Here is a 57152-nt window from a genome sequence, read left to right as displayed (position 1 = left end):
AAGGCCAACGAAAAGTTCGCCAAGATGTCGCTCGTCACCTCCATGCGCCTGTCGGTGCAGCCGGTAACGGATGAGGAGTATCTGGAGATCTGCCGCTTGGGCGGCCTCGACAATCCACCCCGCTGAGCAGTCGTTGAAAACCGATCCCGAAATCTTCATCCGCGCTAATACCAGCGTGATGACGCCGCCGCATGTGCCGGAAATTCGATTGCACTTGGCGGACGAAGCCCATGACCTGTGGCTGAAAACGGAAGAGGAGCTGGCGGAAATCGGCCTGCCGCCGCCCTTCTGGGCGTTCGCCTGGGCGGGCGGTCAGGGTTTGGCGCGGTACATACTCGACAATCCTGATATCGTTGCCGGCAAGCGCGTTCTTGATTTCGCCACAGGTTCCGGCCTCGTGGCGATTGCGGCAAAGATGGCGGGAGCGGCCAAAGTCGTTGCTGCCGATATCGATCCGTGGACCGAGACCGCTGTGCGGCTGAATGCTGGCCTGAACAAGGTCGAGGTGGACTTCACCGGTGCCGATTTGATCGGCGGCAAGGTCGAGACCGATATTCTGCTCGCCGGCGATGTCTTCTACGACAGCGATTTTGCCTCTGCCATCATTCCATGGTTCGAGACGCTCAGCCGCCAGGGCCTCGCCGTCCTGATCGGCGACCCGGGACGCAGTTACCTTCCCAAGGAGAACCTGGAATTCTGCGCGGTCTATCAGGTTCCGGTCACCCGGGCGCTTGAAGACAGCGAGGTGAAGAAAACGACCGTTTGGCGTTTCACGGCCTGATCACACAGACGCCGGCCTCGTAAGAGCAACTGCTGCTCTTTGTCGTGACGTCGATCACCTTGGCCATTGGCGCAAGCGCTACGCTTGGTCTGGAACCAGGGAAACTATAGCCACTAGCGGTCACATACGTCCCACCATTGGTATCGTAGGCGTACGACGAGCCCGCATAGGTGCCGCTGACGCCTCCGCCCTGCGGTGGTTGAACGAGGACGATGACATTGCGTCCGCCATAGCCATATCCATAGCCATTGCTGCCGCGATACGGAAATGAAGCGCGCTTGATCAGAGGCGTGTAACCGGGGCGATGGCCGGGCCCACCGTATCCATCCGAGAAACGGATGCGTCCATCGTTCCATCCACGAAAGGGACGCCCGACGATTGTAGGCGCATGGTGCCTCATGAATCCCTTGCCACCGTGGCGAAAGAACGAATTCCTGCCGAAATCGTCCGCCGAGGTCGGCAGCGCGATCAAAGCGGCAGCTGCGAGGGACACGAGCGTGGAGATGATTTTCAGCATCGCGCGAATCTCCGAAAATGAGATGGTTAACAAAGCGTTAACAGCAAAATGCGCCAAAAGTCGTCCGTTGTCCAGAAGACGTCGCAGTGTGCCGCCTGCATCGAGCACCAGCCGGGGCGTCAAGCACAGTTCGCGCCACCCAGAGACGCAAATCGATTAAATTAAATTGGGGGTGCAATTATACTTGTCGTTAGGGGCTTACGTGATTAAACGTCGCCATTGATGCGACGCACACAAACAAATTTGTCATTCGTGTGGTCGCCTTGAATGCTCCCGCATGTAGGAGCGCAGAGAAGACGCCGCGAGGTTCTGATGGCGAATGTGACAAATAATCGGCCCCTGTCGCCGCATTTGCAAATTTACAAACCAATCCCCACCATGATCATGTCGATCGTTCACCGTATCACCGGTGGCGCACTCTACGTGGGCACGCTGCTGGTCGCCTGGTGGCTGATCGCGGCTGCGACTGGCCAGGCCTACTATGATTGGGTCAATTGGATCCTCGGCAGTATCGTCGGCAAGCTCGTACTGCTCGGTTATACCTGGGCATTGCTGCACCATATGGTTGGTGGCTTCCGTCACTTCGTCTGGGATCTCGGCTACGGCTTCGACAAAGAAGTCTCGACCAAGATGGCCCAGGCTTCCATCGTCATATCGCTCTGTCTGACCGTGCTGGTCTGGGTGATCGGCTTCCTTATTCGTTTCTGAAGGTTGTTCTCATGGATATGCGCACCCCTCTGGGTAAGGTTCGCGGCCTTGGCTCGGCCAAGGAAGGAACCGATCATTTCTGGCGCCAGCGCGTCACGGCGGTTGCCAATGTGCCGCTTTTTCTCTTCTTCATCATCTTCATGATCGTTCACGCAGGCGAGCCATACGCCGACGTGGTTCACGCGCTGTCGAACCCGCTCGTTGCGGTTATCATGGGCTTGATGGTCGTTTCCGGCGTCATCCACATGCGGCTCGGCATGCAGGTCATCATCGAGGACTACGTTCACGGCGAATTCGCCAAGATCGGCCTGTTGATGCTGAACACCTTCTTTTCGATCCTGATGGCGGGGCTCTGTCTCTTCGCCATTCTGAAAATTGCATTCGTAGGATAACCGTATCATGGCACCGACTTCACCCGCTCAGAATGGGAAGGCCTACAAGTACGTTGATCACTCGTATGATGTGATCGTCGTTGGCGCTGGCGGCGCTGGCCTTCGCGCCACGCTTGGGATGGCCGAACAGGGTTTCCGCACCGCCTGCATCACCAAGGTATTCCCGACCCGCTCGCACACGGTCGCGGCCCAGGGAGGCATCGCCGCCTCGCTGCAGAACATGACGCCGGACAGCTGGCAGTGGCACCTCTACGACACCGTCAAGGGTTCCGACTGGCTCGGCGACGTCGACGCCATGCAGTATCTCACCATGGAAGCGCCGAAGGCGGTCTATGAGCTTGAGCACTACGGCGTTCCCTTCTCGCGTAACGAGGAAGGCAAGATCTACCAGCGCCCGTTCGGCGGCCACATGCAGAACTTCGGCGAAGGCCCGCCGGTCCAGCGCACCTGCGCCGTTGCCGACCGTACCGGCCACGCCATCCTGCACACGCTCTATGGCCAGTCGCTGCGCAACAACGCCGAGTTCTTCATCGAGTATTTCGCGCTCGACCTGATCATGTCAGATGACGGTAGCCGCTGCACCGGCGTCGTCGCCTGGTGCCTCGATGACGGCACGATCCATCGCTTCGCCGCCAAGATGGTAGTGCTGGCGACCGGTGGCTATGGCCGCGCCTACTTCTCGGCGACGTCGGCGCACACCTGCACCGGCGATGGTGGCGGCATGGTGGCACGTGCCGGGCTGCCCCTGCAGGACATGGAATTCGTGCAGTTCCACCCGACCGGCATCTACGGCTCCGGCTGTCTGATCACCGAAGGCGCGCGTGGCGAAGGTGGTTACCTCGTGAATTCCGAGGGCGAGCGCTTCATGGAACGCTACGCCCCTTCGGCCAAGGATCTTGCCTCGCGCGACGTCGTTTCGCGCTGCATGACGCTTGAGATCCGCGAAGGCCGCGGCGTTGGCAAGAACAAGGACCACATCTTCCTGCATCTCGACCATCTCGATCCGGCCGTTCTGCACGAGCGCCTGCCGGGGATTTCCGAGAGCGCGAAGATCTTCGCCGGCGTCGACGTGACGCGAGAGCCGATCCCGGTGCTGCCGACCGTTCACTACAACATGGGTGGCATTCCCACGAACTATTGGGGCGAAGTGCTGAACGCCGACAGCTCCAATCCGGAACGCATCATCCCAGGCCTGATGGCGGTCGGTGAAGCTGGTTGCGCCTCGGTGCACGGCGCCAACCGCCTCGGCTCCAACTCGCTGATCGACCTCGTGGTCTTCGGTCGGGCGGCCGCGATCCGCGCCGGCGAGGTCATCGACCGCGCGGCACCGGTGCCGCATCTGAACGTCGCTGCCTGCGACAAGATCATGGATCGCTTCGACAGCCTGCGTAACGCCAGCGGCGGCACGCCGACAGCCGTGCTGCGCGAGAAAATGCAGCGCGCCATGCAGGAAGACGCCGCCGTGTTCCGTACGCAGGAATCGCTGGAATCGGGCTGCAAGCGCATTTCGGCCATCTGGCAGGAGATGCGTGACATCAAGGTCACCGACCGCTCGATGATCTGGAATTCCGACCTCGTCGAGACACTGGAACTGCAGAACCTGATGGCCAACGCCATCACCACGATCTACGGCGCCGAAGCCCGCAAGGAGAGCCGCGGTTCTCACGCCCGCGAAGACTACACGGAAGGCGCATTCGCTGGCCGCGACGACGTCAACTGGCGCAAGCACACGCTCGCCTGGGTCAACGAGTCAGGCGACGTCAAGCTCGACTACCGCCCGGTGCACACCGAGCTCATCGCAGAGGGTATCGATCCCAAGAAGATCGCGCCCAAGGCTCGCGTGTACTAAGAGGAACTGGACATGGTTGAACTCGCACTTCCCAAGAACTCCCAGATGCGCGAAGGCAAGGTGTGGCCGAAGCCGGCTGGCGCCAAGAATACCCGCGAATTCCGCGTTTACCGCTGGAGCCCGGATGACGGCCAGAACCCGTCGATCGACACCTTCTACATCGATGTCGACGATTGCGGCCCGATGGTGCTCGACGGCCTGCTCTACATCAAGAACAAGATCGACCCGACGCTGACGCTGCGCCGTTCCTGTCGTGAAGGCATTTGCGGTTCCTGCGCGATGAACATCGACGGCACGAACACGCTCGCCTGTACCAAGGGCATGGACGAGATCAAGGGCTCGGTGAAGATCTACCCGCTGCCGCATATGCCCGTGGTCAAGGATCTGGTTCCCGACCTCACCAACTTCTACGCCCAGCATCGCTCGATCGAGCCGTGGCTGAAGACGGTTTCGCCGACGCCGGCCAAGGAATGGAAGCAGAGCCACGAGGATCGCCAGAAGCTCGACGGCCTTTATGAGTGCATCCTGTGCGCCTGCTGCTCGACCTCCTGTCCGAGCTACTGGTGGAACGGCGACCGATATCTCGGTCCGGCCGTTCTCCTGCAGGCCTATCGTTGGCTGATCGACAGCCGCGACGAAGCAACCGGCGAGCGTCTCGACAATCTCGAGGATCCGTTCCGCCTCTATCGCTGCCACACGATCATGAACTGCGCGCAGACCTGCCCGAAGGGTCTGAACCCGGCCAAGGCGATCGCCGAAATCAAAAAGATGATGGTCGAGCGCCGCGTCTGATCGATCCAGCAAGAGGGCCGCAAATGCGGCCCTTTTCTTTATCCGATCACGAAGCCTTGATTTACCCGGGATTGCGCCAAATTTGTCTCGCGGCTACGGCGTTGCTCCCACATAGACACAATTTCTCCTCGCGCTGGCTTGATTCAATACAGCCTTTCAAGATAATTCCGCCGTGATTGCGCGGCAACTTCAGGACAATACTGGAAAAATCAGGAGTATCATGATGCAGTTCAGACATATGGCGACAGGTCTCGTGGTTATTCTGTCGTTAGCTGGCTGCCAGCGCACCGCATATAATGATGCAAGCTATTCTGCTCCGGCGCCGCTCACCGCCCAGCCGGTTCCCTCGGTTCAGGGTGGGCAGCTTCCGCCGCCTTCCGGCTCTTCGCAGTTTCCTGCCGCTCCGACGGCCTCGGCACCTGTCGCTGGCGGTCAGCCCGGCGCGATGGCGGCGAATGCGATGGACGTCACCAAGGAATCGATGGTCGGCAGCTGGCGCGTCAACGGCTCCTGCGACATGTTCCTGACGCTTACCAATCTCGGCAGCGGCTCGCGTGGCGGTACGCGCGGCTGCGTTGGCGAGCTGACGGCGATGGGCTCCTGGGAAGTTTCCGGCAAGCAGGTTCTCCTGAAGGACCGCAGCGGCAACCAGATCGGCAGTGTCTATAAGACAGCCGACAATGCCTTCAGCGGCCAGACCAATACCGGTCAACCGATCAGCCTCAGCCGTTAAAAAAGATTGGGCGGCGAAGGCCGCCGATCCTGCATAGGCGGACCTCCTTTATGCAACCCATGCCAGACTACTCCCTGAGCGTCAGCGAACAGTTGAAGTCGCTGACGGTTTCGGGCGCGCTTCAAATCGATTCGGCCCAGATGCATGTGGCGAAGTGCCTGGATCGGGTGCTGTCGGGATTGAAGCAGCGACGGCCGGCGGCAAAGGCGAGCGCTCTCGGCTGGCTTTTCGCCAACAAGAAGAAGCCATCGGAAACGGTTAAAGGGCTTTACATTCACGGCAGCGTCGGTCGCGGCAAGACGATGCTGATGGATATGTTCTTCGGGATGGCGCCCTGCGCGAAGAAACGGCGCGCGCATTTCCACGAATTCATGACCGACGTGCACAATCGCATTGCGGCGCATCGCCTGAAGCTCAAGCAGGGTGAAACCAAACAGGCCGATCCCATTCCGGTGGTCGCCGCTGCGCTCTATGATGAAGCCGAACTGCTTTGCTTCGATGAATTCACCGTGACTGATATCGCCGACGCGATGATCCTCTCGCGGCTTTTCTCCGAACTTTTCCGCCGTGGATGCCTGTTGGTCGCGACCTCGAATGTCGAGCCGGACAATCTCTACAGGGACGGCCTCAATCGAAGCCTGTTTCTACCCTTTGTCGATCTTCTGAAGCAGTACGTGGAGATCGTCACTCTCGACTCGCCGACCGACTACCGGATGGAGAAGCTCGACAGTCAGCCGGTCTATCTGACGCCGCTTGATGCCCGGACCGACATGGCCATGGATGCCTCCTGGATGCAGGCGCTGCATGGCCGCAGGGCGCACTCGCTGGAAATTCCGATGAAAGGGCGGACGATCCACGTGCCGCTGGCCGTCGACCGCCTGGCGCGGTTTTCCTTTGCTGATCTCTGCGAGAAACCCCTTGGTGCAGCTGATTTTCTCGCCATTGCCGAACGCTTTGATGCCATCTTCGTCGATCACGTACCGTTCCTTGGTCCCGAAAAGCGCAACCAGACGAAGCGCTTCATTATCCTGATCGATACGCTTTACGATCATGCAGTGCGGCTCTATCTGTCCGCTGCAGCGATGCCTGAAAATTTGCTGACACAAGCGCGTGGTACCGAGGGCTTCGAATTTGACCGCACTGTCTCGCGCCTTTTTGAAATGCGCAGCGATGAGTATCTGGCCTTGCATCAGGGATGCCGTGCCGCGGAGTAACGTTTCGGTGACAATTTATCTTACGTTTACGTAAGAATTTTATGATCTAAACGATTGAATTTCCTTGCTCAAAAATAATCGTTTGCCATTTTTTGGCTTTGGAGCTATGCGATTGCGGCATTGGGCGAGGCCCCTCCGCGCGTCGCCTGACGAATTTTGATCGCAAAGGAAACAGCGAAATGGCGCGTAACAAGATCGCACTCATTGGTTCTGGCATGATTGGTGGCACGCTGGCGCATCTCGCCGGCCTGAAGGAGCTGGGTGACATCGTTCTCTTCGATATCGCCGACGGCATTCCTCAGGGTAAGGGCCTCGACATTGCCCAGTCCTCTCCGGTCGAGGGCTTCGATGCCAATCTGACGGGCGCCAGTGACTATTCCGCGATCGAAGGGGCGGACGTCTGCATCGTCACCGCAGGCGTTGCTCGCAAGCCGGGCATGAGCCGCGACGATTTGCTCGGCATCAACCTCAAGGTCATGGAGCAGGTCGGCGCCGGCATCAAGAAGTATGCCCCGAACGCTTTCGTGATCTGCATCACCAACCCGCTCGATGCGATGGTCTGGGCTCTGCAGAAGTTCTCCGGCCTTCCGGCCAACAAGGTCGTCGGCATGGCCGGCGTTCTGGATAGTTCGCGTTTCCGCCTGTTCCTCTCCAAGGAATTCAACGTTTCCGTCCAGGATGTCACCGCGTTCGTTCTCGGCGGCCACGGCGACACGATGGTGCCGCTCGCTCGCTACTCGACCGTTGCCGGCATCCCGCTCACCGACCTCGTCACCATGGGCTGGGTCACCAAGGAGCGCCTCGAAGAAATCATCCAGCGCACCCGTGATGGTGGCGCTGAAATCGTTGGCCTGCTGAAGACCGGCTCGGCCTACTACGCGCCGGCTGCTTCCGCGATCGAGATGGCTGAATCCTACCTCAAGGACAAGAAGCGCGTTCTGCCTTGCGCAGCGCAGCTCTCCGGCCAGTACGGCGTCAAGGACATGTATGTCGGCGTTCCCACCGTCATCGGTGCCGGCGGCGTCGAGCGCATCATCGAGATCGACCTCAACAAGGCCGAAAAGGAAGCCTTCGACAAGTCCGTCGCTGCTGTCGCCGGCCTGTGCGAAGCCTGCATCAACATCGCGCCTGCGCTCAAGTAATCAGTCGGCGTGCTGACGCAATCCAAACAGGAATAGACCCATGAATATTCATGAATATCAGGCCAAGGCTCTGCTGAAGGGCTATGGCGCGCCGGTCGCGAAGGGCGTGCCGATCCTCAAGGTCGAGGAAGCCGAAGCTGCCGCCAAGTCGCTGCCGGGTCCGCTCTACGTGGTCAAGAGCCAGATCCATGCTGGCGGCCGTGGCAAGGGCAAGTTCAAGGAGCTCGGCCCCGACGCCAAGGGCGGCGTTCGCCTTGCCAAGTCGATCGACGAAGTCGTTGCTCACGCCAAGGAAATGCTTGGCAACACGCTGGTAACGGCGCAGACGGGCGAAGCCGGCAAGCAGGTCAACCGCCTCTACATCGAAGACGGCGCAGACATCGACCGCGAACTGTATTGCTCGCTGCTGGTCGACCGCTCGGTTGGCCGCGTTGCCTTCGTCGTATCGACGGAAGGCGGCATGGACATCGAAGCTGTTGCTCACGACACGCCTGAGAAGATCCACACGATCGCCATCGATCCGGAAACCGGTGTGACGGCTGCTGACGTTGCTGCGATCTCCAAGGCTCTCGAACTGACCGGCGTTGCCGCCGAAGATGCCAAGTCGCTGTTCCCGGCGCTCTACAAGGCCTTCGGCGAAAAGGACATGGCGCTGCTCGAGGTCAACCCGCTGATCGTCATGAAAGACGGTCACCTGCGCGTTCTCGACGCCAAGATGTCCTTCGACGGCAACGCGCTGTTCCGCCATGACGACGTCAAGGCGCTCCGCGACGAGACCGAGGAAGACGCCAAGGAAATTGAAGCTTCCAAGTGGGATCTCGCTTACGTCGCTCTCGACGGCAACATCGGTTGCATGGTCAACGGCGCCGGTCTCGCCATGGCGACGATGGACATCATCAAGCTTTACGGCAAGGAGCCGGCGAACTTCTGCGACGTCGGCGGTGGTGCTGGCAAGGAGAAGGTCGCTGCGGCCTTCAAGATCATCACTGCGGATCCGAAGGTAGAGGGCATCCTCGTCAACATCTTCGGCGGCATCATGCGTTGTGACGTCATTGCCGAAGGCGTTGTCGCGGCCGTGCAGGAAGTCGGTCTGAAGGTTCCGCTCGTCGTTCGCCTCGAAGGCACCAATGTCGAGCTCGGCAAGAAGATCCTCAACGAGTCAGGTCTGGCGATCACCGCGGCTGATGATCTTGACGATGCGGCGAAGAAGATCGTCGCGGCGATCAACGGCTGAGGACTGATCATGGCCTTCCAGTCCACGCCCTCTGCTGCTCATCTCCGTCTCAACGCCTTTGCCGGCGTTTGGGAAGGGGAAGAGCATGTGGCAGCGTCGGCGTGGACCACGGAGGGCAAAGCCTGTGCCGAACTCTCCGCTGAGGCGCTCTTCGGCGGGTTCTTCCTGGAACAGCGCTATCGCCAGACGCGCGAAGGCGCCGTTTCGTTCGAAGCTCGCAACCTCTTCGGTTTCGACGGGTCAGAGCAGGCCTACAAGCTCTACCAGTTCGATACCGTGGGTTTCGTGCCGCCTTCGCCCGCTTCTGGCGAGTGGAGCGACATCGAGCTCGTGCTGACGAAGACTTCGCCGCGCGGTACACAGCGCACCGTATTCACATTTGAAAATGAAGACCGCTACCGGATGGGCGTGAGCTTTTCGCCTGCAGGCAGCGACACCTGGCAGGAGGTCGTCAGCGGGATCTACCGTCGCACGTCCCCCACGTCTTCCAACCTCTCCTAAACAAAGGCCTCGCATGTCCATTCTCGTCAACAAAGACACCAAGGTTCTCGTTCAGGGCCTGACCGGCAAGACCGGCACCTTCCACACCGAACAGGCGCTCGCCTATTACGGCACCAAGATGGTCGGCGGCATTCACCCGAAGAAGGGTGGTGAATCGTGGTCGTCTGGCGTCGACGGCACCTCGCTGCCGATCTTCGCCTCTGTCGCCGAAGCCAGGGACAAGACCGGCGCCGATGCGACCGTCATCTACGTTCCGCCGGCAGGCGCCGCCGATGCGATCATCGAAGCGATCGACGCCGAGATCCCGTTCATCACCTGCATCACCGAGGGCATCCCGGTCATGGACATGGTGCGTGTGAAGGCCAAGCTCGACAAGTCGAAGTCGCGCCTGCTCGGCCCGAACTGCCCGGGCATCCTGACGCCGGAAGAGTGCAAGATCGGCATCATGCCGGGCTCGATCTTCCGCAAGGGTTCGGTCGGTATCGTCTCGCGTTCCGGCACGCTGACCTACGAAGCCGTGTTCCAGACCTCGAACGAAGGCCTCGGCCAGACGACGGCTGTCGGTATCGGCGGCGACCCGGTCAAGGGCACGGAGTTCATCGACGTGCTCGAAATGTTCCTCGCTGACGAAGCCACGACCTCGATCATCATGATCGGCGAAATCGGCGGCTCGGCTGAAGAAGACGCGGCACAGTTCCTGATCGATGAAGCCAAGAAGGGCCGCAAGAAGCCGATGGCCGGCTTCATCGCGGGCCGTACGGCGCCGAAGGGCCGCACGATGGGTCACGCAGGCGCCGTTGTTTCCGGCGGCAAGGGTGACGCAGAATCGAAGATCGCGGCGATGGAATCGGCCGGGATCAAGGTGTCGCCGTCCCCGGCTCGCCTCGGCAAGACGCTGGTTGAAGTCCTCAAGGGCTAATCCATCCATACCTCGGGCAGCGGCGTTCACCGCCTGCCCGGGGCTCGACTTCTAAAATGGAATGAGCCGCGGACAGGCGGCTAACGACAGATGCGGCAAGCCGGTCGAGTATCCGGCGGAATCACAAGTCAGGAGGCGGACGAAGGCGTCCGCGTGTAACCATGGCACGGCAAGAAGCCAACGAGCAGTTTCAGATTACCTCGTTCCTGGATGGCGCCAATGCTGCCTATATCGAGCAGCTTTATGCGCGTTATGAGGAAGACCCGAACTCGGTCGGCGAGGAATGGCGGTCCTTCTTCAAGGCGCTGGAAGACAATCCGGAAGATGTGAAGAAGGCGGCCAAGGGCGCGTCCTGGCGCAAGGCAAATTGGCCCCTGCAGCCGAAGAGCGACCTCGTTTCGGCGCTCGACGGGGATTGGGGCGCTGTAGAGAAAATCATCGAAACCAAGGTCAAGGGCAAGGCGGAAGCAGCCGGCAAGCCGACCGATGGCGCCGACATCCTGCAGGCGACGCGCGACTCCGTCCGCGCCATCATGATGATCCGCGCCTACCGCATGCGCGGTCACCTGCATGCCAAGCTCGACCCGCTCGGGATTGCGGCACCTGTCGAAGACTACAAGGAACTGTCGCCCGAAGCTTACGGTTTCACCGAGGCCGACTATTCCCGCAAGATCTTCATCGACAACGTTCTCGGCCTCGAATACGCCACCCTTCCCGAGATGATCGAGATCCTCGAGCGCACCTACTGTTCGACCCTCGGTGTCGAGTTCATGCACATCTCGAACCCGGAAGAGAAGGCTTGGATCCAGGAACGGATCGAAGGTCCGGACAAGGGCGTCGCTTTCAGCCCTGAGGGCAAGAAGGCCATCCTCGCCAAGCTCGTCGAAGCCGAAGGCTACGAGCAGTTCCTCGACGTCAAGTTCAAGGGCACCAAGCGTTTTGGTCTCGACGGTGGTGAATCGCTCGTCCCGGCACTCGAGCAGATCCTGAAGCGTGGCGGTCATCTCGGCCTTCGTGAAGCCGTGTTCGGTATGGCCCACCGCGGCCGTCTGAACGTGCTCTCGCAGGTCATGGGCAAGCCGCACCGCGCGATCTTCCACGAATTCAAGGGCGGCTCCTACGCGCCTGACGAAGTCGAAGGCTCGGGCGACGTGAAGTACCACCTCGGCGCCTCCTCCGACCGTGAGTTCGATGGCAACAAGGTTCACGTCTCGCTGACGGCCAACCCCTCGCACCTCGAAATCGTCGATCCCGTCGTCATGGGCAAGGCTCGCGCCAAGCAGGACATGGGCGCCACCGTGTGGGATGGCGACATCATCCCGCTGTCCGAGCGCGCCAAGGTTCTGCCGCTTCTGATCCATGGTGACGCGGCTTTCGCTGGCCAGGGCGTGATTGCCGAAATCCTCGGCCTCTCCGGCCTGCGCGGCCATCGCGTTGCCGGCACGATGCATGTCATCATCAACAACCAGATCGGTTTCACCACGAACCCGGCCTTCTCGCGCTCGTCGCCCTATCCGTCCGACGTTGCCAAAATGATCGAAGCGCCGATCTTCCACGTCAACGGCGACGATCCGGAAGCGGTCGTCTATGCGGCCAAGATCGCGACCGAATTCCGCATGAAGTTCCACAAGCCCGTTGTGGTCGACATGTTCTGCTACCGCCGCTACGGCCACAACGAAGGCGATGAGCCGTCCTTCACGCAGCCGAAGATGTACAAGGTCATCCGCGCTCACAAGACCGTGCTGCAGATCTATGCGGACCGTCTTGTTGCAGAGGGCCTCGTCAGCGACGGCGAAGTCGAGAAGATGAAGGCCGACTGGCGTGCCCACCTCGAGCAGGAGTTCGACGCCGGCCAGAGCTACAAGCCCAACAAGGCCGACTGGCTGGATGGCGAGTGGTCGGGCCTGCGCACGGCCGACAATGCCGACGAACAGCGCCGCGGCAAGACCGCCGTTGCGATGAAGACGCTCAAGGATATCGGCCGCAAGCTTTCGGAAATTCCGGAAGGCTTCCGCGCGCACCGCACGATCCAGCGCTTCATGGAAAACCGTGCCAACATGATCCAGACGGGCGAGAACCTCGACTGGGCGATGGCTGAGGCGCTTGCCTTCGGCTCGTTGGTCGTCGAAGGTCACAAGATCCGCCTGTCCGGCCAGGATTGCGAACGAGGCACCTTCTCGCAGCGTCATTCGGTTCTCTATGATCAAGAGACGGAAGAGCGCTACATTCCGCTCGCGAACCTGTCGTCCAACCAGGCTCGTTACGAAGTCATCAACTCGATGCTTTCGGAAGAAGCGGTCCTCGGCTTCGAGTATGGCTATTCGCTGGCTCGTCCGAACGCGCTAACGCTCTGGGAAGCCCAGTTCGGCGACTTCGCCAACGGTGCGCAGGTCGTCTTCGACCAGTTCGTTTCGTCGGGCGAACGCAAGTGGCTGCGTATGTCGGGTCTCGTCTGCCTGTTGCCGCATGGCTACGAGGGGCAGGGTCCTGAGCATTCCTCGGCCCGCCTCGAGCGCTTCCTGCAGCTTTGCGCAGAAGACAACATGCAGGTTGCCAACGTCACGACACCGGCGAACTACTTCCATATCCTGCGCCGGCAGCTGAAGCGTGACTTCCGCAAGCCGCTCGTTCTGATGACGCCGAAGTCGCTTCTGCGCCACAAGCGGGCCGTTTCCAGCCTTGCGGAACTGGCCGGTGAGTCCTCCTTCCATCGCCTGCTTTGGGACGATGCGGAGGTTATCAAGGACGGCCCGATCAAGCTGCAGAAGGATGCCAAGATCCGCCGCGTCGTCATGTGCACCGGCAAGGTCTACTACGACCTCCTGGAAGAGCGCGAAAAGCGCGGCATTGACGACATCTACCTGCTGCGCGTCGAACAGCTCTATCCGTTCCCGGCAAAGGCGCTCATCAACGAGCTTTCCCGCTTCCGGAACGCAGAGATGGTCTGGTGCCAGGAAGAGCCGAAGAACATGGGTGCATGGTCGTTCATCGACCCGTATCTGGAATGGGTGCTCGCCCATATCGATGCGAAGTACCAGCGCGTCCGTTACACCGGCCGCCCGGCTGCCGCTTCGCCGGCCACGGGTCTGATGTCCAAGCATCTGTCGCAGCTCGCCGCATTCCTCGAGGATGCGCTGGGCGGCTAAGGGATCGGGGCGATGGCATATTTCTTCCTCAGACTTGTGCCGCCTCGTCCTCGCTTCCCGCATGACGCGACCGGAGAGGAAATGGCTGCGATGAGCCGCCATGCCGCTTATTGGCACCGCAACGCAGAAGAGGGATTGGCGATTGCCGTCGGTCCCGTCTTCGAAGGCGAGGGAGCCTGGGGCATGGCAGTCGTTTCGGCAGCGGATCAGAAGGCGGCGCAAGCGCTTGCCGATGCCGATCCGATCATCCAGTCCGGTTACGGCTTTCGCTTTGACATATTGCCAATGCCCTCGATCATTCTCCGGCCATCTGCTGCCGGAAACGAATAAACGAACACAAGCAAATCAGGATTTGAACAATGGCCACAGAAATCCGCGTTCCAACTCTCGGTGAATCCGTCAGCGAGGCAACCGTCGGTACCTGGTTCAAGAAGGTCGGCGACGCCATCAAGGCTGACGAGCCGATTCTCGAGCTTGAAACCGACAAGGTGACCATCGAAGTGCCGGCACCGGCTTCCGGTACGCTGTCCGAAATCGTTGCCCAGGCTGGCGAGACGGTCGGTCTCGGCGCACTGCTCGGCCAGATCGCCGCGGGCGTCGGTGCCGCTGCTGCCCCGGCCGCTCCCGCCAAGGCTGCCGAGCCCGCTGCTGCAGCACCTGCACCAGTCGCCGCTGCTGCTGCGCCGGCTGCTTCAGTCTCCGCCATGCCGCCCGCACCGGCTGCCGCCAAGATGCTGGCCGAGAACAATCTGTCGGCCGATCAGATCGACGGTAGCGGCAAGCGCGGCCAGGTTCTGAAGGGCGACGTGATTGCTGCTGTTGCCAAGGGCATCTCCGCTCCGGCAGCCGCTGCCGCTCCCGCCGTTCCGGCTGCTGCCCGCGGCCCGTCGACGGTAGAGGACGCCGCTCGCGAAGAGCGTGTGAAGATGACGCGCCTGCGCCAGACGATTGCCAAGCGCCTGAAGGACGCCCAGAACACGGCCGCCATGCTGACCACTTACAACGAGGTGGACATGAAGGCGGTCATGGACCTGCGCGCCAAGTACAAGGACGTCTTCGAAAAGAAGCATGGCGTGAAGCTCGGCTTCATGGGCTTCTTCACCAAGGCGATCACCCATGCGCTGAAGGAACTGCCGGCTGTTAACGCTGAGATTGATGGTACCGACATCATCTACAAGAACTTCTGCCACATCGGCATGGCCGTCGGCACGGACAAGGGCCTCGTTGTTCCCGTCATCCGCGACGCTGACCAGATGTCGATCGCTGAAGTCGAGAAGGAACTGGCACGTCTGGCAAAGGCTGCCCGCGACGGTTCGCTTTCGATGGCCGACATGCAGGGCGGTACCTTCACGATCACCAATGGCGGCGTCTACGGCTCGCTGATGTCTTCGCCGATCCTGAATGCGCCGCAGTCCGGTATCCTCGGCATGCACAAGATCCAGGACCGTCCGGTTGTCGTCGGTGGCCAGATCGTCATCCGTCCGATGATGTATCTCGCGCTTTCCTACGATCACCGCATCGTCGACGGCAAGGAAGCCGTGACCTTCCTCGTTCGCGTGAAGGAAAGCCTGGAAGATCCGGAGCGTCTGGTTCTCGATCTCTAAGCATTCGACTGGGCCGCGCGAGCGGCCCTTTCCACCTCAGCGGGGCGCGCGATGTCGCTGGCAATCTCCACAGGGCGTAAGACCAAGATGCCTCCCCTTGCCAAAGGCAGGGTGGGGGCGTCGCTCGCGTTCTTGTTGGCGTTGCCTGCGATCGCTGTGGCGGCTCCCGACTGCAGCCAGGCAAGTGCTGTCTACGCAGATAGGGATGGCGCCTACGAGTTGCGCTTCACGCCGATCAATTCGGAAGCGGCGGCTGCCAGCAACCGGTTCAAGCTGAAGGTGCTGAAGACCTCGATCGAGCTCGACGGCTATGTGATGCCGTCAGACGATCCGGAACGCGCTGTCGGTATCCTGATGTTCAAATGCCCCGGTGGCGACGTGACGGGCGCCGATCTGGACGCTTGCACGATCTGGCGGGGCACGATCTACGGCGCGAATGCCAAGGGCGAGATCGAGAATCTGCAGTCCGAAGCCGCGGCAGCCGCCGAGAATATCTTTCTGCCGGGTCTCGGTCCGGCGATCCGCCAATCGCAGATCTGGGGCAACGACAAGGCGACGGTTGCGCCGTGGGATGTCCTGGCATTCACGGAGTGCGCGAAATGACAGAACGACCGGTCCTTCTTGTTACCGGCGGTAGTCGGGGTATCGGTGCTGCGGTCTGCCGGCTCGCTGCCCGCCAGGGTTGGAACGTTGCTGTGAACTACGCCGCCAACCGCGCCGCTGCCGACGCTATCGTCTCGGAGGTCAAGGCCGAGGGCGGTGACGCCATCGCAATCAAGGGCGATGTCGGCAGCGCGCAGGATATCGTTTCGATGTTCCAGACAGTCGAGAAGCACTTCGGGCGGCTGGATGGACTGGTCAACAATGCCGGCATCGTCGATGCCCAGCAGCGCGTCGACGAGATGAGCGTCGAGCGACTTGAGCGGATGATGCGGATCAACGTGACCGGCTCGATCCTATGCGCGGCCGAAGCCGTCCGCCGCATGTCGTCGAGGCATGGCGGCAATGGCGGGGCAATCGTCAACATCTCGTCGATGGCAGCCGTTCTGGGCTCGGCCTCGCAGTATGTCGACTACGCCGCATCGAAGGCCGCGATCGATACGTTCACCGTGGGTCTGTCGCGCGAGGTGGCAAATGAGGGCGTGCGTGTGAACGCTATCCGCCCCGGTGTCATCGATACCGACATTCATGCATCCGGCGGCCTGCCGAACCGCGCACGCGACCTGGCGCCGAGCATTCCGATGCAGAGGCCCGGCACGGCAGAGGAGATCGCCGATGCGGTCCTCTACCTTCTCTCGCCGACGGCTTCCTATATAACGGGCGCCATACTCAATGTTAGCGGCGGCCGTTAGGACGCGGAGACCATATCGCCATGCAATACTTCCTTGAGTTTCTCGGCCTGATGGCCGTCTTTTCGATCTTCATCGTCGTACCGGGCGCCGACTTCGCCGTCATCCTGCGCCAGAGCATCGTGCATGGCCGCCGTGCCGCCATGATGACCGGCCTCGGCATGGGCTTCTCACTGCTCTTTCACATCAGCTACACGATCCTCGGCCTTGGCCTGATCGTCTCCAAGTCGCTGATGCTGTTTGCCATGATCAAATGGGCCGGCGTCGCCTATCTCGTCTACCTCGGCATCAAGTCCTTCCGCGAGCCGGGCTTCAAGGTGAATGAGATCGAGGTGACGGACGAAGACCGCAAGCCGATCTCGGCGCTCAAGTGCCTCGGGATGGGCTTCATCACCAACGCGCTCAATCCGAAGCCGGTCCTGTTTTTCCTGTCGCTGTTCTCGACGCTGGTGCACCACGATACCCCGGCGCTTATCCAGTTCAGCTACGGCATCGGCATGGCCACCGCACTCGTCGCCTGGTTCGCCGGCGTCGCCACTTTCTTCACCGTAAAGCCCATTCGCGACCGCTTCATAGCAAGCGGCAAATGGTTCAACCGCATCACCGGCGCCGCACTGGTCGGCTTCGGTTTCCGCCTCGCGCTCGCTCGCGCGGCTGACTAAGCAAATAACGAAAAAGGAAAAGAAACAATGTCCTACGATGTGATCGTTATCGGAACCGGCCCCGGCGGCTATGTCGCTGCCATCAAGGCAGCGCAGCTCGGCCTCAAGGTCGCCGTCGTTGAAAAGCGTGCAACGTTTGGCGGCACCTGCCTGAACGTCGGCTGCATCCCGTCCAAGGCGCTGCTGCATGCCTCCGAAATGTTCCATCAGGCTGGCCATGGCATGGATGCGCTCGGCATCGAGGTCGCGGCTCCGAAGCTGAACCTTGAAAAGATGCTGGCGCATAAGGATGCGACGGTAAAGGCCAACGTCGATGGCGTTGCCTTCCTCTTCAAGAAGAACAAGATCGATGCCTTCCAGGGTACCGGCAAGATCGCATCGGCCGGCAAGGTTTCCGTGACCGGCGAAGACGGTAAGGTCCAGGAAATCGAAGGCAAGAACATTGTCATCGCGACCGGCTCCGACGTGGCCGGCATTCCTGGCGTCAAGGTCGATCTCGACGAGAAGGTGATCATTTCCTCGACGGGTGCGATCGCTCTCGAGAAGGTGCCGGAAACGATGATCGTCGTCGGTGGTGGTGTCATCGGCCTCGAGCTCGGCTCTGTCTGGTCGCGCCTCGGTGCCAAGGTCACCGTCGTCGAATATCTCGACACGATTCTCGGTGGCATGGATGGCGAAGTTTCCAAGCAGTTCCAGCGCATGCTCGCCAAGCAGGGTGTCACCATCAACCTGAGCTCCAAGGTGACGGGCGTTGAGAAGGGCGGCAAAGGTGCCAAGGTTACCTTCGAGCCGGTCAAGGGTGGCGATGCACAGACGCTCGAAGCCGAAGTCGTTCTGATCGCGACCGGCCGTACGCCCTATACCGCCGGCCTCGGTCTGGAAGAAGCAGGCGTCAAGCTCGACAATCGTGGTCGCGTCGAGATCGACGGACACTTCCGCACCAACGTTCCTGGCATCTACGCGATCGGCGACGTGGTGAAGGGTCCGATGCTGGCTCACAAGGCTGAAGACGAAGGCGTCGCACTTGCCGAAATCCTCGCCGGTCAGCATGGCCATGTGAACTACGACGTCATTCCGAGCGTCGTCTACACGCAGCCGGAAGTCGCCTCCGTCGGCAAGACGGAAGAAGAGCTGAAGGCTGCTGGCATCGCCTACAAGGTCGGCAAGTTCCCGTTCACGGCGAACGGCCGTGCGCGTGCGATGCTCGCGACTGATGGCTTTGTGAAGATCCTGTCCGATAAGGAAACGGATCGCGTCCTCGGCGGCCATATCGTCGGCTTCGGCGCCGGAGAGATGATCCACGAGATCGCGGTTCTGATGGAATTCGGTGGTTCCGCGGAAGATCTCGGCCGCACGTGCCACGCGCACCCGACGATGTCGGAAGCGGTCAAGGAAGCGGCTCTCGCCGCCTTCTTCAAGCCGATCCATATGTAATATTAAATTTTGGCAATGCGGGGTGGGCTGCTTGCTTCACAGCAGGCGGTCCATTTACCTTAGAACGGTTCTAATTGCTGTTCTGAGGATAGATACATGCCTATCGACTCTCGTGATGCATATAGCCTTCCGCAGCGGCTGCTGCATTGGGTGATGGCGCTCATGATCTTTTTCAACCTGCTGTTCCCGGATGGTATGAACGCCTGGAACCGGACGGTCCGCCGGGGTGGCATCCCCTCGGTCGATCAGATTGCGTCTGCCAACGTGCATGCCTATGTCGGCATTGGCATTCTCGTTCTCGCAATCCTGCGTGTTTGCCTGCGCCTTATTCAGGGAGCGCCGGCTGAACCGGCAGCGGAACCGAAGATATTCCGGATTGGCGCCAAAGTCGCGCATATCGCGCTCTACCTGTTGATCTTCCTCCTGCCGCTGACTGGTATGGCGGCGTATTATCTGGGGGTCGATATTTCCGGCGAGCTTCATGGCGGTATCTTCAAGGCGGTGCTGTGGGCCGTAATCACCGCACATGTTGCTGGCGCGCTTGCCCATCAGTTCTACTGGAAGACCAATGTTCTCAGGCGAATGACGGTCGGGCGTTAGTTGACAGCCGTCAGCGTGAAGCCCTGCTTGCGCAGCAACTCGATGACGCCGCCTTCGCCGGGAAGATGGAGCGCGCCGACGGCCATGAAGACGTTGCCATTAGCAAGAATCGGGGCTGCTCGCTCGGCCATCACCTTGTTGCGGTCGAGAATGATGCGCTGTTCGAAGGCTGCATAGTCGCCGTCCTCATCCTCGCCATCGGGCGAAACGGTCTTCAGCATCGGAATGGTCATGCCGATATCGCCGGAGAGGTAGAGATCGGTCATGGTTTCCACCACGTCGTTCATCTTGGAGCCCAAGGCCAGCGTCTCGATCAGTGACTTCATGTGGAATTCGGTCGGCAACTCGGCCATTGCCTGCAGCTGCTCAGCAAGTGTTTCCAGGCCTTTAACCTGCTTGCCCTCGGCAACCGCATCTGCAGCAATCTTCTGGTCAAGGAACTGTACGCCCTTGGCTTTGCGGGCCATTTCGCAGCTGGGAAGGGCAACGACACTCGAGATCATCCATGGCCGCATGCGCGAGACCGCGGCAAGCGGGATGCCACGTTGCTTCAGGCCGTCTTCCAGACGAACGTAGTCATCGTGAGACAGAAGCTTCTCAATCGTCGTCCCATCGGTGAACATCATCAGTTCAGGCTTCATCAGCAGAGCGGCGGAAGCCTTTTTCTCGTCGAGGATCTCGTCGGATTCGATGACGATAGTGTCGGCAGCGTCGTGGGCGGCCTGCGTGCGCGGCGGGAGCGTCAGCACCCGCGGATCGGTGACATGCATGCTGCCAAGCAGCCAGGACGGTTTCACGCCTGGCTTTTCGATCTTCCAGAAGATGCCCTTGCCGTTCGGCACGGCATCCGCTTCCTTGACCACCTCGGCATAGCGCGCGGGGTCGCTCTGCTTCAGATCGGTCAGGATATTGTGGCCGGTGCAGCTGGCGTCGTCTGCGGCGGCAGCCGGGGAGACGGAAAACAGGACGGCGATCAGCGTTGCCGCAAGCAGCATGTGAAATGCGGCGATCAGCCAGAGCAGGAGATTGCCCGGCGATGCGATGTGCAGGCTGCGGTGGCCGATGGAGATCGTCATGATGGTGTTCCGGTCACTGTGATCGCTAAGCTCTACGCTCAGCGTGCGGATATTCCTTTAAGAGAAGCCGTTAACAAAAGATTACGCCCGAGGATGGGCACGGTCGTAAACTTCGAGCAGACGGGATGAATCCACACCCGTGTAGACCTGGGTGGTGGAAAGGCTGGCGTGGCCGAGCAGTTCCTGAATGCTGCGGAGATCGCCGCCGCCCGCGAGAAGATGGGTCGCGAAGGAGTGCCGTAGCGCGTGTGGCGTCGCTGTCTCGGGCAGCCCAAAGGCACTGCGCATCTTTTGCATGGTGCGCTGAATGATGGCGGCCTGCAGCTTTCCGCCGCGCGCTCCGCGGAAAAGAGGCTGCTCGCCGTCGAGATGGTACGGGCACAGCGATCGGTATTTCCCAACCGCTTCGGCGACGACGGTGAGCAGCGGCACGAGGCGGGTCTTGTTGCCTTTACCGGTGATGCGCAACGTGGCCGCGCCACGGTTGAAATCGTCGGGTGTCAGGTCGAGCGCTTCGGAGATGCGCAGACCGCAGCCGTAAAGAAGGGTGAAGACGGCGGCGTCGCGCGCTGCGATCCAGGGTTCCTCGTGCAGTTGCGCCTCATCACTGACGACTGTGATCGCCTGCCTGTCGGACAGGGGTTTCGGCAGCGACTTCGGCTGCTTCGGCGAGCGGATCGCGCCGGCGCCGGCGGCATTCACCAGCCCCTTCTTTTCGAGGTAACGCAGCAGCGATCGCAGCCCGGCAAGATTGCGGCCAAGCGAACGCGCGCCCGATCCCTCCTTGCGGCGTGCGGCGAGGAATGCGCGGAAATCGGCAGGCCGCAGCGCGTGGATATCTTTCAGCGTCGCGGGGCCTGCGAGATGACCGGTGAGGAAGGTCAGGAACTGGCGGGTGTCGCGCTCATAGGCGTCGAGCGTGTGCTCGGATAGACGCCTTTCGTTGGCAAGGTTACCGAGCCAAGCTGTTCGTTCCGCCATCAGTTGTGGGTCGGCGATGATCAGGAGTTCGTTCACGTCTCACGCCCTTGAATTTGCCAATTCGGCTGCCAATTCTGAAGGGACGATAGTTATGGAATTGCTAATACCGACCAAGTGGCTGTCACGTTTCCATCATAATAATCGACCTAACTGGTTTCCCAACGACTCAGGATCTTGCATGCCACGGCGCCACCCCACGACCGCTTTCGGACAATTCGCGGAAGCGATCGGCCTCGTCTCCCATGGCAAACCGGGACATATCGTTGATACGCTGATCGCCGAGCGCGGACAAAGGATCGTGAAGCATCCACTTTGGCCGGTCATGCGCCCCTTCCTCTACACTCTCTTGCGCTACAACAGGGCGGTCAGCTTCGCCAATGACGTTGCAAACATGCCGGGCTTCCAATGTTTCGAATACATGAGCAAGCTGTTGAAGCTCGATATCAATGTCAGGCATGGCGAACGCATTCCTGATGCCGGCGGCTTCATCCTGGTCAGCAACCATCCGACCGGCATCGCCGATGGTGTCGCTGTGTTCGATCTACTGAAACACAAGCGGCCCGACGTGATGGTGTTTGCGAACCGTGATGCTGTGCGTGTCAACCCGCGCTTTGCCGAGGTCATCATCCCGGTCGAGTGGCGTGAGGAGCACAAGAGCAAGCTGAAGACCCGCGAGACATTGCAGATCACCAATCACGCCGTCAGGGAAGGCAAGGCAACGGTGCTTTTTCCCTCGGGACGTATCGCCTATTGGGCAAACGGGCGCCTGAATGAGCGTCCGTGGAAAACCTCCGCCGTCGGCCTTGCGCGCAAGTACAATCTGCCGATCCTGCCGGTGCACATGACGGCGCGTAACTCTGGCCTGTTCTACTGGTTCGCGAAGTGGTCGACCGAGCTTCGGGACATGACGGTGTTTCACGAGCTTCTGAACAAGCGGGGCGACCGTTTCGACTTCGTGGTTGGCAATCTGATTCCGGTGGAGCATCTCGACGGCGATATCAACGAGGTGACCAAGGCGTTGGAGGACCATACCGTGCATGTGCTCGACGCTGACGGCGATGCGCAATTCGTGCCGTTGGTCCCGCCGGCAGAGGCGGAACCGGCGAGCGCCCGTTCAATTCCCTGATCGGATCGGCTAAGGCAAGGCATGCTGCTCCGCTCGATGTTTGCCCAGAATTACCGGTCCCTGCGCTCGGTCCGCCTGGATCTTTCGAATTGGTGTTGATGACCTTACAGGTTTTCTTTTTGCGCCGATCCGGGCATGGTCTCGCCCGATGAGCACAGATTCGTCCGATCTCTTTGGAGCGCTGTTTGAGACGCCGCCGGCAAACCGCACGGTTCCGGTGCTCGTTCCCATGCCTGCGCCGAAGCCATACTCCTATGCCGTGCCGGAGGGTATGGCGGCCGAGCCGGGATCGGTCGTACAGGTGCCGCTTGGCCCAAGGCAGGTGATCGGCGTCGTCTGGGACGGCGGCGAGGATGGGGTCGATCCCAAGAAGTTGAGGCCGATCAGCCATGTCTTCGATTGCCCGCCTCTGACCAAGGAGATGCGCGACTTCATCGATTGGGTTGCGAGCTATACGCTGTCGCCGCCTGGGCTCGTGGCGCGAATGGCGTTGCGCGCGCCAAATGCCTTCGAGCCGGAGCCGATGGTGGAGGGACTGCGATTCGTCGGCGGCGCACCGGAGCGGATGACGCCAGCGCGCGCCCGTGTGCTCGATATTGCCGGCGATGGCCTATCCTGGACGCGAAGCGGGCTTGCCCATGCCGCCGGTGTGTCGACCAGCGTCGTCGACGGCCTGGTCGGCCAGGGGGTTTTCGAGACGGTGTTCCTGCCGCCGCCGCCAGTGGTGGCAAAGCCCGATCCCGATTTCGTGACCTCGCGCCTTGAAGGCCCGCAAAGGGAGGCAGCGGACGAGATTCTTGCCGAAGTTCGAAAGGGTGAATTCGCCGTTTCGCTGATCGACGGCGTGACCGGCTCGGGCAAGACGGAGGTATATTTCGAGGCCATTGCGGAAACACTGAAGCGTGGCAAGCAGGTGCTGATCCTGTTGCCGGAGATCGCGCTGACAGCGAGCTTTCTGGAGCGTTTTCAGGATCGCTTCGGCGCCAAGCCCGCCGAATGGCATTCCGATCTGGCGCCACGCACCCGCGAGAAAGTCTGGCGCCAGGCCGTCACGGGCGAGGTTCGTGTCGTGGCCGGCGCGCGCTCGGCGCTGTTCCTGCCGTTCGAGGATCTTGGTCTGATCATCGTCGATGAAGAGCATGATCCGGCTTACAAGCAGGAAGACCGTGTCTATTACAATGCGCGCGACATGGCAGTTGTGCGCGCCCGCATTGGCGATTTCCCCGTGGTTCTGGTTTCCGCCACGCCCTCGGTCGAGAGCCAGGTCAACGGCCAGAGCGGCCGCTACAACATCGTTCATATGCCGACCCGCTTCGGTGACGCGGCGTTGCCGGATCTGCATCTCATCGACATGCGCCGCCACGCGCCCGAGCGCGGCGGTTTCCTCTCGCCCGTTCTCATCCGTGCGATCGGCAAGACGGTCGAGAAGCAGCAGCAGGCGCTTCTCTTCCTCAATCGGCGCGGCTATGCGCCGCTGACACTTTGCCGGGTTTGCGGTCACCGCTTTCAGTGCCCACAGTGCTCCAGCTGGCTCGTCGAGCATCGCTTCAAGAAACAGTTGCAGTGCCATCAGTGCGGCCATGCCGAGCGCACGCCGGAAGCCTGCCCCGAATGCGGAACCCTCGATCACCTTGTTGCCTGTGGCCCCGGCGTCGAGCGTATCGCTGAAGAGGTGGAGCGTCACTTTCCCGAGGCACGGACGATCGTGCTCTCGTCCGACATGATGGGCGGCGTCAAGCGGTTGCGCCTCGAGCTCGAGGCCATCGCCAAGGGCGAAGCCGATATCGTTATCGGCACACAGCTCGTCGCCAAGGGGCATAACTTCCCGCTGATGACGCTGGTCGGCATCGTCGATGCTGATCTCGGCTTAGCCAACGGTGACCCGCGCGCTGCCGAACGCACGTTCCAGCTCCTGTCGCAGGTGACGGGCCGCGCTGGCCGTACCGGCTTGAAGAGCCACGGCCTCCTTCAGACATACCAACCGCAACATCCCGTCATGCAGGCGATCGTGTCGGGTGATGCGAGCGCCTTCTACGAGCGCGAGATCGCCGAGCGGGAGCGTGCCATCCTGCCGCCGTTCGGACGGCTGGCGTCGGTCATCGTCTCGGCGGACACGCGCCACGACGCGGAAAACCATGCTCGTGGAATCAGGAACGCCGCGCCCAACGTTTCCGGCATCTCCGTGCTGGGTCCTGCGGAAGCGCCGCTTGCGCTGGTGCGAGGTCGCTATCGCTTCCGCCTCCTCGTGCATGGACGGCGAAACTCCGACATGCAGGCGTTCCTCAGGGCGATGCTTGCGCAGGCGCCCAAGGAGCGCGGCTCGGTACATGTGCAGCTCGACGTGGACCCGCAAAGCTTCCTGTAGATCGTTTCCTGGTGGGCTTTTGCGTCGCACCACAATCATGCCATAAGGACGGCGAAGCAGGGGATTCGGGGCGGTCGAATGGACTTTTATTTTCCAACGGAACTGGGTGAACAGCTCGCCTTCGCGGCAGCCGCTTTCACGGCACTGGCGGGCTTTGTCATCATGTTCGCGCCGGGCTATGCGATGCGGTTGTTTGGCTCGATGCCGCGTGAGGGCCGGCGCGACGGCTATGCCGAGCAGCGCTCCGTCGGTGGCTTCTATCTCGGCTTCGGTCTCTCGGCCATCATGTTGGCACAGAACTGGATCTACATGGCGCTCGGCGCCTCGTTCGCCATGGCTGCATTTGCGCGCATCATCTCGCTCCTGTCAGATAAGGGGAGCACTATTCTCAACTACTTACTTCTGGTTGCGCAGATCGTTCTGGCGGCGCTTCCGCTCGCCTATGTTTTCGGTTTCTTTTCCGCTTGAGTTGAGCTGATATCACTCGGTTCAGGCTCTTTGTTTCTGGGCTTTGAGCATTTTTGCGTTAGAAATCGATGCGAAAGCCGTATTCGGGCGTTACGCGTGTTGCGAGTCCGAACATCCTATGTTAGACGGACCCCGAATTTCGGAAGAAGCAAGAGGCTTCTCTTGCGATTTCTGGGGGAAATCATAACGAATTCAAGATCCTAGGTCAGGCGCCCGCCGGGGACCGGATTCTTGAGTTGAAATCAGGGAAATTTGGGCCAGTGGCAGACACATCCCAGCTTACTTCTGGTGTTGCAGAGCGCTATGCCTCGTCGCTGTTCGAGCTTGCGCTCGAGCAGGGCGCCGTTGAAAGCGTCACCAAGGACCTCGATCGGTTCCAGGCGATGCTCGACGAGAGCGACGACCTGAAGCGTTTCGTTTCGAGCCCTGTTTTTTCGGCCGACGACCAGCTCAAGGCGATTGTCGCCATTAGCGAGAAGGCTGGAATCAGCGGCTTCTTCGCAAATTTCCTGAAGGTCGTGGCGCGCAACCGTCGCCTCTTTGCCCTCCCGGGCATGATCAAGGCCTTCCGCATCATTGCCGCAAACCAGCGTGGCGAAATTACCGCCGAGGTCACCTCGGCCCATGCGCTGACTGCGGCGCAGGAAACCGAATTGAAGGCGGCGCTCAAGGGCGTCACCGGCAAAGACGTGGCGATTGCCGTCACGGTTGATCCGTCAATTCTTGGTGGTCTGATCGTGAAGGTCGGGTCCCGTCAGATTGATACGTCTCTTCGTACGAAACTCTCTACCCTTAAGCTTGCATTGAAAGAGGTCGGCTGATGGATATCCGCGCGGCGGAAATTTCCGCAATTCTCAAAGACCAGATCAAAAACTTCGGCAAAGAGGCAGAAGTCTCGGAAGTCGGTCAGGTTCTCTCCGTCGGTGACGGTATCGCTCGCGTTTACGGTCTGGACAATGTTCAGGCAGGTGAAATGGTCGAGTTCCCCGGTGGCATCCGCGGTATGGCGTTGAACCTGGAATCGGACAACGTCGGTGTTGTTATTTTCGGTTCGGACCGCGACATCAAGGAGGGCGACACCGTCAAGCGGACCGGCGCCATCGTTGACGTTCCGGTCGGTCCGGAGCTGCTTGGCCGCGTTGTTGACGCTCTCGGAAATCCGATCGACGGCAAGGGCCCGATCAACTCGACCCGCCGCGCGCGCGTCGACGTGAAGGCTCCGGGCATCATTCCGCGCAAGTCGGTTCATGAGCCGATGTCGACCGGCCTCAAGGCTATCGACGCGCTCATCCCGGTCGGTCGTGGCCAGCGCGAGCTCGTCATCGGTGACCGCCAGACCGGCAAGACCGCGATCATTCTCGACACGATCCTGAACCAGAAGGCTATCCACGACAACGGCCCGGACGGCGACAAGCTGTACTGCGTCTATGTCGCTATCGGCCAGAAGCGTTCGACCGTTGCTCAGTTCGTCAAGGTTCTCGAAGAACGCGGCGCAATGAAGTACTCGATCGTTGTTGCCGCAACGGCTTCCGATCCTGCTCCGATGCAGTACCTGGCACCGTTCGCCGGCTGCACGATGGGCGAATACTTCCGTGACAACGGTCAGCACGCGCTGATCGGTTACGACGACCTGTCCAAGCAGGCGGTTGCCTACCGTCAGATGTCGCTGCTGCTGCGCCGCCCGCCGGGCCGCGAAGCTTATCCGGGCGACGTTTTCTATCTGCATTCGCGTCTCCTCGAGCGCGCTGCAAAGCTCTCCGATGAAAAGGGCGCTGGCTCTCTGACGGCGCTGCCGGTCATCGAAACCCAGGGCAACGACGTTTCGGCCTTCATTCCGACTAACGTGATCTCGATCACCGACGGCCAGATCTTCCTCGAAACCGACCTGTTCTATCAGGGTATCCGTCCGGCCGTAAACGTCGGTCTGTCGGTTTCGCGCGTCGGCTCCGCCGCGCAGGTCAAGGCGATGAAGCAGGTTGCCGGCTCGATCAAGGGTGAGCTCGCCCAGTATCGCGAAATGGCCGCCTTCGCTCAGTTCGGCTCGGACCTCGATGCCTCGACGCAGCGCCTCTTGAACCGCGGTGCACGCCTGACCGAACTCCTGAAGCAGCCGCAATTCTCGCCGCTGAAGACGGAAGAACAGGTTGCGGTGATCTTCGCTGGCGTCAACGGCTACCTGGACAAGATTCCGGTCGCACAGGTCGGCAAGTTCGAACAGGGCCTTTTGTCGTACCTTCGCTCGGAAGGCTCGGCCATCCTCGACACGATCCGCACGGACAAGGCAATCAGCGATGATACGAAGGGCAAGCTCACGGCTGCCATCGATGGCTTCGCGAAGTCCTTCGCCTAATCGGACCTAAAGGACGGATAACGGATGCCTTCACTTAAGGATCTGAAAAACCGGATCGCCTCCGTCAAGGCGACGCAGAAGATCACCAAGGCGATGAAAATGGTCGCCGCGGCGAAGCTTCGGCGTGCCCAGGAGGCGGCCGAGGCCGCCCGTCCGTACTCGCAGCGCATGGGTGCCGTTCTGGCAAACATCGCCGGTGCGATGACGGAGGCTGACGGTGCGCCGGCGCTGATGACCGGCAACGGCAAGGACCAGGTTCACTTGCTGGTCGTCTGCACCGCCGAACGCGGTCTGTGCGGCGGCTTTAACTCGCAGATTTCGCGTTTTGCGCGCGATCACGCTCGCAGGCTTCTCGCTGAAGGCAAGACCGTCAAGATCTTTACGGTCGGCAAGAAGGGCTACGACGTTCTGCGCCGCGAATTCGCTTCGCTCATCGTCGAGCGCAAGGAATTGCGTGATGTGAAGAAGGTCGGGTTCGAGAATGCTGACCAGATCGGCAAGCGCATCATCGACATGTTCGAAGCCGACGAGTTCGACGTCTGCACGTTGTTCTATTCAGAATTCAAGTCGGTCATTTCGCAGGTTCCGACGGCTCAGCAGCTCATCCCGGCATCGGCCCCAACGGCTGTTGTCGAGGACGCGGCACACGCCGGCGCAGTCTACGAATACGAGCCGGATCCGGCATCGATCCTCGAGGATCTGATCCCGCGCAACATCTCCGTTCAGATCTTCCGCGCGCTCCTTGAGAACGTTGCCGGTGAGATGGGCGCCAAGATGAGCGCGATGGACAATGCAACGCGCAACGCTGGTGAAATGATCAACAAGCTGACGCTCAACTATAACCGTCAGCGTCAGGCTCAAATCACCAAGGAACTCATTGAAATCATTTCGGGCGCGGAAGCGCTCTGAGGTTAGGGAAAAGAGGGTAAGATAATGGCTAAGGCAGCTACCCCCAAGACTGCGGCAGGCTCTGCCGGCAAGGTCACGCAGGTTATCGGCGCCGTCGTGGACGTTGCTTTCGAAGGCGAACTGCCGGCGATTTTGAATGCGCTTGAGACGAGCAACGGCGGCAACCGACTGGTGCTCGAAGTTGCGCAGCACCTCGGCGAGAACGAAGTTCGCACGATCGCCATGGACTCGACCGAAGGTCTGGTTCGCGGTCAGGCGGTTTCCGACACCGGCGCTCCGATTGCCGTTCCGGTTGGTCCGGAAACGCTCGGCCGTATCATGAACGTCATCGGCGAGCCGGTCGACGAAGCTGGTCCGCTGGTTACCGCCTCCAAGCGCGCCATCCACCAGGACGCGCCGGCCTATGTCGATCAGTCCACGGAAGCACAGATCCTCGTTACCGGCATCAAGGTCGTCGACCTTCTCGCTCCTTACGCAAAGGGCGGCAAGATCGGCCTGTTCGGCGGCGCAGGCGTCGGCAAGACCGTTCTGATCATGGAACTGATCAACAACGTCGCCAAGGCGCACGGTGGTTACTCGGTCTTCGCCGGCGTGGGTGAGCGTACCCGCGAAGGCAACGACCTCTACCACGAAATGATCGAATCCGGCGTTAACAAGCATGGCGGCGGCGAAGGCTCCAAGGCTGCTCTGGTTTACGGCCAGATGAACGAACCGCCGGGCGCACGTGCACGTGTTGCTCTGACCGGTCTGACGGTTGCTGAAAACTTCCGTGACCAGGGCCAGGACGTTCTGTTCTTCGTCGACAACATTTTCCGCTTCACGCAGGCAGGTTCCGAAGTCTCGGCTCTGCTCGGTCGCATTCCTTCGGCCGTTGGTTATCAGCCGACGCTTGCCACGGACATGGGCCAGATGCAGGAACGCATCACGACGACGACGACCGGCTCGATCACCTCGGTTCAGGCCATTTACGTTCCGGCCGACGACTTGACCGACCCGGCTCCGGCAACCTCGTTCGCCCACCTGGACGCAACGACCGTTCTGTCGCGCTCGATCGCTGAAAAGGGTATCTACCCGGCCGTTGACCCGCTCGACTCCACGTCGCGCATGCTCGACCCGATCGTTGTCGGCGAAGAGCACTACGAAGTGGCTCGTAAGGTTCAGTCGACGCTGCAGCGTTACAAGGCTCTGCAGGACATCATCGCGATCCTGGGCATGGACGAACTGTCCGAAGAGGACAAGCTGGCCGTTGCCCGCGCACGTAAGATCGAGCGCTTCCTGTCGCAGCCGTTCTTCGTTGCTGAAGTCTTCACCGGTTCGCCGGGCAAGCTCGTCGCTCTCGAAGATACGATCAAGGGCTTCAAGGGTCTGGTCAACGGCGAATATGACCACCTGCCGGAAGCTGCCTTCTACATGGTCGGCTCGATCGACGAAGCTATCGAGAAGGCCAAGAAGCTGTCCGCAGCTGCCTGATGAGCGACGCTCTTAACGAGATCTTCTGCTGCGACAGCCTTCGGGAAGTCGCAGCAGAGCTTCCCGCACCGGCCGCTCCGACGATCTACAGATCGGACGATGGCAAGGTGATGATGGTGGTGGGACTGATCCAGACCGAGGAAGGTCTTGGATATCTCGATCAAGCGATAGCGCACTGCCCGTTCTGCGGGACCAAATTGCAAGATACAGAAGCCGCCGAGAAGGTAAGTCACTGATGGCTGACAATTTCAATTTTGAACTCGTGTCTCCCGAGCGCCTGCTCCTTTCGGAGATGGTGACCGAAGTTGTCATTCCGGCAACCGACGGCGAGATGACCGTTATGGCAAACCATGCCCCGACGATGACGACCATCAAGCCGGGCATCGTCAGCGTTCGTTCCGCCAACGGCTCGAAGCAGGACTACGTGGTTTTCGGCGGTTTCGCCGATATTCTGCCGACCGGCTGCACGCTGTTGGCTGAATCCGCGGTCATTGTTCAGGATCTCTCGAAGGATGAATTGACGCTTCGCATCGAAGCGGCGAAGAGAGAAATCGAGGATGCTGTGCATCACGAGCACAAGTCGCGTCTGGAACACTACATCATGGAACTGACGCACCTGCAGGGTGTGATCGATCAGGATTGATCCGCACGAACTCCAGCATCGAAGCGGCCTTCGGGCCCCTTCGGGCCGCTTTTTTGTTTTCTAGTGGTTGCCGGCGTCGTGGACGGTTCGCAGCTTCCCGCAAGCGAAGCGCTCGTTTATAACACCTCAAGTATACTTGAGGTCGAGCTATGGAAGAAAACTCCAACAATCCGTTCAGGAAGCTGCTGACGGTTGGCGAAGTCGCCGAACGGAGCGGTCTTGCCGTCTCTGCCTTGCACTTCTACGAAGCCAAGGGCCTCATCTCCAGTATTCGCTCGCGTGGAAACCAACGCCGCTTCGGTCGCGATGTGCTCCGCCGTCTCGGCATCATCAAGGTGGCGCAGCGTGTGGGCGTTCCCTTGGCGGAGATTCAGGCTGCTTTCGATACTCTGCCGCAGGGCCGCACGCCGACCGCTACGGACTGGCAGCGCTTGTCTGCCCTCTGGAAGGAGGATCTCGACACACGTATCGGTCGCCTCATTGCCCTGCGGGACCGGTTGACGGATTGCATTGGCTGTGGTTGCCTCTCGGTTGAAAGCTGCCCGCTGCGCAATCCCTATGACCGGCTGGCAAAAGATGGGCCGGGTCCGCGTCTGCTGGAAGCCGACGACTAGGCAACGTTTCCCGCTGCATCATAACAAGCAGAGCCGCAAACGGCTCGATCACGCCGTGGAGGACTCGATGTTTCACCCCAAACTGTTCGAAAGCCGCAACGTGGTTGTGACTGGTGGGGGGAGGGGTATCGGCCTGGAAGTGGCGCGGCAATTTCTCGATTGCGGGGCGAGGGTGCTGGTGCACCTCGGCCGCGGCGCTGAGCGTGATCTGCCTGATTTCCTACTAACGGCGGAAGAAGACCGCCGGGCCTTTCTCGTAACAGCCGATTTTTCCACGCCGGGCGGCACCAGCGGATTTGCCGAGAAGGCCCTTGCAACCTTCGACCGTGTCCATGTGCTTATCAATAATGCCGGAACCATGGTCGGCCGCTTTCCGGCAGGGGATCTGAGCGACGAGCAGTACCAGACGATTGTGCGGCTGAATCAGACCTCGGTCGTTGAGATAACACGCGCGCTTATCCCAGCATTGAGAGCATCGCAGGAGGCGGCAATCGTCAACACGGTCTCCATTTCCGCGCTGACGGGCGGCAGTCCCGGCTCGGCAATCTATTCGGCGTCGAAGGCATTTGTCGCAACCTATTCGAAGGCGCTCGCAAGGGAGCTCGCGCCCGATGGCATTCGCGTCAACTGCGTCTCGCCGGGAACGATCGAAACCGACTTCCACCAGCGATATTCGTCGCCGGAGAAGCTGGAGCAGACCCGCAAGGCCATTCCCCTGCAGCGATTGGGCACCTCCGAGGATTGCGCGCCGGCATACCTCTTCCTTTCGGCGCCGTCTCTTTCCGGGTACATCACCGGGCAAGTGCTCGAGATCAACGGCGGTCAGCTCATCTGCTGAGTTGCGGGACTTTTTTTGGTATTTTGGCAGATCCAAACAGCTGGCTGCTGCGAATATGTTATGATTTAGCTTCCTACATATTGTTTTTGCAACCAGAGATGAAGAATGCACTTGCCTACACCAAGACCGGGTATGCCTGGTCGGGATCTGCAGAAGCTTTCTGCAAGAGCGCGAGAAGCGGGCGACTTTCTCAAGGCACTCTCCCACCACACACGGCTAGTTATTCTTTGCCTCCTGACCGAGGGAGAAAAGACGGTGGGCCAGCTTGAGGAAAGCCTCGGCATTCAGCAGGCAATGGTGTCGCAGCAGTTGGCGCGCCTCAGACTGGACGGGCTCGTCGCCAGCCGTCGTGACGGTCGCATGATTTATTACAGCGTCGCCCATCCAGACACGACCACGCTGCTGCATTTTCTGTTCGGGATGTTTCCCGAAACACAGGACAATTGACAATCGGCCTTGCCGACTGCTCTCTCTGACCTGAAGGCGGCAACGTGCCGCAGCTCGGCAGAGAGACCGAATGATCGATAAGCTGGAATTCTTTATCGCGCTCGCCAATGAGAAGCACTTCGGCCGTGCCGCAGAAGAGTGCGGCATTTCACAGCCGACGTTGTCCGCTGCCATCCGCCAGCTTGAGGATCAGCTTGGCGTGATCCTCGTGCAGCGTGGCTCGCGTTTCCAGGGGCTGACACCCGAGGGTCAGCGCGTGCTCGAATGGGCGCGGCGCATCGTCGGCGATGCCCGCACGATGCGCGAAGAAATGCGGGCCGCCCGCAAGGGGCTGTCGGGACATATCAAGATCGCCGTCATCCCGACAGCGCTCGCTATGTTGCCGCGCATCACAACGCCGTTTCAGGAGCGGCATCCGGATGTGACCTTTTCCATCGTGTCCCGCAATTCTCTGCAGGTGCTCAGCATGCTGGAGAATCTCGAGATCGACGCCGGCATTACTTATCTCGAAAACGAGCCGCTTGGGCGCGTGACGAGCGTGCCGCTCTATGCCGAGCACTACAATTTGATAACCGCCGCCGGCAGCCCTCTATCCGATCGTGACAGCGTCACCTGGAAGGAAGTGGGCGGTCTTCGGCTTTGTCTATTGACGGCGGACATGCAGAATCGCCGTATCATCAATCATCACCTGGCCGAAGCTGGCGTTACTGCGCATCCGACACTCGAGTCCAATTCGATGATCGTGTTGTTCTCGCATGTCCGTACCGGACGCTGGGCCAGCATCATGCCGCGCAATGTCGCGAAATCATTTGGCTTTCCCGCCGAAATACGCATGATTCCGATTGTCGAGCCGCGTGCGCACCATCTTGTCGGTCTGGTTGCGACGCATCGTGAGCCGTTCACGCCCTTGGTTTCCGCCTTGCTGCATGAGGCTCGGATTCTCGCCGAAGAGCTGGAATCTTGATAGGAATTTTCTATCGTTTGACGGAACATCATTATTGATCGCTTCGTCCATCCCTGAGAAGGTTCTATAATGAACGGACGCGAGCGGTTCTGTCGGCCATAGGGTTCTGAGGAAAGCCCGCCTGCCCAGGCCCGCGACGTGTAACTTGCAGGCCGTGGGAGGGCTGCTGATGAATATTCATGTCGCCAAGGGCGATATCGCAACGCGCACCACAGCGATCATCGATCAACTCAAGCATCTCGAAGGCCCGCTGCTGCCGATCCTCCACGAGATCCAGGGTGAATTCGGCTACGTGCCGCAGGAGGCCCTCCCTATCATTGCGGAGGAACTCAATCTTTCGCGGGCTGAGGTGCATGGCGTCGTCACCTTCTACCATGACTATCGCGATCACCCTGCTGGCCGGCATGTGTTGAAACTCTGCCGCGCCGAAGCCTGCCAATCGATGGGCGGCGATGCGCTGGCCGAGCGCGTGAAGGCGCTGCTCGGCATCGACTGGCACGGCACGACGCCTGACGGAGCGATCACCCTCGAACCCGTCTTCTGTCTTGGGCTCTGTTCGTGCTCGCCGTCCGCGATGATGGACGGCGAGGTTCATGGCCGGGTGGATACTGCCGATCTCGAGGCGCTGATTTTGGAGGCCCGCCGATGACCATCAGGATCTATGTTCCCTGTGATGCCGCGGCCTTGGCATTGGGTGCCGAACGGGTGACGAAGGCAATCTCGGAGCAGATTGCGGCGCGCGGGCTTGACGCCAAGATCGTGCGCAACGGCTCGCGCGGCATGCATTGGCTGGAGCCGCTGGTCGAGGTTGAAGTCTCGGGCAAGCGCATCGGCTACGGGCCGGTAAAGGCAAAGGACGTTGTTTCGCTGTTCGATGCCGGATTGGTCACCGGCGGGGATCATCCCCTCTGTCTTGGTGAGGTCGAGGAACTGCCGTTCCTCAAGCGTCAGACGCGCTTGACCTTTGCCCGCTGCGGCATCACCGATCCGCTATCGCTCGATGATTATGAAGCCCATGGTGGGCTCGCCGGCTTGCGTCGTGCTGTTTCGATGCGGCCTGCCGATGTCGTCAAGGAGGTCACCGATTCCGGCCTGCGTGGCCGTGGTGGCGCGGGTTTCCCGACAGGGATCAAGTGGAAGACGGTGCTTGATGCGCCGGGCGAGCGCAAATACATCGTCTGCAATGCCGACGAAGGCGACAGCGGCACCTTCGCCGACCGGATGATCATGGAGGGCGATCCCTTCGTGCTGATCGAAGGTATGGCGATCGCTGGCCTTGCGACCGGCGCGACCAAGGGCTTCGTCTACACACGCTCGGAATATCCGCATGCGATCGCGGCGATGAGCCGGGCGATCGATATTGCCCGCATCGCCGGAATACTCGGCACGTCGGTTCTCGGCTCGGGCAAGACCTTCGATATGGAGGTTCGTACCGGTGCGGGCGCCTATGTCTGCGGTGAGGAGACGGCGCTTTTGAACAGCCTCGAAGGCAAGCGCGGCATCGTGCGCGCCAAGCCACCGCTACCGGCCCACAAGGGTCTCTTCGACTGTCCGACCGTTATCAACAATGTCATTTCGCTCGCCTCCGTGCCGGTGATCATGGACAAGGGAGCGGCCTATTATCGCGACTTCGGCCTTGGCCGGTCGCGCGGCACCATTCCGATTCAGATCGCCGGCAATGTGAAGCATGGCGGTCTGTTCGAGACGGCATTCGGCATTTCGCTTGGCGACCTGGTTGATGACATTGCCGGTGGAACCGCATCCGGGCGACCGGTGAAGGCGGTTCAAGTCGGCGGACCGCTCGGTGCGTACTTCCCGCGCGCTCTGTTTGACACGCCATTCGACTACGAGGCTTTCGCGGCCAAGGACGGGTTGATCGGTCACGCCGGCATCGTCGTTTTCGACGATACGGCTGACATGCTAAAGCAGGCCCGGTTTGCGATGGAGTTTTGTGCCGTCGAAAGCTGTGGCAAGTGCACGCCCTGTCGCATCGGCTCGACGCGTGGCGTCGAGACGGCTGACAAGATCGCGCGCGGCATCGAGCCGGAGAAAAACCGCGAGTTGCTTGCCGATCTCTGCAACACAATGAAATTCGGGTCGCTCTGCGCCCTCGGGGGCTTCACACCCTATCCTGTGATGAGCGCCATGACGCATTTCCCGGAAGATTTCGTTCCCATACCTCTTATCGAAGCGGCGGAGTAAGACCTATGCCTCTCGTCCACGAAACCGATTACGGCACGCCAGCCTCGACCTCTGAAACCATGGTAACGCTCACCATCGACGGCAACCAGGTGACGGTGCCGGAGGGAACATCCGTCATGCGCGCATCGATGGATGCGGGCATCGAGATCCCGAAGCTCTGCGCCACCGATATGATGGATGCCTTCGGCTCCTGCCGGCTGTGTCTCGTCGAAATCGAGGGCAGGGCCGGTCTGCCGGCCTCGTGCACAACGCCGGTTGCACCTGGCATGGTGGTCTCGACGCAGACGAACCGGCTGAAAGATGTCCGTCGCGGGGTGATGGAACTCTATATCTCCGACCACCCGCTCGACTGTCTGACCTGCGCTGCCAACGGTGATTGCGAGCTGCAGGATATGGCGGGCGCCGTCGGTCTGCGCGACGTGCGCTATGGCTATGATGGCGACAATCACGTCAAGGCGCGCAACAACGGCGATCTCAATCTCAAATGGGCGCCGAAGGACGAATCCAACCCTTATTTCACCTTCGATCCGGCAAAGTGCATCGTCTGCTCGCGCTGCGTGCGCGCCTGCGAGGAAGTGCAGGGCACGTTTGCGCTGACCATCGAGGGGCGTGGTTTCGATTCGCGTGTTTCGGCCGGCATGCATGAAGATTTCGTCTCGTCGGAATGTGTTTCCTGCGGCGCCTGTGTCCAGGCCTGCCCTACGGCGACGCTGATCGAAAAGTCGGTGATCGAGATCGGTCAGCCAGAGCATTCGGTGGTTACGACCTGCGCCTATTGCGGCGTCGGCTGCTCCTTCAAGGCGGAGATGCGGGGCGAAGAACTGGTGCGCATGGTGCCCTGGAAGGATGGGCAGGCGAACCGTGGGCACTCCTGCGTCAAAGGCCGCTTTGCTTATGGTTATTCCAGCCATAAGGACCGCATTCTCAATCCGATGATCCGCGAGAAGATCACCGATCCCTGGCGCGAAGTGACCTGGGACGAGGCGTTCGCGCATGTGGCGTCGGAATTCCGCCGCATCCAGTATCAATATGGGCGCGACTCCGTCGGCGGCATCACATCGTCGCGCTGCACCAACGAAGAAACCTATCTGGTGCAGAAGCTGGTGCGCGCCGGTTTCCGCAACAACAACGTCGACACCTGCGCTCGCGTTTGTCATTCGCCGACCGGCTATGGCCTCGGCCAGGCCTTCGGCACTTCGGCCGGCACACAGAACTTCGACAGCGTCGAGAAGAGCGATGTCGTCGTCATCATCGGCGCCAATCCGACCGATGGCCACCCGGTCTTCGCCTCGCGCCTGAAGAAACGGTTGCGGCAGGGCGCCAAGCTGATCGTCATCGATCCGCGCCGCACCGACATCGTGCGCTCGCCGCATGTTGAAGCGTCCTATCACCTCCCACTGAAACCCGGCACGAACGTCGCGATCCTGACGTCGCTCGCGCATGTCATTGTGACGGAAGGACTGTTCAACGAGGCCTTCATCCGCGAACGTTGCGACTGGTCGGAGTTCGAGGACTGGGCAAGCTTCGTTGCCGAGCCGTATCACAGCCCTGAAGCGTCGGAGAAGTTCACCGGCGTTCCGGCCGATCTGGTGCGCGGTGCCGCGCGTCTCTATGCCACGGGCGGCAATGGTGCGATCTACTACGGCCTCGGCGTCACCGAGCACAGCCAGGGCTCGACCACTGTCATGGCGATCGCCAACCTCGCCATGGTGACCGGCAATATCGGCCGCCCGGGCGTCGGCGTGAACCCGCTGCGCGGCCAAAACAACGTTCAGGGCTCCTGCGACATGGGCTCCTTCCCGCACGAGCTGCCCGGCTATCGCCATATCTCCGATGACGCGACGCGCGACATCTTCGAGAAGCTCTGGGGCGTCAAGATCAGCAACGAGCCGGGCCTGCGCATTCCGAATATGCTGGATGCGGCGGTCGACGGAACGTTCAAGGGCCTCTACGTCCAGGGTGAGGATATCCTGCAGTCCGATCCTGATACGAAGCACGTCGCGGCCGGCCTTGCCGCCATGGAATGCGTCGTCGTTCACGACCTCTTCCTGAACGAGACGGCGAACTACGCGCATGTCTTCCTGCCGGGCTCCAGTTTCCTTGAGAAGGATGGGACCTTCACCAACGCCGAGCGCCGCATCAACCGCGTTCGCAAGGTCATGAGTCCCCGCAACGGCTATGCCGACTGGGAGGTCACGCAGAAGATGGCGCAGGCCATGGGCCTTGCCTGGAACTACACGCACCCTTCCGAGATCATGGATGAGATCGCCGCGACGACGCCGAGCTTCGCGCTTGTCTCCTACGACTACCTGGACAATGTGGGCTCGGTGCAGTGGCCCTGCAATGAGGCACATCCACTGGGCTCGCCGATCATGCATGTCGACGGGTTCGTCCGCGGCAAGGGCAAGTTCATCCGCACCGAATATGTCGCGACCGATGAGCGGACGGGACCGCGCTTCCCGCTGCTGCTGACGACCGGGCGCATCCTCAGCCAGTACAATGTCGGGGCGCAAACGCGTCGCACGGAAAACGTTGTCTGGCATCCCGAGGACCGCCTTGAGATCCATGCGCACGACGCCGAACAACGCGGGATCCGTGATGGCGACTGGATAAAGCTGATGAGCCGCTCGGGTGATACGACGCTGCGCGCGCTGATCACCGACCGGGTTGCGCCCGGTGTCGTCTACACGACCTTCCATCATCCGGATACGCAGGCGAACGTCATCACGACCGACTTCTCCGACTGGGCGACGAACTGCCCGGAATACAAGGTGACGGCCGTGCAGGTTTCGCCTTCCAACGGTCCGACCGACTGGCAGCGCGACTACGACGAGCAGGCCCGCCAGAGCCGCCGGATCGTGAGCAAGCTGGAGCCCGCGGAGTGATGATTGACCGCCCGACCCGCATTGCTGTCAGACGCACCGCCCGCAGCGGCGGTCTGGTCATGCCGGGCGAGCGGCTCGTTCCCGAGGAGGTCCCGATCGCTTTCTCCTATGGCGGCGGCACGCATGCCGTGATGATGGGAACGCCCGGCGATCTCGAGGATTTTGCCATCGGCTTCAGCCTCACCGAAGGGATCATTTCCGATATCGGGCAGGTCGCGGGGATCGAGATCGTTGAAAGCGAGAAGGGCATCGACATCCAGATCTCTCTGGTCGACGAGGCTGCTGCTGCGTTGACAGCCCGGAGACGCAGCATGGCCGGACCCGTCGGCTGCGGGCTCTGCGGGATCGAATCGATCGAGCAGGCCGTCCGCAAGGTTCCTGATGTTGGCGCTGTGTCGCTTCAGGTGACTCACCGCGATATCGTCCAGGCCGTTTCGTTGCTGAACGGGGCGCAGCCCCTACATCGCGAGACGCGCGCCGTACACGGCGCCGGCTTCTACCTGCCTGGCAGGGGGCTGCTGGCGGTGCGCGAAGATGTCGGCCGGCATAACGCGCTCGACAAGCTTTGCGGCGCGATCGTTCGTCAACGGCAATCCGGAACGGAAGGCATGGTTGCAGTTACCAGTCGCCTGTCCGTCGAGATGGTGCAGAAGGCTGCAATCCTCGGCAGCTCCGTACTCGCGGCCATTTCCGCGCCGACCGCACTTGCTATTCGAACGGCCGATGAAGCCGGCATGACCCTCGTTGCGCTCGTGCGTGGCGAGGACTTCGAGATTTTCACGCATCCGCACCGCATCCAGCCAGGAAGCATCTCCGATGTCGCATGATACCCAGTCGAAACTAGTCTACATGGCCAATCAGATCGCGACCTTCTTCAAGAGTCAGCCGGAGAGCGAAGCTGCGCAGGGCGTGGCGACGCACATCAACAAATTCTGGGAGCCGCGCATGCGGCGGCAACTGTTCGAGATCCTGGAGGGTGATGCCCATGGCCTCAGCCCACTCGTTATCCAGGCTGCACCGTTGATCAAACGGCCTGAACCGGCCGCGAGCGCACTTAACTGACCTCGCTGGCGAAGGCGGGCTGTAGCCGCCTCTGGCCAGTCCACCATCACCGCTTTCCCGTATTGCATTGTCGACAAAAAAGCCGCCTCGAAGGCGACTTCTTTCATTTGGATAAGGGGCTAAATCAGGCGGCGAGATCGTCTGTCTCGCTTTCCTTGAACATCTTGGCGAGGTTGAGGAAGCAGATCATGCCGTTCTCCGAGGCGATGATGCCCTCGCAGAAAGCCCGATCGAAGGAGGCCGTGACTTCAGGAACGGGCTGAACCTGGCTGGAGGAGATAGTGAGGATGTCCGAGACGCGATCGACCAGCATGCCGATGACCATGTTGTGGACTTCGGCCACGACAATGGCGCTGCGCTCATTGGCGACCGTGCTCTTCATGCCGAGCTTGAAGGCAAGATCGATGATCGGGATTACCGAGCCGCGCAGGTTCATGACGCCGATGACGTCGGCCGGCGCATGCGGGATCGGCGTTGACGGTGCCCAGCCGCGAATTTCGCGGATTGTCGTCGTCTTCACGCAGAATTCCTGATCGTGCAGTCTGAAGGCAATGATCTCCAGCGTATCGCCGCTGAAGTTCGTGGAATTGATCGTAGCCATTAGTATTGTCCCAACCGTCAAAAGCCAGGGCAGAAGCAACCGGGCCACCATTGGCGCGGATGGACTTTGCCTTCAAACCGCGCGTGCTCTCCTGAGGAGCAGTATCGATACGGTTACTCCGGACCTTAACGGAAGAGTGTTGCCCAAATCTAAATTGAGGCAGCTGATTTTTGGTCAGGTGGAAACGGTAGGCGCCGCGTCATCATTCGTGGATCGTCAAGGAGAATTGCGTCCGGTTTGATGGCGAGGATGCGCTCAAGGCCATGCTGGTCGACCTGGCCCACCGGAAAGGGCGGATATTCCCGCAGCGCGATCGAACGAGGTTGCCCAACCATGACAGCAACGCGCATCCCTGCCTCACGAACCGTGTCAGATAGTGCCGGTGTCGCCGACGCTTGCCACAATCTGAACCAGTCGGCTCCGGCTGCGCGGGCCGCATCAGCACAGGCAGGATCCTCGAGAAATGCCAGGATTGCGATGTCCTTCGACAGACGGCGGATGCTGTCGATCAATGCAATACTGCGCAGTCCAATGAGCGTGCGTCGCATTGCATCATGTTGCGCAACGTCGTCAATGATTTGCGCAATCTGGTCCTCGTGGCTCAGCTTGATGTCCAACAGGATGCCCAAAGGATCAGAGGCTTCCAACGCTTCCCCAAGGGTCATTACGCTTGGCAGCAGGCTGCGCAGTGTCGCAAGATCGAGATCCGATACGGCCCGTGGGTCGTTGCAGAGTCGATGGAGGTCCGGATCGTGGACGCAAACGAGGGCGCCATCCCGCGTCAACCGGATGTCAGTTTCTATCGCGTCAGCTCCAGCTGCCACGGCAGCCTTGAAGGCAAAGATGCTGTTTTCTGCAGCCAGCGCTGCACCCCCGCGATGGGCTACCGCAAGCGGTCCGCGGTCCGGCGCGCCTTTCCACAGGTCTATGGCCATATGTTCCCTTGCAGCGACCTCGACTCATTCGATCGGGCTCACCTTAGGTTTGAAATAGCCGCCGTACCACTTGTCTTTTCGCGGCGCTCCGGCGCTAGGCGAGCGTCTTTTCGATCTGCTCCACCGCCCAGTCGACCTGGCTCTTGGTGATAACAAGCGGCGGGGCGAGGCGGATGGTGTTCTCGTGTGTGTCCTTGGCAAGCAGGCCGCGATCCTTGAGCGTGTAGCAATACTGGCGGGCGCCGCCGGCTTCCGGCACGAGTTCGACCGCCATCATCAGTCCGCGACCGCGCACGTCCTTGACGATGTTGGAGCGAATGGAACGCAGCCCTTCCAGGAAGTAGTCGCCCATCTTTTCGGCGTTTTCGATCATGCCTTCTTCGGTCAGAACCTTGAGTGCAGCGCGCGCGACGGCGCAGGCAAGCGGATTGCCGCCGAAGGTCGAGCCGTGCTGCCCGGGCTTCAGGACACCGAGCACTTCGGAATTGGAAAGCACGGCCGAGACCGGATAGAAGCCACCGGAGAGGGCCTTGCCGATCAGCGTCACGTCGGCCTCGATCCCCTCGTGCTCTTCGGCCAGCAGCTTGCCGGTGCGCCCGAGGCCAGTCTGGATCTCGTCAAGGATCAGCGTCACCTTGTTCTCGGTGCAGAGTTCGCGCACGCGCTTGAAGTAGCCGGTCGGCGGGATGATAACGCCGGCCTCGCCCTGGATCGGCTCGATCAGGGCAGCGACGGTGTTCTCGTTGATGGCGGCGGCGAATGCTTCGGCATCGCCGAACGGAACTGTCCGGAAACCAGGCGTATAGGGACCGAAGCCGGTGCGCGCATCGGGATCCGTCGAGAAGCTGATGATGCTTAGCGTGCGGCCATGGAAGTTGTCCGCGCAGACGATGATTTCGGCCTTGCCATCCGGTACGCCCTTGACCTCGTAGCCCCACTTGCGCACTGCCTTGATGGCGGTTTCGACGGCTTCGGCGCCCGAGTTCATCGGCAGGATTTTGTGCGAGCCGGTCAGCGCCGCGAGTTCTTCGTAGAGATGCGCGAGCTGGTCGTTGCGGAAAGCGCGTGAGGTCAGCGTCAGCTTGCCGGCCTGCTCGACCATGGCGGCCAGGATCTTCGGATGGCAATGTCCCTGGTTCACAGCCGAATAGGCCGACAGGCAGTCGAGATACCGCTTGCCGTCGGTATCCCAGACGTAGACGCCTTCGCCCCGTGTGAGGACGACATCGAGCGGCTTGTAATTGTGGGCGCCGAGGCGCTGTTCGGTATCGATCAGGTTCTTGGAATTGCTCATGTCTGTTCTCCTCAGGCGGCGCGAGTCGGACGGTCGAAGATGCGGCGGCCAAAGAGGCTTGCGGTCAGCTCCACCAGAATCCGGGCACTTTTGCCGCGGTCGTCGAGGAACGGGTTGAGCTCGACGAGGTCGAGCGAGGAGACGAGGCCGCTATCGCAGAGCATTTCCATGATGAGATGCGCTTCACGGAAGGTCGCGCCGCCGGGAACCGTCGTGCCGACGCCGGGTGCGATCTCCGGATCGAGGAAATCAACGTCGAGGCTTACATGCAGCAGGCCGTTTGTATCGGACACGACGCCAAGGATCTGGCGGATCGCCGCAGCGACGCCTTGTTCGTCAAGCCAGCGCATGTCGAAGACGTTGACCCCATGCTCCTTGATGAGTTCCCGTTCAGACGCATCGACCGAACGGATGCCGACCTGAAAGACGTTGCGTGGATCAACAAACGGGCGATCCTTCGGCAGGATCTCGGCAAGTTCGGCCTGGCCGCAGAAATAGGCGACTGGCATGCCGTGAATGTTGCCGGAGGGAGAGGAATCGGGCGTGTTGAAGTCGGAGTGGGCGTCAAGCCAAAGGACGAAGAGCGGCCGGCCCTGTTGGGCGGCGTAGCGCGCCATTCCGGACACAGTGCCCATCGAGAGGCTGTGATCGCCACCAAGGATCAGCGGAAAGCGTCCGGCTGCGGCGGCCTCATAGACGCCGGCTTCGAGTGCGCGGGTGAATGCGCCGACGACACGCAGATTGTGGGCTTTCGGATGGTTCGGCAGATCACGTGCAGGAACGACATGCACGTCGCCGGCATCGACCACGTCATGGCCAAGATCGATCAGCGTCTGATCGACGCCTGCGATGCGAAGTGCCGCTGGACCCATGCCGGCGCCTCGGCGTCCGGAACCTTCTTCCAGCGGGGCTCCAATAAGCGTAACCGATCTTGCTTGTGGCTGCATGCGTTCTCTCCAACTCGTGTTTTCCGAAGGCATATTGAGATATCGGCGCGGCGACAAATAGATGAAAAAGTGCCGATAATGCGCTATGATTGATCAGTTTGATAAGTGCTTTTTGACAAAGTGACGGCCATGGACGATCTCGATCAAGAACTTCTCAGCGCTTTGCGACATAATGCGCGCACACCGGTTTCATCGCTGGCGGCAATGACCGGTGCATCGCGTGCGACGGTCGCGGCGCGCATCGACCGGCTGGTTGCCAAGGGCACCATAACCGCCTTCACGGTCCGCACGGGCCATGAAACCCGCGCGGCGGGTGTGCGCGCGATCGTCATGATCGAAGTGCTCGGCAAGCTCGCGGACAAGGTCGCCGATCAGCTTCGCGGTCTGCCGCAGGTGCGTGCGCTGCACAGCACCAACGGGAAATGGGATTTCATTGCCGAACTCGAGGACCGCGATCTCGTCTCCTTCGACGAAACGCTGCGCCGGATCCGGCTGATCAATGGCATCAATACCACGGAAACCAACATCCTGCTGAAGACCAGCAAGACCAGCTTCTAATACTCGTGCTCGTAGACGACGCCGGCCTCCCCTTCGCCGTCGCCGCCCGCCCCGGCACGCAGCTTCACACCCCGACCGACGTCGAAATTGATGATCGCCTTGGCGCCGCCCTTGCCGGTGGTCTGCTGCAGTTCGAAATAGGTCCGGTCGTTGAGATAGCGGCCGACGCTGACGCTGGTTCGGCCCTTTGCATCGGTACTGACGTCGAAATCGTCGACGCCAAGCTGGTTGCGCAGACCCTGGAACAGAGATCCTGAACGACCGCCGGCCAATTGGGCGACAGCATCGGCGAGCTGGGCGATCTGAACCGGAGACAGTCGCGACATCGACTGCCCGAAGATCAACTGCGCCAGAACCTCGTCCTGTGGCAAGGCTGGCGACGAAGAGAAGGTGATCGAGGGATCGGTTGCCAGTCCGGTTACATCGACCGTCAGCGTCGTGGAGCCGGAGGTCGAGCTCGCTTCCATATCAAGCGCAGGGGTCAGATCGCCGGCAAAAGTGATGCGGCTTCGGCTGGTGAAATCGAGGCGCCGATTCAGGATCGTCAAGCGACCGCGGCGCATGGTGAAGCCGCCCGAGACGATCGGCTCTGCCGCCGTTCCCCTGATCGTGACGCTGCCACCGAGTTCAGCATCGATGCCGCGGCCACGCACGAAGATCTGTGAGGGAGCGTCCAGCTGAAGATCGAGATTGATGGTGTTGGATTTTGTGCGCGCGCCCTGTTGCGTCTCGTCACGCAACTGCGCGAGAACCGCTTTCGGGGCGTTTACGTGCCGGATGTCGATTTCGCGCAACGACGTCGGCAGTCTCTCGGGGACCGTGATCGAGGCTCTTTCAAGCCGCAGCCTGCCATTCAAGGTGGGGTTGGCGAGCAGCGGACCACGAAGACCGAGCGTGCCGTCAACGGTTGCCACCACGAGTGTTCCGTCGACATAGACGGCCCTGTCGAGCTTGACGTCGATGTTGGCAGGGAAGTTGGAGGCCGGCTGTATCCCGACGCTGCCCGACACCGAGACGCTGCCACCGCTGGCAAGCTGACCTGTGAGCCGCGAGATCACCGCCTCATTGCCGTTGAACCGGATATCCGCAGTCAGATTGTTGATCGCAAGGTTGCGGCGGACATCGACGAACCTTGCGCCGCTCGTCGTCACAGTGCCGTTGATGGACGGAGCGGCGGCAGTTCCGCTGATCTGCAGATTGAGATTGGCCGTGCCGTCGGCAACGAATCCCTGGGCTGCAAGCTGCGTGCTGAGCACGGCGAATGGTAGATTACCGGAAAAGCGCATATCGAGCGCACGATTGCCGGTAATGGTAACACTGCCGCCGCCCCGCAGGGAGAGGCCGCTGTCGCCGGCCAGATTCGTATCAATCGTCAGCCGGTCGTCTTTCAGCCTTCCATTTGCAGCGACACTCAGGGGCGAAAGTCCGGCGCTTCTGGTCTGGCTGGTGGCAGCGCCCCTCCAATCGAGGTCGAAGTCCACAGCCGGCAAAGGCAGCTTGCCTGATGCCTTGACCGAGCCCGAAATGTTGCCTTCGGCAGCCAGCCCCGGCACGAATGCGTTGGCAAGGCCGGCAGGTAGGTTGGAAATGTCTGCATCCACCGCGAGCGATTGGGCATCCTGTCCAGCGATGACGAAGTTGCCGCCGGCCTTCATGGACACGCCGTTGCCGCTCAAATTCGTCGTGAATTCGAGCATGCCGTCTGCAAGCTTTCCGTTGGCGCTTGCCGAGAGTGGCCGGATGCCGGATGCCCTCGTCTGCGTGGTCGCAGCGTCCTTCCAATCCAGCTTGTAATCGATGATCGGATTGACGGGCGTCCCCGACGTTTTCGCCGTTCCTGATATTGTTCCTTCCGCGCCGAGGTTCGGGACGAAGCCATTGGCGAGGCTTGCAGGCAGATCCGCGATGTCAGCGTCGACCGAGAGGCCCTGGACGCTGGCGCCTTGCAGGTTTGCCGTTCCCTTTGCCTTTAGCAGGGTACTGCGACTGCTGTTCAACGTGGCGTCAAAGGAGATCTTGTTGTCGGCGAGGTTGCCGGCCGCATTCAGCCGAAGACCGGAAAGGCCGGCAGCCCTCGTCTGACGGGTCCCGGCATTGTTCCAATCGAGCTTGAAGTCGACCGCAGGAATGGGGAGCGAGCCGGAGGCGGTCGCCGTGCCGGAGATCGTTCCTTCAGCCCCGAGATCAGGCATGAAGTTGTTCGCCAGCGCGGCGGGAAGGTTGCTTAGCGTCGCATCCGCCTGCAGGCCCTTCACGACCGTTCCCTCAACCGTAACCTTGCCCTTCGCCTTCAGAGCAGAGCCGCCATCGCCGTCGAGATTTGTCTCGAAATCGAGGGTGTTGTTGGCGAAAGTGCCCTTGGCACCGAGCGCAAGGGCGGAGAGGCGTGCCGCCTTGGTCTGGGTGGTCGCGAGATCCTTCCAGCTGAGGTCGAAGTTTGCCGTTGGCTGTTGCAACGTTCCGGAGGCGGACGCCGTGCCGGAGATCGTGCCGCTGGCGCCGAGGTTCGGAACGAAGGCGTTTGCGAGGCCTGCGGGAACGTTGCGTATCGTCGCGTCCGCTGTCAGGCTCTCGATTTTTGTTCCCGCCAGCGAAACGTTGCCGGAGGCGCTCAATGCCACGCCGCCATTCGCCGACAGCTCGCTCTGCACGGTCAATTTTTCATCCGCGAAGTTGCCTTTTGCCGTCAGAGTGATGCCGGCCAGGCGGGCTGCCTTCGTGTGGCTCGTCGCGGCGTCCTTCCAGGCGAGATCGAAGGTCGCTGTCGGTGTCGGCAACTTGCCAGAGGCCGACACCGTACCCGATATCATGCCCTCAGCGGCAAGATTCGGGACGAAACCGTTGGCCAGAGCAGCGGGAATGTTGGCGAGTTGCCCGTCAATTTTCAGCGTCTGGGCGTCGGCGCCGGCAACGACGAAATTGCCGTTCGCCTGTATAGACATGCCGCCGCTAGCGCGCGCATCAGCGTCGAAGTTGAGAATATTGTCCTTGAGGTTGCCACTTGCCGTCAGCCCGAGCGATGAGAGCTTGGCACTTCTGGTCTGGCTCGTTGCGGCGTTCTTCCAATTCAGCTTGAAGTCGACCGCAGGGGCGGGCAGCTTTCCGGCTGCAGTGACGGTGCCGGAGATCGAACCTTCGGCGGCAAGCGCGGGAACAAGTGCATTCGCCAATCCGGCCGGTATGTTGACGATATCGGCATCGACCTTCAGCGATTGCGCATTCGGGCCGCCCGTCACGACGTTGCCGCCCGCTTTCAGCGATACGCCACCTTTGCCCGCGAGGTTCGTTTCGAAATTGAGCGTGTTGTCGGCGAATGTCCCGTTTGCAACGATCGCCAGTGGCGAAAGACCGGCGCCCTTCGTCTGGCTGGTGGCCGCGTCCTTCCAATCCAGATCAAAGTTGGCAATCGGCGCTGCCGGCGTGCCGGTCACGGTAACCTTGCCCGAGATCGTGCCTGCGGCATCGAGTTGCGGGACGAAGCTATTGGCAAGGCTTGCCGGCAGATCCCGTATGTCAGCCTTGATATCCAGAGTTTCGCCGACCGTACCGCTGACGTGAACCGAGCCGTCGCCGGTCTTCAGTTCCACGGCGCTCAGCGTCACGGTGCCGCCACTGATCGAAACCTCCGACGGTGCTGCAAGCTCTACCGGAATGTTGCGGGGTTTCGCCAAGAAGCGGTCGAGGCGAAGCAGCGTCGTGCCGGCGTTCACCTCGACGCTGCCGGATGCGACCAACGGATTGGCGTCATAAGTGGCGCCGAGATCGAAGTTTGTCCGGTTTTGCTGCTGCGTGAAATTGAGCGCCAGGCTTTCCGCCTTGTTGGGCCCGGAGGAAAGCTCTTGCGCCGTGATTGTGCCCGTCGCGGCAAAGGCCTTGAGGTCGGTAACCGCGACGTTGATATCAGGTCCGACGACGGCAAACGTATCGCGCTTCAGGCCGCTGCCGGACGCGACAACTTTGAGGGCGATCTTACCGTTGTCGTTGGCGATATCGACCGATCCCTTCAGGTCACCCTGCGCCTTCTGTCCGCCCAGTGCCGCGAGAAGACCGATATCAGGGAAGTCAAACGTCGCCTGTCCGGTCGGCGCGAAAGCAGGAGATAGTTCGATATGGCCCGTCAGGCGATTGTTGCCGACGTCGGCGGCGATCGACGGAAGTTGCACTTTCCCGTCCACCACTTGAACAGCCGTGGCGATATTGATTGGCTGCTCGTCGATCGTGCCCTTGGCGGTGATGTCAGCCTGTGGCGCCTTCGGGTCCGCGCTTCCGGAAACGTTGATGTCAAGCTGCTTGACCTGCCGGCCCGCCATCATCAGTGACGGCCCTTTGATATTGGCTGCCACTGCGAGTGCGGAGATATTGCCTTTTGCGCTCAGCTGATAATTCAATTCGCCCGCTGCGCCTTGCAGCAGGGTCTGAATATCTGGAACGCGGCCTGAGAGATTGGCATCGAGCATGTCTTCGTCGAGCACGACCCCGCCGGTGGCCTCGAGAGCGTTCGACTTGATGGAAAGGTTCGAGATGTTGAACTTCGAGGGAACCGTTCCCGCGACCTGGCCCTCAATCACGATCGGTGCGTTGAAACGCGTGGCGACGGCAGGCGGCAGAGCCGCCGGCTGGACGGTCAGCTTGACGTTACCGGTCATCGAGCTGGCGCTTAATTTGTAGGAACCGTTGACGCTTGCGTTCGCAGCCGCGCTTTCGATCGTCGCGCCATTGAAGCCAAGCGCATCGGCCGAGATTTGCAGTGGCAACGTTATCGTGACTGGGGCTTGAATTGCCCGGTTGATGTCGGGATTGACGAATGAGGCGTCACCGGCGGCGAGGGTAATCTGAACACTTCCCGAGCGACCGGCGAGATTGAAGTTGTCGCTCTTTGCCGTGAGCTTCACATTGCCGATCGTTGCCTGCGGCAAGGCCGCGGAATCGAGGGAAGCGCTCGCATTCAAGCGCGAGGCCTTGGCGTCGCCGGTCAATGAAAGATTGATACCGGAGATGAGGAAACGCGCTTCGCCGTCTGCGAGCGGCCAACGGAAATCGACCGGTCCCGACGTTCCCAGGAGATTGGCGTTCAGGCTGTTGTTGTGCTTTGGATCCAGAGTGCCGGATGCGGCGATGACAACGGCTCCGGTGGCGAGATTGCCGGTTTGGATGTCGATCTTGCCCCTGTTGTCGAAGTTCGCGGCGACATCGATGTTCGTCTGCCCGGCAAACAGCGGCCGGAAGGCGGCCGGGAGCAGAGAGCTGAGATCGCCGCCACCCTTAAGGTCAAGGTGGTGCAGGTTCTCAGGCGTCAGCGTATGGTGTGCTTCGATCGAGGCGCGCTGCTGTCCGTCCAGCGCGGCCTGGAGTTGGCCTCGCCAATCCGAAATCGGTCCGTCTCCGGTAAGCCCGATTTCCAGGGCAGGGTTATCAGGGAGTGCCAGCAGGCCTGCGAGCAGTCCACCCTTCGGTTCGGTCAGCTTTGCCTTCAGTCGCAACTGATTGCGATCCGGCATGAAGGCGGCATCGGCGATCAGCTTTGCATCCGGAACATCGTGACGATGAACGTTGATCGATGCGTTCGCACCTTCGTTGTCGGCGCGCACGCTGCCGTCCGCTGCCAGCGAGAAGGCTCGCCCGATCAGAGACTGGGCAAGGCTGATTTCGGGCAAGGCAATTTTGTCGATGTCGATCTTGATCGGCAGCGAAAAGCCGCTGTCGCCTTCGCCTGCCGCGGCTGGACGCGACGGGAGCGTCCGGACGGGTTGCCGCAGGATATGGATTGCCGACGCTTCGACACTTCTGGCGTGGAATCTGCCAGTCAGCAGCGCCAGGGGATTCCAGTCTATGGCAAGCCCGTCGATCTGCGCGAAGACGCCCTTCGTGTCAGAGAGCACGATCTGGCTCGCGCGCAGTCCGCCGGTCAGCAGCCCCTCCGGTTCTTGAACCTTGATGGTCATATCCCGGTTCGAGAGGCTTGAGGCGACCCTGTCGGTGACGATGCGCGCCCCAAAGGATGTGAAGCCCAAGACACCGATGGCGATGGCAAGCAGGACCAGGGCGGCACCAGCGGAGTACCCGAGCAGCCGCACGATCCAGTTCAAGATTTTCGCCAGTGTCTGCATGGTCGCGGACATTACTCCGTTTCTATGACGGCTCAAGGCGAACGAAGTGCCACGAGCCGCGAGTGCGTTTAGAATGACTGACCGATGCCGGCATAGATGCCGTAATCCGTGCCACCCTCGTACTTGTTGAGCGGTACCGCGAAATCAAGCCGCAGCGGACCAAACGGCGTCGCGTAGCGAATGCCGATGCCCGCACCGGCCCGAACGTCGGAAAAGTCGGGCGCAATGTCGGCCGAAACCGTCCCAACGTCGATGAAGGGCACGATGCCGATCGTATCGGTGATCTTCACCCGCGTCTCGAACGAGGCAGTGACATAGGAGGCGCCACCGGTCTCTTCGTTGTCATCGTTTCGCGGCGAGATTTCCTGGTAGCCGTAGCCGCGCACCGAGCCACCGCCGCCGGCAAAGAATCGACGTGTGGCGGGAATGTTCTGGAGGTCATCCGCCCCCAGAAGAAAGCCCGCGGAGAGCTTGCCGGCGAGAACGATACGGTCTTCCGCCCCCAGGCCATGATAACCTGAGATCGAGCCCTCGAATCCGGAGAAGAAAGTCCCGTTATAAGCCTCGTAGCTTGGCGTTGCCTTCAGTGTCGCCCGATAGCCTTCGGTCGGGTCGAACTTGTTGTCGCGGGCATCGCGCTCGTACAGGAAGGGCAGTGAGAAGGTCAGGTAGCTGTTGTTGCCGAAGGCATCGTCGTCGCGTTCCCAGCTCACCTCGCCGGAACCAGTGATCGTATCCAGATCGGATAGCTCATAGGAGAGCCCGAGAGAGGCGGTAACGAGCCTTGCCGTGTAGGCGTCGGGATTCTCGGTCTTGGCCAGGATACTGGCCCGTAGGGTCGCGGCCGGAGAAAACGCGCCAGGTTTGGTGAAGCCAACGCCGGCTGAGTAGTCGAGATCGCCAATGTTGGTCGTTTCGCCCAGTCGGCCTACGGATCCTTCGATGCGTAGCGATTCGGCTTCTCCGAAAAGATTGCGATGGCCCCAGTAGCCGTTGATGCCGAAGCCGTCCGTTGTCGAATATTGAGCGCCGACGCCGAGGTAGCGCTGCTTGCCTTCCGACACCTCGATGGTCATCGGCAATGTCCCGTCCGGTGCCAAAGCGTCTGCCTCATGAATGGTGACGCTGGAGAACACCCCCAGCGCGCGCAGTCGGTCACCGGCCTTTTTCAACGCCTCGGGTGAGTACTGTTCGCCCCTGTTCAGCCGCGAATAGCGCTGGATGAAGCCAGGGCGAACGGCCTTCTCGCCGGTAACGCCGACATCGCCGACTGGCGCGACCGGGCCGCCCTCGGCGGCGAGAACGACATCGACGGTATCCGTCCTGTGGTCGGCTACGACTTTGCGGGTCGTCAGCTTCGCCAGGGGTCGGCCTTCGCTTTTCAGCTGTTCGACGATCCTGTCCCCGGCCTTGATGATCGTCAATGAACCGGCTGTGTCGCCCGGAGCAAGATCGTAGTCTGCCGGATTGCGGCCGGCAGCGTCGCCGCCGAACTGCACTTCGCGGACCTTGAAGACCGGGCCTGCTGCGACATTGATTGTCACCGGAACCGGGCGCGAGCGATTGAAGGTCGGATTAGGCGGAAGGGCGTCTATATCGCGGCCATCGACCCTGATCGTCACCACGCCGCCGTAGCGAGCCTTCTCGAAGAGGGCGGCGAGCAGCCGTTCACGGTCGTCCCTGGCCTTGATCACGACTCCGAGGTCGCCTGAGACGGGCCGGTCCTTGTCGCCTACCAGACGGGAACTGTTTTCCAGCGCTTCCTTGAGATCGGGATCGTTCGCGTCGGTTGTCAGCGTTACGTCGTAGCGAACCGGATCAGGCACTTGATCGCTGGCGGAGTCGTCATCCTTGCCCCATAAAGTGATACCGAAAAGTTTGAAGGCGAAAGCGTCCGAGACGACAGCCGGCGAAAATGCGAACGCAGCCGCGACGACCAACATGGTGCCTACGCGCCGATACGCTATACCCGGTTTCGGTGCCGTCCCTCTGATTTGCATCCGCCGCTTTTGGTTACACAAGAATTAAGCTTCGCGCCCCCCGGCCGGCGGCAACCTTAGCGGCAAAATTCCTCGACGTGTACCGTTTTGAATCGCTTAGCCGCTGAAATGGTGGAAAAAATGAAAAATCCCGGGCTGTAAACCCGGGATGTCGACATGATTTTGCGTTGGCTCAATAGCCGCCGCGGCAATCGTCGATGTAACGTCGACCATATTGGTCGCGATAATAGCACTGTCCCGGCTGCTCAGCGACGCGCCCGATAAGGGCACCGGAAACGCCGCCGATCGCCGCGCCGACGGCGGCTCCGCGTACATTTCCCGTCACTGCGCCCCCGATGATCGCGCCAGACGCAGCACCGATGCCAGCGCCCTGCTGGGTTGGTGTACAGCTTGCGATCGAAAGTCCAATCAAAGCGAATGCAACAATCTTCTTAATCAATTTCTTCTCCTGATGGTCGCCCTCAAAGAGCGGTGGCCGTCCCTGATTCTTGTTTTTGTCATGCTAGTCGTCAAACTGTGGCGCAAAAAGAGCAAGCTGCGTTCGGCGCTTATTTTTTCGCAGAATTGCTGTTGCAACTTCGGCCTCAATTCGGTGCAACCGAACACGGCGAATTTAACTAGCCTCCCTAAAGTAGTGGTTGATCCCAAAGCGAAAACGTCAAATGATACCGTTCGTGCCTGGAGGAGGCGCGAGGAGGAAATCATGGCGAAAGTGAAACTGACGGTGAACGGCCGGGCAGTCAGTGGTGACTGTGAAGAGCGTACGCTTCTTGTCCATTTTATTCGCGAAAAACTCGGTCTGACGGGAACGCACGTCGGCTGCGATACCAACCAATGCGGTGCCTGCGTCGTTCACATGGATGGCAAATCCGTGAAGAGCTGCTCGATCCTTGCCGTCCAGGCGTCGGGTTCGACGATCACGACTATCGAGGGCCTTGCCAACAACGGTGAATTGCATCCTGTTCAAGCCGCTTTCAAGGAGCATCACGGTCTGCAATGCGGTTTCTGCACGCCGGGCATGGTGATGACGGCTGTCGACATGATTTCGCGCCACGGCGGCGATCTGGACGAAAAGACGGTCCGTCATGAACTCGACGGCAATATCTGTCGATGCACCGGCTACCACAACATCGTCAAAGCCGTTCTGTCTGCCAACGAGCAGATGCGCGGCACTGCCAAGCAGGCGGCCGAATAGCTCTCAGGAATTGTCTGGCTGACTGCCGAACAGGATTCACTTTGGCGGAATGCCGGGCCCGAAACCCCATTGGGAGGACATTATGGGTGTTGAAGGAATTGGTGCACGCGTCGCGCGAAAGGAAGACAAACGGTTCTTGACCGGCAAGGGCCGCTATACCGACGACATGGTCGTGCCGGGAATGAAATTCGCCTATTTCATCCGCAGTCCGCATGCGCACGCCAAGATCAAAGGGATTGATGCGGCATCGGCAAAGGCCATGCCCGGCGTCATCGACGTGCTCGACGGCAAGCAGTTGCTCGCTGACGGGATCGGCAACCTCATCTGCGGCTGGATGATCCATTCGAAGGATGGTTCGCCGATGAAGATGGGCGCCTGGCGCCCGCTTGCGGTGGAGACCGTCCGCTACGTCGGCGATGCCGTCGCGTTGATCGTCGCTGATTCGCTTGCGGAGGCACGGGACGCTGCAGAAGCCGTCGTCGTCGATTATGAGGAATTGCCGGTTGTCGTCGAGGCGGTCGAGGCGCTGAAATCAGGGGCGCCGCAGCTCCATCCCGAAGCTCAGAACAACCTGATCTTCGACTGGGAACTTGGCGACGGCGCTGCGACCGACAAGGCTATTTCCGAAGCGGCACACGTCACGGAAATCGAGATTCACAACAATCGCCTCTCTCCGAATGCGATGGAGCCGCGGGCTGCGCTCGGGATCTACGATGCTGCCGAGGATCACTACACCTGCTATACGACGAGCCAGAACCCGCACGTCGCCCGTCTGGTGATGAGCGCCTTCTACAACGTCGCGCCGGAGAACAAGCTGCGGGTGATTGCTCCGGACGTCGGCGGCGGCTTTGGATCGAAGATCTACATCTACCCCGAAGAAATCGTCTGCCTCTGGGCCTCCAAGAAGACAGGCGTGCCGGTGAAATGGAATTCCGACCGCACCGAAGCCTTCCTGACCGATGCGCATGGCCGCGACCACGTCTCCAAGGTGAAGATGGCCTTTGACAGCGAGCACCGCATCATCGGGCTGAAGGTCGACACCATCTGCAATCTCGGCGCCTATATGTCGCTGTTCTCGTCGGCGGTCCCGACCTACCTCTATGCAACTCTCCTATCCGGCCAATACGACATTCCGGCCATCCATGCCAATGTGCGCACGGTCTATACCAATACTGCACCCGTCGATGCCTATCGAGGCGCCGGCCGGCCGGAGGCAACCTTCCTGCTCGAGCGGACGATGGAAACGGCAGCCCGCGAGCTCGGCATCTCGCCGGCCGAGCTGCGGCGGAAGAATTTCATCCGCTCCTTCCCGCATCAGACACCTGTTATCATGAACTATGACGCGGGTGATTACGAAGCATCCCTCAATGCTGCCATGCAGGCCGCCGACTGGAGCGGGTTCGCGGCGCGCAAGGCCGAGGCGGCGAGCCGCGGCCTGAAGCGCGGTCTCGGCATGAGTTGCTACATCGAGGCTTGTGGAATTGCTCCCTCGCAGGCGGTCGGCTCGCTTGGCGCCGGCGTCGGCTTGTGGGAATCGGCGGAGGTACGCGTCAATGCGGTAGGCACGATAGAAGTGCTCACTGGATCCCACAGCCACGGGCAGGGCCACGAGACGACCTTCGCCCAGCTGGTTTCGGATCGCCTCGGCGTTCCGCTGGAAAGCGTGTCGATCGTTCATGGCGACACCGACAAGGTGCAGATGGGGATGGGTACCTACGGCTCACGCTCGGGCGCCGTCGGGATGTCTGCCGTGGTCAAGGCGCTCGACAAGGTCGAAGCCAAGGCCAAAAAGATTGCCGCCCATTTGATGGAGGCCGACGAGGGCGATATCGTCATCGAGAACGGCGAGGTGAAGGTCGCCGGGACCGACAAGAGCCTTCCGTGGTTCCAGGTGGCGCTCGCCGCCTACACCGCGCACAATCTGCCGGGCGGCATGGAGCCGGGGCTGAAGGAGACCGCCTTCTACGACCCCTCCAATTTCACCTTCCCGGCCGGCTGCTACATCTGCGAGGTCGAGGTCGATCCGGAAACCGGCAAGACAGAGATCATCCAGTTCGTCGCGGCGGACGATTTCGGCAACATCATCAACCCGATGATCGTTGAAGGTCAGGTACATGGCGGTATCGCACAGGGTATCGGTCAGGCCCTGCTCGAGGCCGTGCATTATGACGAGAACGGTCAGCTGTTGACGGCAAGTTTCATGGACTATGCCATGCCGCGCGCCGACGACCTACCGTCGTTCAAGGTCTCGCATCAGGTAACGCCGTCCCCGAGCAATCCGCTCGGCATCAAGGGGTGCGGCGAGGCCGGTGCGATCGGGTCTCCCCCGGCACTCATCAATGCCATCACCGATGCCATCGGCAACAACATGCTGACGATGCCCGCCACCCCGCAGAAGGTGTGGATGGCAGCGCGCGCGGTTCATTGAGGAGAAACGACGATGTATCAGACCAACTATCACCGCGCGTCCTCGGTCGATGAAGCCGTCAGGATGATTTCGGGAACGTCGGAAGGCAAATATGTCTCCGGCGGCATGACATTGATCCCGACGATGAAGCAACGCCTCGCCGCGCCGAGCGACCTTGTCGATCTCAGGCACATCCCGGCGATGCAGGGCATCAAGATCGACGGCCGCAAGGTAACGATCGGGGCGGCGACGCCGCACGCCGAAGTCGCCGCGTCGGCGGCATTGCGGGCGGTCTGCCCCGCGATCTGCGACCTCGCCGGCATGATCGGCGATCCGCATGTCCGCCACATGGGCACGATCGGCGGCTCGATCGCCAACAACGACCCTGCGGCGGACTATCCCTCGGCGATGCTGGCGTTGAATGCCCGCATCATCACCAACAAGCGTGAGATCCGAGCTGACGATTTTTTCACCGGTCTGTTCGAGACGGCATTGGAGGATGGCGAGCTGGTCACGGCGATAAGCTTCGGGGTGCCTGAAAAAGCAGGCTACTCGAAGTTTCCAAATCCGGCATCGCGCTATGCAATGACGGGGGTCTTCGTTGCCAAAGGTGCCGATGGCGTGCGGGTTGCCGTTACCGGGGCAGGATCCAACGGCGTCTTTCGTGAGACGGCCATGGAGGCCGCGCTCAACGCGAACTGGTCTTCCGGCTCCGTCGCTGGTGTCGATGTCAATCCGGCCGGGCTGATGTCGGACCTGCATACCAGTGCGGAATATCGCGCCAACCTGATCAAAGTGATGGCCAAACGCGCCGTCGCCGAGGCGGGCTAATGAAACGAGCATGATCGCGAGGTGGCGTTGCTGCCTCGCTGCGTCTGGCCAAAACGAGTTTTTTCGAATTAATATAATTCAAGACTATGGGCCTTTTGCCGCAGTTGATGGTAAAGCGGGGGCAAAGGGTTGACGTACGTGCGACCGTTGGCAAAAAACGGTCGCACGATACTGGAGCAGATGATGGATTTCGAAGCATTTTTCAAAAGCGAGTTGGACGGGCTTCACGCTGAAGGCCGCTATCGCGTTTTTGCTGATCTTGAGCGTCACCGCGGCAGCTTTCCGCGCGCCACGCGGCAC

Annotated in this window: 52 protein-coding genes (1 of these 52 running past the window's edge); 42 read left to right on the top strand and 10 right to left on the bottom strand. The window is 60.8% G+C overall.

Annotated features, from left to right (window positions below; genetic code table 11):
* Nucleotides 1–126: the 3' end of an EVE domain-containing protein gene (locus tag ATY80_RS13700; RefSeq protein ID WP_088693229.1), read on the top strand. It extends 306 nt beyond the left edge of the window; 126 of the gene's 432 nt are visible here — the last part of the coding sequence; its start codon lies off the left edge, out of view; its stop codon occupies nt 124–126.
* 7 nt (nt 127–133) lie between these two features.
* On the top strand, nt 134–781 hold the full coding sequence (locus ATY80_RS13695; RefSeq protein WP_088692954.1) for a methyltransferase: 648 nt from the start codon (nt 134–136) through the stop codon (nt 779–781).
* Here the strand turns inward: ATY80_RS13695 and ATY80_RS13690 are convergent.
* A complete protein-coding gene (locus ATY80_RS13690; protein WP_088692953.1) occupies nt 771–1298 on the bottom strand; it encodes a hypothetical protein in 528 nt (175 codons plus the stop codon). The two genes, ATY80_RS13695 and ATY80_RS13690, sit on opposite strands and share 11 nt — an antisense overlap.
* A 312-nt stretch (nt 1299–1610) precedes the next feature.
* Here ATY80_RS13690 and sdhC point away from each other — a divergent pair, with 312 nt between their 5' ends.
* From sdhC to ATY80_RS13600, 18 genes are all read left to right on the top strand, one after another.
* Nucleotides 1611–2006 carry a succinate dehydrogenase, cytochrome b556 subunit gene (gene sdhC, locus ATY80_RS13685; RefSeq protein WP_088692952.1) on the top strand — a complete coding sequence of 132 codons (396 nt, stop codon included), beginning with the start codon at nt 1611–1613 and terminating at the stop codon, nt 2004–2006.
* 11 nt (nt 2007–2017) lie between these two features.
* Nucleotides 2018–2398, top strand: a complete 381-nt coding sequence (gene sdhD, locus ATY80_RS13680) for a succinate dehydrogenase, hydrophobic membrane anchor protein (RefSeq protein ID WP_088692951.1) — start codon at nt 2018–2020, stop codon at nt 2396–2398.
* 7 nt (nt 2399–2405) lie between these two features.
* Nucleotides 2406–4247: a succinate dehydrogenase flavoprotein subunit gene (sdhA, locus tag ATY80_RS13675; RefSeq protein ID WP_088692950.1), complete on the top strand. Its 1842-nt coding sequence runs from the start codon at nt 2406–2408 to the stop codon at nt 4245–4247.
* Between the two features lie 12 nt (nt 4248–4259).
* Nucleotides 4260–5039 carry a succinate dehydrogenase iron-sulfur subunit gene (locus ATY80_RS13670; protein WP_088692949.1) on the top strand — a complete coding sequence of 260 codons (780 nt, stop codon included), beginning with the start codon at nt 4260–4262 and terminating at the stop codon, nt 5037–5039.
* Between the two features lie 223 nt (nt 5040–5262).
* Nucleotides 5263–5772, top strand: coding sequence for a protease inhibitor Inh/omp19 family protein (locus ATY80_RS13665; RefSeq protein WP_088693228.1), 510 nt, complete (start codon nt 5263–5265; stop codon nt 5770–5772).
* Nucleotides 5773–5822: 50 nt separating this feature from the next.
* Entirely contained in the window at nt 5823–6986 is a 1164-nt protein-coding gene (gene zapE, locus ATY80_RS13660) for a cell division protein ZapE (RefSeq protein ID WP_088692948.1), read from the top strand.
* Nucleotides 6987–7165: 179 nt separating this feature from the next.
* Nucleotides 7166–8128 carry a malate dehydrogenase gene (gene mdh / locus ATY80_RS13655; protein WP_088692947.1) on the top strand — a complete coding sequence of 321 codons (963 nt, stop codon included), beginning with the start codon at nt 7166–7168 and terminating at the stop codon, nt 8126–8128.
* 40 nt (nt 8129–8168) lie between these two features.
* Nucleotides 8169–9362 (top strand): ADP-forming succinate--CoA ligase subunit beta, encoded by a 1194-nt coding sequence (gene sucC / locus ATY80_RS13650; RefSeq protein ID WP_088692946.1) that lies wholly within the window; start codon nt 8169–8171, stop codon nt 9360–9362.
* 9 nt (nt 9363–9371) lie between these two features.
* The gene (locus tag ATY80_RS13645; protein WP_088692945.1) at nt 9372–9863 is read left to right on the top strand and encodes a DUF1579 family protein; all 492 of its coding nucleotides are present in this window, start codon (nt 9372–9374) and stop codon (nt 9861–9863) included.
* A 13-nt stretch (nt 9864–9876) separates the two neighbouring features.
* Nucleotides 9877–10782 carry a succinate--CoA ligase subunit alpha gene (gene sucD / locus ATY80_RS13640; RefSeq protein ID WP_088692944.1) on the top strand — a complete coding sequence of 302 codons (906 nt, stop codon included), beginning with the start codon at nt 9877–9879 and terminating at the stop codon, nt 10780–10782.
* A 161-nt stretch (nt 10783–10943) separates the two neighbouring features.
* On the top strand, nt 10944–13928 hold the full coding sequence (locus ATY80_RS13635) for a 2-oxoglutarate dehydrogenase E1 component (protein ID WP_088692943.1): 2985 nt from the start codon (nt 10944–10946) through the stop codon (nt 13926–13928).
* Nucleotides 13929–13940: 12 nt separating this feature from the next.
* Entirely contained in the window at nt 13941–14258 is a 318-nt protein-coding gene (locus ATY80_RS13630) for a YciI family protein (RefSeq protein WP_088692942.1), read from the top strand.
* A 29-nt stretch (nt 14259–14287) separates the two neighbouring features.
* Entirely contained in the window at nt 14288–15532 is a 1245-nt protein-coding gene (gene odhB / locus ATY80_RS13625; RefSeq protein ID WP_088692941.1) for a 2-oxoglutarate dehydrogenase complex dihydrolipoyllysine-residue succinyltransferase, read from the top strand.
* A gap of 51 nt (nt 15533–15583) precedes the next feature.
* The gene (locus ATY80_RS13620; RefSeq protein ID WP_088692940.1) at nt 15584–16135 is read left to right on the top strand and encodes a hypothetical protein; all 552 of its coding nucleotides are present in this window, start codon (nt 15584–15586) and stop codon (nt 16133–16135) included.
* The gene (locus tag ATY80_RS13615) at nt 16132–16884 is read left to right on the top strand and encodes an SDR family oxidoreductase (protein ID WP_088692939.1); all 753 of its coding nucleotides are present in this window, start codon (nt 16132–16134) and stop codon (nt 16882–16884) included. The genes ATY80_RS13620 and ATY80_RS13615 overlap by 4 nt, the downstream gene beginning before the upstream one ends.
* 20 nt (nt 16885–16904) lie before the next feature.
* The gene (locus tag ATY80_RS13610; protein ID WP_088692938.1) at nt 16905–17543 is read left to right on the top strand and encodes a LysE family transporter; all 639 of its coding nucleotides are present in this window, start codon (nt 16905–16907) and stop codon (nt 17541–17543) included.
* A 27-nt stretch (nt 17544–17570) separates the two neighbouring features.
* Nucleotides 17571–18977 carry a dihydrolipoyl dehydrogenase gene (lpdA, locus tag ATY80_RS13605; protein ID WP_088692937.1) on the top strand — a complete coding sequence of 469 codons (1407 nt, stop codon included), beginning with the start codon at nt 17571–17573 and terminating at the stop codon, nt 18975–18977.
* 96 nt (nt 18978–19073) lie between these two features.
* Entirely contained in the window at nt 19074–19577 is a 504-nt protein-coding gene (locus tag ATY80_RS13600; RefSeq protein ID WP_088692936.1) for a cytochrome b/b6 domain-containing protein, read from the top strand.
* On the opposite strand, the gene ATY80_RS13595 is transcribed toward ATY80_RS13600, so the two are convergent.
* Together ATY80_RS13595 and ATY80_RS13590 are read right to left on the bottom strand one after the other, a co-directional pair.
* The gene (locus tag ATY80_RS13595; RefSeq protein ID WP_088692935.1) at nt 19574–20653 is read right to left on the bottom strand and encodes a TraB/GumN family protein; all 1080 of its coding nucleotides are present in this window, start codon (nt 20651–20653) and stop codon (nt 19574–19576) included. The genes ATY80_RS13600 and ATY80_RS13595 overlap by 4 nt on opposite strands.
* Nucleotides 20654–20734: 81 nt before the next feature.
* Nucleotides 20735–21670: a tyrosine recombinase XerC gene (locus tag ATY80_RS13590; RefSeq protein WP_088692934.1), complete on the bottom strand. Its 936-nt coding sequence runs from the start codon at nt 21668–21670 to the stop codon at nt 20735–20737.
* 142 nt (nt 21671–21812) lie between these two features.
* On the opposite strand from ATY80_RS13590, the gene ATY80_RS13585 reads away from it, so the two are divergent.
* The 18 genes from ATY80_RS13585 (at nt 21813) to ATY80_RS13500 (ending at nt 39977) form a co-directional block, all read left to right on the top strand.
* Nucleotides 21813–22760, top strand: coding sequence for a 1-acyl-sn-glycerol-3-phosphate acyltransferase (locus ATY80_RS13585; RefSeq protein ID WP_088692933.1), 948 nt, complete (start codon nt 21813–21815; stop codon nt 22758–22760).
* A 148-nt stretch (nt 22761–22908) separates the two neighbouring features.
* Nucleotides 22909–25125, top strand: a complete 2217-nt coding sequence (locus ATY80_RS13580; RefSeq protein ID WP_088692932.1) for a primosomal protein N' — start codon at nt 22909–22911, stop codon at nt 25123–25125.
* 78 nt (nt 25126–25203) lie between these two features.
* Nucleotides 25204–25593, top strand: a complete 390-nt coding sequence (locus tag ATY80_RS13575) for a DUF4345 domain-containing protein (RefSeq protein WP_088692931.1) — start codon at nt 25204–25206, stop codon at nt 25591–25593.
* Between the two features lie 260 nt (nt 25594–25853).
* Nucleotides 25854–26414: a F0F1 ATP synthase subunit delta gene (locus ATY80_RS13570; RefSeq protein WP_088692930.1), complete on the top strand. Its 561-nt coding sequence runs from the start codon at nt 25854–25856 to the stop codon at nt 26412–26414.
* Nucleotides 26414–27943 (top strand): F0F1 ATP synthase subunit alpha, encoded by a 1530-nt coding sequence (atpA, locus tag ATY80_RS13565; protein WP_088692929.1) that lies wholly within the window; start codon nt 26414–26416, stop codon nt 27941–27943. The genes ATY80_RS13570 and atpA overlap by 1 nt, the downstream gene beginning before the upstream one ends.
* Nucleotides 27944–27967: 24 nt before the next feature.
* Nucleotides 27968–28852 carry a F0F1 ATP synthase subunit gamma gene (locus ATY80_RS13560; protein WP_088692928.1) on the top strand — a complete coding sequence of 295 codons (885 nt, stop codon included), beginning with the start codon at nt 27968–27970 and terminating at the stop codon, nt 28850–28852.
* Between the two features lie 24 nt (nt 28853–28876).
* Nucleotides 28877–30322, top strand: coding sequence for a F0F1 ATP synthase subunit beta (gene atpD / locus ATY80_RS13555; RefSeq protein WP_018855732.1), 1446 nt, complete (start codon nt 28877–28879; stop codon nt 30320–30322).
* Nucleotides 30322–30558, top strand: a complete 237-nt coding sequence (locus ATY80_RS13550) for a hypothetical protein (RefSeq protein ID WP_088692927.1) — start codon at nt 30322–30324, stop codon at nt 30556–30558. Before atpD ends, ATY80_RS13550 begins: the two co-directional genes overlap by 1 nt.
* On the top strand, nt 30558–30965 hold the full coding sequence (locus ATY80_RS13545) for a F0F1 ATP synthase subunit epsilon (RefSeq protein WP_088692926.1): 408 nt from the start codon (nt 30558–30560) through the stop codon (nt 30963–30965). The genes ATY80_RS13550 and ATY80_RS13545 overlap by 1 nt, the downstream gene beginning before the upstream one ends.
* Before the next feature lie 149 nt (nt 30966–31114).
* Complete coding sequence (gene soxR, locus ATY80_RS13540) at nt 31115–31579, top strand: redox-sensitive transcriptional activator SoxR (protein ID WP_088692925.1); 465 nt, start codon at nt 31115–31117, stop codon at nt 31577–31579.
* A 67-nt stretch (nt 31580–31646) separates the two neighbouring features.
* Nucleotides 31647–32417: an SDR family oxidoreductase gene (locus ATY80_RS13535; RefSeq protein ID WP_088692924.1), complete on the top strand. Its 771-nt coding sequence runs from the start codon at nt 31647–31649 to the stop codon at nt 32415–32417.
* Between the two features lie 105 nt (nt 32418–32522).
* Entirely contained in the window at nt 32523–32864 is a 342-nt protein-coding gene (locus tag ATY80_RS13530; protein WP_088692923.1) for a metalloregulator ArsR/SmtB family transcription factor, read from the top strand.
* A 70-nt stretch (nt 32865–32934) separates the two neighbouring features.
* Nucleotides 32935–33828 carry a LysR family transcriptional regulator gene (locus ATY80_RS13525; protein WP_088692922.1) on the top strand — a complete coding sequence of 298 codons (894 nt, stop codon included), beginning with the start codon at nt 32935–32937 and terminating at the stop codon, nt 33826–33828.
* A gap of 169 nt (nt 33829–33997) precedes the next feature.
* Nucleotides 33998–34477, top strand: coding sequence for a formate dehydrogenase subunit gamma (locus ATY80_RS13520; protein WP_088692921.1), 480 nt, complete (start codon nt 33998–34000; stop codon nt 34475–34477).
* The gene (locus ATY80_RS13515) at nt 34474–36030 is read left to right on the top strand and encodes an NADH-quinone oxidoreductase subunit NuoF (protein WP_088692920.1); all 1557 of its coding nucleotides are present in this window, start codon (nt 34474–34476) and stop codon (nt 36028–36030) included. Before ATY80_RS13520 ends, ATY80_RS13515 begins: the two co-directional genes overlap by 4 nt.
* 5 nt (nt 36031–36035) lie before the next feature.
* Nucleotides 36036–38915 carry a formate dehydrogenase subunit alpha gene (gene fdhF / locus ATY80_RS13510; RefSeq protein WP_088692919.1) on the top strand — a complete coding sequence of 960 codons (2880 nt, stop codon included), beginning with the start codon at nt 36036–36038 and terminating at the stop codon, nt 38913–38915.
* Nucleotides 38915–39742 carry a formate dehydrogenase accessory sulfurtransferase FdhD gene (fdhD, locus tag ATY80_RS13505; RefSeq protein ID WP_088692918.1) on the top strand — a complete coding sequence of 276 codons (828 nt, stop codon included), beginning with the start codon at nt 38915–38917 and terminating at the stop codon, nt 39740–39742. The genes fdhF and fdhD overlap by 1 nt, the downstream gene beginning before the upstream one ends.
* On the top strand, nt 39732–39977 hold the full coding sequence (locus tag ATY80_RS13500) for a formate dehydrogenase subunit delta (RefSeq protein ID WP_088692917.1): 246 nt from the start codon (nt 39732–39734) through the stop codon (nt 39975–39977). Before fdhD ends, ATY80_RS13500 begins: the two co-directional genes overlap by 11 nt.
* A 124-nt stretch (nt 39978–40101) precedes the next feature.
* Here the strand turns inward: ATY80_RS13500 and ATY80_RS13495 are convergent, their stop codons facing one another.
* From ATY80_RS13495 to rocF, 4 genes are all read right to left on the bottom strand, one after another.
* Nucleotides 40102–40578: a chemotaxis protein CheW gene (locus ATY80_RS13495; RefSeq protein WP_007796914.1), complete on the bottom strand. Its 477-nt coding sequence runs from the start codon at nt 40576–40578 to the stop codon at nt 40102–40104.
* 149 nt (nt 40579–40727) lie between these two features.
* Nucleotides 40728–41513 carry a glycerophosphodiester phosphodiesterase family protein gene (locus ATY80_RS13490; protein WP_088692916.1) on the bottom strand — a complete coding sequence of 262 codons (786 nt, stop codon included), beginning with the start codon at nt 41511–41513 and terminating at the stop codon, nt 40728–40730.
* Nucleotides 41514–41607: 94 nt separating this feature from the next.
* Nucleotides 41608–42807, bottom strand: coding sequence for an ornithine--oxo-acid transaminase (gene rocD, locus ATY80_RS13485; protein ID WP_088692915.1), 1200 nt, complete (start codon nt 42805–42807; stop codon nt 41608–41610).
* Nucleotides 42808–42818: 11 nt separating this feature from the next.
* Nucleotides 42819–43754, bottom strand: a complete 936-nt coding sequence (rocF, locus tag ATY80_RS13480; protein ID WP_088692914.1) for an arginase — start codon at nt 43752–43754, stop codon at nt 42819–42821.
* Between the two features lie 129 nt (nt 43755–43883).
* On the opposite strand from rocF, the gene ATY80_RS13475 reads away from it, so the two are divergent.
* Nucleotides 43884–44312: an Lrp/AsnC family transcriptional regulator gene (locus ATY80_RS13475; protein ID WP_088692913.1), complete on the top strand. Its 429-nt coding sequence runs from the start codon at nt 43884–43886 to the stop codon at nt 44310–44312.
* Here the strand turns inward: ATY80_RS13475 and ATY80_RS13470 are convergent.
* From ATY80_RS13470 to ATY80_RS13460, 3 genes are all read right to left on the bottom strand, one after another.
* Nucleotides 44309–50419 (bottom strand): translocation/assembly module TamB domain-containing protein, encoded by a 6111-nt coding sequence (locus tag ATY80_RS13470; protein ID WP_189637164.1) that lies wholly within the window; start codon nt 50417–50419, stop codon nt 44309–44311. The two genes, ATY80_RS13475 and ATY80_RS13470, sit on opposite strands and share 4 nt — an antisense overlap.
* Before the next feature lie 68 nt (nt 50420–50487).
* On the bottom strand, nt 50488–52419 hold the full coding sequence (locus tag ATY80_RS13465; RefSeq protein WP_189637149.1) for an autotransporter assembly complex family protein: 1932 nt from the start codon (nt 52417–52419) through the stop codon (nt 50488–50490).
* A gap of 172 nt (nt 52420–52591) precedes the next feature.
* Complete coding sequence (locus ATY80_RS13460) at nt 52592–52855, bottom strand: glycine zipper domain-containing protein (protein WP_088693227.1); 264 nt, start codon at nt 52853–52855, stop codon at nt 52592–52594.
* A gap of 267 nt (nt 52856–53122) precedes the next feature.
* Here ATY80_RS13460 and ATY80_RS13455 point away from each other — a divergent pair, with 267 nt between their 5' ends.
* The 3 genes from ATY80_RS13455 (at nt 53123) to ATY80_RS13445 (ending at nt 56852) form a co-directional block, all read left to right on the top strand.
* Nucleotides 53123–53614 (top strand): (2Fe-2S)-binding protein, encoded by a 492-nt coding sequence (locus tag ATY80_RS13455; protein ID WP_088692910.1) that lies wholly within the window; start codon nt 53123–53125, stop codon nt 53612–53614.
* An 82-nt stretch (nt 53615–53696) separates the two neighbouring features.
* A complete protein-coding gene (locus ATY80_RS13450) occupies nt 53697–56042 on the top strand; it encodes a xanthine dehydrogenase family protein molybdopterin-binding subunit (protein WP_088692909.1) in 2346 nt (781 codons plus the stop codon).
* Between the two features lie 12 nt (nt 56043–56054).
* Nucleotides 56055–56852 carry a xanthine dehydrogenase family protein subunit M gene (locus ATY80_RS13445; protein ID WP_088692908.1) on the top strand — a complete coding sequence of 266 codons (798 nt, stop codon included), beginning with the start codon at nt 56055–56057 and terminating at the stop codon, nt 56850–56852.
* Nucleotides 56853–57152: the final 300 nt, after the last annotated feature.

Source organism: Rhizobium sp. R711 (assembly GCF_002211365.1).
Classification (GTDB): domain Bacteria; phylum Pseudomonadota; class Alphaproteobacteria; order Rhizobiales; family Rhizobiaceae; genus Rhizobium.
The sequence above is the reverse complement of the archived record's forward strand: the minus strand, read 5'-3'. Positions and strand labels throughout refer to the sequence as shown.

Bases quoted from the DNA above. Each gene is read 5' to 3' on its own strand.
- ATY80_RS13690 (WP_088692953.1), bottom strand. From the start codon at position 1,298: ATGCTGAAAATCATCTCCACGCTCGTGTCCCTCGCAGCTGCCGCTTTG.
- sdhC (WP_088692952.1), top strand. From the start codon at position 1,611: ATGGCGAATGTGACAAATAATCGGCCCCTGTCGCCGCATTTGCAAATT.
- sdhD (WP_088692951.1), top strand. From the start codon at position 2,018: ATGGATATGCGCACCCCTCTGGGTAAGGTTCGCGGCCTTGGCTCGGCC.
- sdhA (WP_088692950.1), top strand. From the start codon at position 2,406: ATGGCACCGACTTCACCCGCTCAGAATGGGAAGGCCTACAAGTACGTT.
- ATY80_RS13670 (WP_088692949.1), top strand. From the start codon at position 4,260: ATGGTTGAACTCGCACTTCCCAAGAACTCCCAGATGCGCGAAGGCAAG.
- ATY80_RS13665 (WP_088693228.1), top strand. From the start codon at position 5,263: ATGCAGTTCAGACATATGGCGACAGGTCTCGTGGTTATTCTGTCGTTA.
- zapE (WP_088692948.1), top strand. From the start codon at position 5,823: ATGCAACCCATGCCAGACTACTCCCTGAGCGTCAGCGAACAGTTGAAG.
- mdh (WP_088692947.1), top strand. From the start codon at position 7,166: ATGGCGCGTAACAAGATCGCACTCATTGGTTCTGGCATGATTGGTGGC.
- sucC (WP_088692946.1), top strand. From the start codon at position 8,169: ATGAATATTCATGAATATCAGGCCAAGGCTCTGCTGAAGGGCTATGGC.
- ATY80_RS13645 (WP_088692945.1), top strand. From the start codon at position 9,372: ATGGCCTTCCAGTCCACGCCCTCTGCTGCTCATCTCCGTCTCAACGCC.
- sucD (WP_088692944.1), top strand. From the start codon at position 9,877: ATGTCCATTCTCGTCAACAAAGACACCAAGGTTCTCGTTCAGGGCCTG.
- ATY80_RS13635 (WP_088692943.1), top strand. From the start codon at position 10,944: ATGGCACGGCAAGAAGCCAACGAGCAGTTTCAGATTACCTCGTTCCTG.
- ATY80_RS13630 (WP_088692942.1), top strand. From the start codon at position 13,941: ATGGCATATTTCTTCCTCAGACTTGTGCCGCCTCGTCCTCGCTTCCCG.
- odhB (WP_088692941.1), top strand. From the start codon at position 14,288: ATGGCCACAGAAATCCGCGTTCCAACTCTCGGTGAATCCGTCAGCGAG.
- ATY80_RS13620 (WP_088692940.1), top strand. From the start codon at position 15,584: ATGTCGCTGGCAATCTCCACAGGGCGTAAGACCAAGATGCCTCCCCTT.
- ATY80_RS13615 (WP_088692939.1), top strand. From the start codon at position 16,132: ATGACAGAACGACCGGTCCTTCTTGTTACCGGCGGTAGTCGGGGTATC.
- ATY80_RS13610 (WP_088692938.1), top strand. From the start codon at position 16,905: ATGCAATACTTCCTTGAGTTTCTCGGCCTGATGGCCGTCTTTTCGATC.
- lpdA (WP_088692937.1), top strand. From the start codon at position 17,571: ATGTCCTACGATGTGATCGTTATCGGAACCGGCCCCGGCGGCTATGTC.
- ATY80_RS13600 (WP_088692936.1), top strand. From the start codon at position 19,074: ATGCCTATCGACTCTCGTGATGCATATAGCCTTCCGCAGCGGCTGCTG.
- ATY80_RS13595 (WP_088692935.1), bottom strand. From the start codon at position 20,653: ATGACGATCTCCATCGGCCACCGCAGCCTGCACATCGCATCGCCGGGC.
- ATY80_RS13585 (WP_088692933.1), top strand. From the start codon at position 21,813: ATGCCACGGCGCCACCCCACGACCGCTTTCGGACAATTCGCGGAAGCG.
- ATY80_RS13580 (WP_088692932.1), top strand. From the start codon at position 22,909: ATGAGCACAGATTCGTCCGATCTCTTTGGAGCGCTGTTTGAGACGCCG.
- ATY80_RS13575 (WP_088692931.1), top strand. From the start codon at position 25,204: ATGGACTTTTATTTTCCAACGGAACTGGGTGAACAGCTCGCCTTCGCG.
- atpA (WP_088692929.1), top strand. From the start codon at position 26,414: ATGGATATCCGCGCGGCGGAAATTTCCGCAATTCTCAAAGACCAGATC.
- ATY80_RS13560 (WP_088692928.1), top strand. From the start codon at position 27,968: ATGCCTTCACTTAAGGATCTGAAAAACCGGATCGCCTCCGTCAAGGCG.
- atpD (WP_018855732.1), top strand. From the start codon at position 28,877: ATGGCTAAGGCAGCTACCCCCAAGACTGCGGCAGGCTCTGCCGGCAAG.
- ATY80_RS13550 (WP_088692927.1), top strand. From the start codon at position 30,322: ATGAGCGACGCTCTTAACGAGATCTTCTGCTGCGACAGCCTTCGGGAA.
- ATY80_RS13545 (WP_088692926.1), top strand. From the start codon at position 30,558: ATGGCTGACAATTTCAATTTTGAACTCGTGTCTCCCGAGCGCCTGCTC.
- soxR (WP_088692925.1), top strand. From the start codon at position 31,115: ATGGAAGAAAACTCCAACAATCCGTTCAGGAAGCTGCTGACGGTTGGC.
- ATY80_RS13535 (WP_088692924.1), top strand. From the start codon at position 31,647: ATGTTTCACCCCAAACTGTTCGAAAGCCGCAACGTGGTTGTGACTGGT.
- ATY80_RS13530 (WP_088692923.1), top strand. From the start codon at position 32,523: ATGCACTTGCCTACACCAAGACCGGGTATGCCTGGTCGGGATCTGCAG.
- ATY80_RS13525 (WP_088692922.1), top strand. From the start codon at position 32,935: ATGATCGATAAGCTGGAATTCTTTATCGCGCTCGCCAATGAGAAGCAC.
- ATY80_RS13520 (WP_088692921.1), top strand. From the start codon at position 33,998: ATGAATATTCATGTCGCCAAGGGCGATATCGCAACGCGCACCACAGCG.
- ATY80_RS13515 (WP_088692920.1), top strand. From the start codon at position 34,474: ATGACCATCAGGATCTATGTTCCCTGTGATGCCGCGGCCTTGGCATTG.
- fdhF (WP_088692919.1), top strand. From the start codon at position 36,036: ATGCCTCTCGTCCACGAAACCGATTACGGCACGCCAGCCTCGACCTCT.
- fdhD (WP_088692918.1), top strand. From the start codon at position 38,915: ATGATTGACCGCCCGACCCGCATTGCTGTCAGACGCACCGCCCGCAGC.
- ATY80_RS13500 (WP_088692917.1), top strand. From the start codon at position 39,732: ATGTCGCATGATACCCAGTCGAAACTAGTCTACATGGCCAATCAGATC.
- ATY80_RS13495 (WP_007796914.1), bottom strand. From the start codon at position 40,578: ATGGCTACGATCAATTCCACGAACTTCAGCGGCGATACGCTGGAGATC.
- ATY80_RS13490 (WP_088692916.1), bottom strand. From the start codon at position 41,513: ATGGCCATAGACCTGTGGAAAGGCGCGCCGGACCGCGGACCGCTTGCG.
- rocD (WP_088692915.1), bottom strand. From the start codon at position 42,807: ATGAGCAATTCCAAGAACCTGATCGATACCGAACAGCGCCTCGGCGCC.
- rocF (WP_088692914.1), bottom strand. From the start codon at position 43,754: ATGCAGCCACAAGCAAGATCGGTTACGCTTATTGGAGCCCCGCTGGAA.
- ATY80_RS13475 (WP_088692913.1), top strand. From the start codon at position 43,884: ATGGACGATCTCGATCAAGAACTTCTCAGCGCTTTGCGACATAATGCG.
- ATY80_RS13470 (WP_189637164.1), bottom strand. From the start codon at position 50,419: ATGCAGACACTGGCGAAAATCTTGAACTGGATCGTGCGGCTGCTCGGG.
- ATY80_RS13465 (WP_189637149.1), bottom strand. From the start codon at position 52,419: ATGCAAATCAGAGGGACGGCACCGAAACCGGGTATAGCGTATCGGCGC.
- ATY80_RS13455 (WP_088692910.1), top strand. From the start codon at position 53,123: ATGGCGAAAGTGAAACTGACGGTGAACGGCCGGGCAGTCAGTGGTGAC.
- ATY80_RS13450 (WP_088692909.1), top strand. From the start codon at position 53,697: ATGGGTGTTGAAGGAATTGGTGCACGCGTCGCGCGAAAGGAAGACAAA.
- ATY80_RS13445 (WP_088692908.1), top strand. From the start codon at position 56,055: ATGTATCAGACCAACTATCACCGCGCGTCCTCGGTCGATGAAGCCGTC.